Genomic DNA, 56969 nt, shown 5'->3' with positions numbered 1-56969 from the left:
AAGGCTTATCAATTGACGCACTCGCTGATCGCGTTCGGCCGCGGCGAGTGGTTCGGCGTGGGTCTCGGCGGCAGCGTCGAGAAGCTCAACTATCTGCCGGAAGCGCATACCGACTTCATCCTCGCGGTGATCGGCGAGGAACTCGGTTTTATCGGCGTGCTGGTGGTGATCCTGATGTTCTACTGGATCGTGCGCCGCTCGTTCGAGATCGGCCGTCAGGCGCTCGCACTCGATCGCACGTTCGCGGGCCTGGTCGCGAAGGGCGTCGGCATCTGGTTCGGCGCGCAGACCTTCATCAACATGGGCGTGAACCTCGGCTTGCTGCCGACCAAGGGTCTCACGCTGCCGCTCGTCAGTTATGGCGGCTCGGGCATTGTGCTGAACTGCGTCGCGGTTGCAGTGTTGATGCGCGTCGATTACGAGAACCGGGTGTTGATGCGCGGAGGGAAAGTATGACCGCTCTGCCGCAACGCACGCTGATGGTGATGGCCGGAGGCACCGGGGGACACGTGTTCCCTGGGCTCGCGGTCGCTCATCTGATGCAGGCGTGGGGCTGGAAGGTCGTATGGCTCGGCAATCCCGCGGGCATGGAAGCGACGCTGGTGCCGAAGCACGGCATCCCGATGGAATACGTGCGCTTCGGCGGACTGCGCGGCAAGGGCATGAAAACCAAGCTGATGCTGCCGCTGAATCTGCTGCGCGCCTGCACGCAAAGCCTCTCCGTCCTGCGTCGCGTGAAGCCGGATGTGGTGCTCGGCATGGGCGGCTACATCACGTTTCCGGCCGGCTTGATGACCGCATTGAGCGGCCGTCCGCTGGTGCTGCATGAACAGAATTCGATTGCCGGTCTAGCGAACAAGGTGCTCGCGAAAGTTGCCAAGCGTGTGCTGGTTGCGTTCCCGAATGCATTGCCGCACGGCGAATGGACGGGAAATCCGATTCGTGAGGAACTTGCGCGCGCAATTGCACCCAAAACACGCTACGCGCAACGCAGCGGTCCGTTGAATGTGCTGGTCGTGGGCGGCAGTCTGGGCGCGACGGCATTGAATGAAGTCGTGCCGCGCGCGGTGGCCTTGCTCGCGCCGAACGAACGGCCGCGCATCGTGCATCAGGCGGGCGCGAAGCACATTGAGGCGCTGCGCGAGAACTACGCTGCAGCCGGTTTGCAAGCGGGCGCCGGCGTCGAACTCGTACCGTTCATCGACGACATGACGAGCGCCTACGCGAACGCGGACCTGGTGATTTGCCGGTCCGGCGCGATGACGGTGTCCGAGATTTCAGCAGTAGGCGTGGCGGCGTTCTTCGTGCCGTTCCCGTATGCAGTAGACGATCACCAAACCACTAATGCAGCGTTCCTCGCCGACAACGGCGCGGCGCTGGTCGTGCAGCAACGCGATCTGTCGGCGGAAACCCTCGCTGACTGGTTGCGCAGCCAGACGCGAGAAACCCTCGCGGAGATGGCGGAGCGTTCGCGCTCGCTCGCGAAACCCGACGCCACGGAACAGGTCGCGCAGATTTGCGCGACCGTGGCGGGTTCGATTTCGGGCGCGAGCCCAGAAGGAAAGCAATGAAACACATCGTCAAACACATTCACTTTGTCGGCATCGGTGGTGTCGGCATGAGCGGCATCGCGGAGGTGCTGGTCAACCTCGGCTATCAGGTGAGCGGCTCGGATCTCACGAGCAACGCGATCACGGATCGCCTCGCCGCACTCGGCGCACGGATCGCGATCGGTCACGCGGCGGAGAACATCGAAGGCGCGAACGCGGTGGTCGTCTCCACGGCGGTGCGCAGCGACAACCCGGAAGTGCTGGCCGCGCGTCATCGCCGCATTCCGATCGTGCCGCGCGCAGTGATGCTCGCGGAACTGATGCGCCTGAAGCAGGGCATCGCGATTGCCGGCACGCACGGCAAGACCACGACCACTTCGCTGGTGGCGAGCGTGCTCGCGGCGGGCGGTCTCGATCCGACCTTCGTGATCGGTGGCCGGCTGATCAGCGCGGGCGCGAATGCGCGGCTCGGCACGGGCGACTTCATTGTCGCGGAAGCCGACGAGTCGGATGCGTCGTTCCTGAATCTGTTCCCGGTGATCGAAGTCATCACGAACATCGACGCCGATCACATGGACACCTACGGCCATGACTTCGCGCGGCTCAAGCAGGCGTTCATCGAATTCACGCACCGTCTGCCGTTTTACGGTATCGCGGTGCTGTGCGTCGACGATCCGAACGTGAAGGAAATTCTGCCGTTCGTGTCGAAGCCGATCATCCGCTACGGCTTCGCGCCGGATGCGCAGGTGCGCGCGGTCAACGTACAGGCGCGCGACGGCAAGATGCATTTCACCGCCATGCGCGAAGACGCGGCGCCGATCGACATCGTTTTGAACCTGCCGGGCGAGCACAACGTGCAGAACGCTTTGGCCGCAATTGCAATTGCGACTGAACTTGAAGTGAAAGATGCCGATATCCAGCGAGCGCTGGCGGATTTCAACGGCGTGGGCCGACGCTTCCAGCGCTACGGCGAAGTGCCTGTCGTAAGCGAAGGTAAAGCGAGCGGCGCCTACACACTGGTCGACGACTACGGTCATCACCCGGTCGAAATGGCGGCCACGGTGGCGGCGGCGCGCGGCGCATTTCCGGGCCGGCGTCTGGTGCTGGCGTTCCAGCCGCACCGCTTCACGCGTACGCGTGATTGCTTCGAGGATTTTGTGAAAGTGCTGTCGACCGTCGACGCGCTCGTGCTGACCGAAGTCTATTCGGCCGGTGAAGCGCCGATCGTCGCCGCGGACGGCCGCGCCTTGGCGCGTGCGCTGCGTGTGGCGGGCAAGGTCGAGCCGGTGTTTGTCGATACGGTGGATGAAGTGCCGGACGCGCTCTCAGCAGTGGTGCGCGACGGCGATGTGGTGATCACGATGGGCGCGGGTTCGATCGGCGGTGTGCCGGGTCGCCTGGCGCAGGAAACGAAGGTGTGAGCGAAATGAGCAGTATCGACCCGAAACAATTCGGCAAAGTGGCAGTGCTACTCGGTGGGGACTCCGCCGAGCGCGAGGTATCGCTCAACTCCGGCCGCCTGGTGCTGCAAGGTCTGCGCGACGCCGGCGTGGACGCGCATCCGTTCGATCCGGCCGAGCGTCCGCTCGCCGCATTGAAGGAAGAAGGCTTTGTGCGCGCGTTCAACGCGCTGCATGGCGGCTATGGCGAGAACGGCCAGATCCAGGGCGCGCTCGACTTTTACGGCATCAAGTACACGGGTAGCGGCGTGCTCGGCTCGGCGCTCGGTCTCGACAAGTTCCGCACCAAGCTCGTGTGGCAGCAACTCGGCATTCCGACGCCGCCGTTCGAAGCCGTGCTGCGCGGCGACGACTACGAAGCGCGTTCGAAAGATATCGTCGCGAAGCTCGGCTTGCCGCTCTTCGTGAAGCCGGCGAGCGAGGGTTCGAGCGTCGCGGTGATCAAGGTCAAGAGCGCCGACGCACTGCCTGCCGCGCTGATCGAAGCGGTCAAGTACGACAAGATCGTGGTGGTCGAAAAGAGCATTGAAGGCGGCGGCGAATACACCGCCTGCATCGCCGGCAATCTCGACTTGCCGGTGATTCGCATCGTGCCGGCCGGCGAGTTTTACGACTATCACGCGAAGTACATCGCGAACGACACGCAGTACCTGATCCCGTGCGGTCTGGCGGCGGACGAGGAAGCGCGCCTGAAAGTGCTGGCGCGCCGTGCCTTCGACGTGCTCGGCTGCACCGACTGGGGCCGTGCGGATTTCATGCTCGACGCCGACGGCAACCCGTATTTCCTCGAAGTGAACACGGCGCCTGGCATGACCGATCACTCGCTGCCGCCGAAAGCGGCGCGCGCGGTGGGCATCAGCTATCAGGAACTGGTTGTCGGCGTATTGGCGCTGACGCTGCAGGACTAACCGGGGCGACCCGAAAGCAACACCATGTGGAACAACGTTCGCCAGCTCAATTTCGCCGCCAACGCATTGCATGCGTTGCTGGTGCTCGTGCTGCTGGCGGCGGGCGGTTACTGGCTGATCCAGCGCCCGAATTTCGCGTTGCGCGAAATCCAGATCGACGGCGATACCGAGCACATCAATTCGCCGACGGTGCGCGCGGGTGTCGTGGGGCGCTTGAAGGGCAACTTTTTCACGGTGGATCTCGACGTGGCGCGTCAGGCGTTCGAGCAGATGCCGTGGGTGCGTCATGCGAGCGTGCGGCGAGTCTGGCCGAATGCACTGGCTGTCACGCTGGAAGAGTACAAACCGCTGGGAACGTGGGGCAGCGATCAGTTGGTGAGCGTCGACGGCGAGCTGTTCACCGCGAACCAGGGCGAGCTCGAAGAAGACTTGCCCGCGTTCGACGGTCCGGACGGCACGGCAAAAGAGGTGGTCGCGCGTTATCACGACTTCCAGAAATGGTTTGCGCCGTTGGGCGCGACGCCTGAAGAAGTGACGCTGTCGCCGCGCTATGCGTGGACGGTGAAGCTCTCGAACGGCACGCAGGTGGAACTTGGGCGCGAACGCAATCAGGACACGCTGCTCGACCGGAGCAAGCGTCTGAGCGCGGCGTGGAACGCGGTGACGCAACGTTGGGGAAAGGATATCGAGTATGCGGACTTGCGCTATCCGAACGGTTTCGCGATTCGCGCGGCAGGGATGCGCTTTATCACCGAACCCGACAAGGGCAAGAAGTAAACGGACATCACACGCAATGAGCACGCTATGAGTAAAGACTATAAAGATCTGCTGGTCGCCCTCGACATTGGGACGTCGAAGGTCGTGGCCATCGTCGCCGAGTTGAAGGGCGAGGGTCACTACGAGGTGATCGGCCTCGGCCAGAGCGAATCGAAGGGGCTCAAGAAAGGCGTGGTGGTGAATATCGAGGCCACCGTGCAGTCCATTCAGCGCGCGCTCGAAGAAGCCGAACTGATGGCCGACTGCAAGATCACAAACGTATTTACCGGCATTGCCGGCAGCCATATCCGTAGCTTCAACTCGAGCGGCATGGTGGCGATCAAGGAGAAGGAAGTCACGCAGACGGATGTGGCTCGTGTGATCGAAACGGCGAAGGCGATCAACATCCCGACCGATCAGCAGGTGCTGCATATCCTGACGCAGGAATTCATCATCGACGGTCAGGAAGATGTGCGCGAGCCGATCGGTATGAGCGGCATTCGCCTCGAAGTGAAGGTGCATATCGTCACCGGCGCGGTGAGCGCAGCGCAGAACATCGTCAAGTGCGTGCGCCGCTGCGGGCTCGAAGTGAACGATCTGATCTTGCAACCGCTGGCGTCGTCGCTGGCGGTGCTGACGGAAGATGAAAAAGAACTCGGCGTGGTGCTGGTCGATATCGGCGGCGGCACGACGGACATTGCGATTTTCAGCGAAGGCGCGATCCGTCATACGGCGGTGATTCCGATCGCCGGCGACCAGATCACGAGCGACATAGCGATGGCGCTGCGTACGCCGACGCCGGATGCGGAAGACATCAAGGTGGATTACGGCATCGCCAAGCAGGCGCTCGCCGATCCGGACGAGATGATCGAAGTGCCGGGTCTCGGTGAGCGCGGTCCGCGCACGCTGTCGCGCCAGGCGCTGGCGGCAGTGGTCGAGCCGCGTGTCGAAGAACTGTTTTCGCTCGTGCAGCAGGTGGTGCGCGAGTCGGGTTACGAGGAACTGCTGAGCTCCGGCGTGGTGCTGACCGGCGGCGCGTCGATGATGCTCGGCATGGTCGAATTGGGTGAGGACATTTTCCTGAAGCCGGTGCGCATTGGCGTGCCGGAATACGCGGGCGGTCTCACTGACGTGGTGCGCAATCCGCGCTACTCGACGGCGATGGGCCTGCTCGTCGAAGGACGCTCACAGCGCATGCGCGGCCGCAAGGTCGCGGTGCAGTCGGGGTCGATGGGACAGGTGTTCACGCGCATGAAGGACTGGTTCCTCGGCAACTTCTAACGCATTCGCTGCACAGAACGGTTTTTAGAAATACGCGCCGGTGCCGGCGGCCGGCGCGCGACAGGAGGTTGCCCGATCTCCTGCCGAATAACGGCCGAGTGGCTGTAAATTTTTTATCTTGACGGAGGCATCATGGATTTCCAAATGCTGGAAACCGAAACGAACGGCACCATCATCAAGGTGGTCGGAGTAGGTGGCGCTGGCGGCAATGCTGTCCAGCACATGATCAACAAAGGCGTGCAAGGCGTCGACTTCATCGTGATGAACACGGACGCGCAGGCTTTGTCGCGTTCGCGCGCCACCGCGGTGATCCAGCTCGGCAACACGGGTCTGGGCGCGGGCGCCAAGCCGGAAATGGGCCGCGCCGCAGCGGAAGAAGCCCGTGAGCGCATCGCCGACGCATTGCGCGGCGCGCACATGGTCTTCATCACGGCCGGCATGGGCGGCGGCACGGGCACGGGCGCAGCACCCGTGGTCGCGCAGATCGCCAAGGAAATGGGTATCTTGACCGTTGGCGTCGTCAGCAAGCCGTTCGAATTCGAAGGCGGCAAGCGCATGCGCGTCGCGGAAGCCGGTTCGCAGCAACTGGAGGATCACGTCGACTCGCTGATCGTCGTCCTGAACGACAAGCTGTTCGAGGTGATGGGCGATGACGCCGAGATGGACAAGTGCTTCCAGTGCGCAGACGACGTTCTGAACAACGCAGTTGCCGGCATCGCGGAAATCATCAACGTCGACGGTCTGGTGAACGTCGACTTCGAAGACGTGAAGACGGTGATGGGCGAGCAAGGCAAGGCGATGATGGGCACGGCGACGGTTGCCGGCGTCGATCGCGCACGCCTCGCTGCTGAGCAGGCTGTCGCCAGCCCGCTGCTGGAAGGCGTGGATCTGTCGGGTGCGCGTGGTGTGCTGGTCAACATCACGTCGAGCCGTTCGCTGCGTCTGTCGGAAACGCGCGAAGTGATGAACACCATCAAGAGCTATGCTGCGGAAGACGCGACCGTGATTTTCGGCGCGGTGTACGACGATGCGATGGGCGACGCGCTGCGCGTGACGGTCGTGGCAACGGGCCTGGGCCGTGCGGCGAAGAAGCAGCAATCGGCACCGATGACGCTGCTGCGCACCGGCACCGACAACCAGCCGATCAATGCACACGCTGCCTACACACCGCAGTCGTCGCACGCCAGCACCGCCGACTACGGCGCGCTGGACACGCCGGCAGTGTGGCGCACGTCGCGCGATACGGCCGCTTCGCATGTGCAGGCGCTGCAGGAAAAGGGCGTCGACACGTACGACATTCCGGCATTCCTGCGCAAGCAGGCGGACTGAGCGCACGAGCAGGCTTTCGTTGCGGCGCTGCGAGTTGGACAGCAGTGCAGCGCTGGCGGACGAATGCACGAGCGTGGCGGGTGAACGGCAAACAAGTCGCGTATCTTTGAGGATTCGCGGCAAGGACGACTGCCCTCTTCGGATTCGCGAAGCGGAGTGGGCGACTGTCGCCGGGCGGCGGAGCATAGTGTGAGGCTCACGCCGGATTTTTCACTGCGACACGACGACGTGCGAGCGTGCTTCGCATCGATGCAAAGGACTTGAGCATGATTCAAGCAGGTGACAAGCTGCCCGACGCGACGCTCTTCGAGTTGATCGAAGACGAGCGGGCGGGCTGCACGATCGGGCCTAACAGCTTCGACGTGCGCGAACAGACGGCGGGCAAGCGCGTGGTGATCTTCGGATTGCCGGGCGCGTTCACGCCCACCTGTTCGGCCAAACATGTACCGGGTTATGTCGAACACGCCGAGCAGTTGCGCGCTCTTGGCATCGACGAGATCTGGTGCGTGTCCGTCAACGACGCGTTCGTAATGGGCGCGTGGGGACGCGATCAGCACGCCTCGGGCAAGGTGCGCATGATGGCGGACGGCAGTGCGGCTTTCACGCGAGCGCTCGGTCTCGAGCAGGATTTGTCGGCGCGCGGCATGGGAATCCGTTCCCAGCGCTACGCGATGGTGGTCGACGACGGCGTGGTCAAGACGTTGAACGTCGAGGCTGCCGGCAAATTCGAAGTCAGCGATGCAGGGAGTATTCTCGCTACGTTGAGCTAGGCACGTGGGCGTCGTGGCCTTCGCTACAGGCACGCGCGGTTGGCGCGTTGTGCCGGGGCAACGGTCGATAAGACGCTTTTGTGACAGGCCGTTACGCGGGCCGATGACCGGAAACGCCTCCGTTCCGGGGCATCGGCCCGTCACGCTTTCCTGACGGGCGCCCAGGGGTAATGCAGCGAAACAGATTGATACGTTCCGCGAAAAGACGCTCCTTAGGGTATTGGAGTATAATTCGTGCTATGGAATAAAAAGTCCCGATTGGGATTTTCAATCGAATAGAAGATCACCATGTTGAAGCAGCGCACTATCAAGCAAATCGTCAAGACAGTCGGCATTGGCCTGCACTCCGGCCGTAAAGTCGAACTGACCCTCCGTCCGGCCGGGCCGGACACGGGCATCGTGTTTTCGCGCGTGGATCTGGCCACGCCGGTGGACATTCCTGCGTCGGCGATGGCGATTGGCGATACGCGTCTGGCTTCCGTGTTGCAGAAGGACGGCGCGCGCGTCTCGACCATCGAGCATCTGATGTCCGCCTGCGCCGGTCTCGGCATCGACAACCTGTACGTCGACGTCACCGCCGAAGAAATCCCGATCATGGACGGCAGCGCGGGTTCGTTCGTGTTTCTGATTCAATCGGCAGGTATCGAAGAGCAGAACGCGGCGAAGAAATTCATCAAGGTCACCAAGCCGGTCGAAATTCGTGACGGCGATAAATTCGCGCGTCTTGACCCGTATTTCGGTTTCAAGCTCAAATTTACGATCGATTTCCGTCATCCGGCCGTGGATAAAACCGGTCAGGCGCTGGAAGTGGATTTTGCCAATACGTCGTACGTGCGCGAAATCGCGCGTGCCCGCACCTTCGGTTTTGCGCATGAAGTGGAAATGATGCGTGAACTGGGTCTGGCGCGTGGCGGCAGCATGGACAACGCGATCGTGCTCGACGAGTACCGCATCCTGAATAACGACGGCCTGCGCTACGACGACGAGTTCGTGAAGCACAAGATGCTCGACGCGATCGGCGACCTGTATGTGATCGGCCACCCGCTGCTGGCGTCGTACAACGCGTACAAGTCGGGCCACGGCCTGAACAATGCGCTGCTGCGTGAACTGCTGGCGCACGAAGATTCGTACGAAATCGTCACCTTCGACGACACGCAGAAGGCACCGCGCGGTTTCGCCTACGAGACCCAGACGGCTTTTGCCTGACGCCTTCGGGTGAATTTTCCGAAGTAATCGTACGAAAAGTAAGCGGCCCAGTCGGGCCGCTTTTCTTTTGCCTAGCGATTTCTCCGATGCCGGGCCGCCATTTTCGCCAGCGCTTCCTGTAAGGGCGACGGTGCCAGCGATTCGCTCAGCGCGTGGAGCGCGTCGGCGCCGGCCGGCGTCATGCGCGCCTGTTTGACCGGCGGCGGTTCCTTGACAGCCTGCGGCCGCACGCGAATCCGCAGCGCATTGACCGGCCAGCCGCGCTGCTGCAGATCCGACAGCAGCCGCGGTTCCAGATGCCGCAGCCGTGCCGCCAGCGCGTTATGGCCGGCGAACAGGGCCAACACGCCTTCCTTGATAAAGCTGGGCTCGACGCTCGTCGCCAGATAGTCCGGCAGCAGCGCCCGCAGATCCTTCTCCAACGCCGCAATCTGCTCGACGCCCGCGCGCAGGGCCGCGAACGCGTCCGTGCGGTTGAGCACCTCGGCGACCGGCTGCGGGCGGCGCGCCTTGAACTGCTGGGGCGGCGGCCTTGAAAAGGAAGGAATACGGCTCATGTTCGATGGTAACGGCGTGTCCGCACCCTATGCGCGTTCACGCCGCGATTGTACCGCGCGGGATGCACGCGGACCTGCCTCAATGCGGACTGTCAGAGCTCGCTGCGGCGGGCTTCGGATGCCCCGCAGCCGTCTCGCTGCCGACATCAGCGTGGGCGGGGGCGCGTGCTAAAATGCGCGATTCGAATTCACTCTTGGACTAAGCCGCCGAGGCCCTTCCGACCCCGGAGCGCACGTGCACGAACTGCACGCCGCGACCCAGCCGAAGCCGCGACGCAGACACCGATCCGATGACCACCGGTTTTCTACAGAAGATTTTTGGCAGCCGCAACCAGCGGTTAGTCAAGCAATATCAAAAGACCGTCACGGCGATCAATGCGCTCGAGCCGCAGATCGAGCAATTGACGGACGATCAACTGCGCGCCAAAACGGGTGAATTCCGCCAGCGCGTCGCGAGCGGTGAATCGCTCGACAAGCTCCTGCCGGAAGCCTTCGCGGTATGCCGCGAGGCCAGCAAGCGGGTGCTGAAAATGCGCCACTTCGACGTGCAGCTGATCGGCGGCATGGTTCTGCACTACGGCAAGATCGGCGAAATGCGCACTGGCGAGGGCAAGACGCTCGTCGCCACGCTGCCGGTGTACCTGAACGCGCTGTCGGGGCGCGGCGTGCACGTGGTCACGGTCAACGACTACCTCGCCCAGCGCGACGCCGAATGGATGGCGCGGCTGTACAACTTCCTCGGTCTGTCGGTCGGCATCAACCTGTCGCAGATGGATCACGGCGCGAAGCAGGAAGCCTACGCGGCTGACATCACGTACGGCACCAACAACGAATTCGGCTTCGACTACCTGCGCGACAACATGGTCTACGAGACCGACGCACGCGTGCAGCGAGCCCTGAATTTCGCGGTGGTCGACGAGGTCGACTCGATCCTGATCGACGAAGCCCGTACGCCGCTGATCATCTCCGGCCAGGCTGAAGACCATACCGAACTCTACGTGCGCATGAATGCGCTGCCGCCGCTGCTCGAGCGCCAGATCGGCGAAGAGAAAGCGGACGGCACCGGCGTCGAAAAGCCGGGCGACTACACGCTGGACGAGAAAGGCCGCCAGGTGTTCCTGACGGAATCGGGCCACGAAAAGGCCGAGCGCCTGCTCGCCGAGTGGGGCCTGATCGGCGAGGGCGAAAGCCTGTACGCGCCGCAGAACATCACGCTCATGCACCACGTGTACGCCGCGCTGCGCGCACACACGCTGTTCTTCAAGGACCAGCATTACGTGGTGCAGAACGGCGAAGTGGTGATCGTCGACGAATTTACCGGCCGCCTGATGGCGGGGCGCCGCTGGTCGGACGGCCTGCACCAGGCCGTCGAGGCGAAGGAACACGTCAAGATCCAGAGCGAGAATCAGACGCTCGCGTCGATCACTTTCCAGAACTACTTCCGCATGTACGCGAAGCTGTCCGGCATGACCGGCACGGCGGATACGGAAGCGTACGAATTCAACGAGATCTACGGTCTCGAAACGGTCGTGATCCCGACCAACCGTCCGCCCAAGCGGATCGACAAGCAGGATCAGATCTACAAGACCGCCAAGGAACGCTACGACGCGGTGATCCGCGACATCCGCGATTGCTACGAGCGCGGTCAGCCGGTGCTGGTCGGCACGACGTCGATCGAAAACTCCGAGTTGCTGTCGCACCTGCTGAAGCAAACCGGTTTGCCGCACGAAGTGCTGAACGCCAAGCAGCACGCGCGTGAAGCCGAGATCGTCGCCGAAGCCGGCCGTCCGAAGCGCATCACGATCGCCACCAACATGGCCGGTCGTGGTACCGACATCGTGCTCGGCGGCAACGCGGAAAAGCAGGCGTCGTTCATCGATTTGGACGAAACGCTCGCCGACGACGACAAGCAGCGCCGCATCCAGAAGCTGCACGACGAATGGCAAGCGCTGCACGATCAGGTGAAGGCCGCGGGTGGTCTGCACATCATCGGCACCGAGCGCCACGAATCGCGCCGGATCGACAACCAGTTGCGCGGCCGTGCCGGTCGTCAGGGCGACCCGGGTTCGTCGCGCTTCTATTTGTCGCTGGAAGATCCGCTGCTGCGCATTTTCGCCGGCGATCGCGTGCGCGCAATCATGGACCGCCTGAAGATGCCGGAAGGCGAAGCGATCGAGGCGGGCATCGTCTCGCGCTCGATCGAATCGGCGCAGCGCAAGGTGGAAGCGCGCAACTTCGACGTTCGCAAGCAATTGCTCGAATACGACGATGTGTCGAACGATCAGCGCAAGGTGATCTACCAGCAGCGCAATGAATTGCTCGAAGCGAACGACATCACGGAAACCATCGGCGCGATGCGCCAGAGCGTGATTGCGGACATCGTTCACCAGTTCGTGCCGGCTGGCAGCATTGAAGAGCAGTGGGACGTGCCTGAGTTGGAAGAAGTGCTGCGCAACGAATGGCAGCTCGACCTCGCGATCCAGGAAATGATCAACGAGTCGAACTCGATCAGCGCGGACGAGATCCTCGAAGCGGTCGAAGCCGCCGCGGACGAAGCCTACGAGGCCAAGGTCGAACTGGTCGGCCGCGAATCGTTCAGCGCGTTCGAACGCTCGATCATGCTGCAAACGCTGGATCGTAGCTGGCGTGAACATCTGGCCGCGCTCGATCACCTGCGCCAGGGCATCCATCTGCGCGGCTATGCGCAGAAGAATCCGAAGCAGGAATACAAGCGCGAGGCGTTCGAACTGTTCGCCGCCATGCTCGACGCTGTGAAGCTCGAAGTCACCCGCGTGGTGATGAACGTGCAGATCCAGTCGCCGGAACAGCTGGAACAGGCCGCCGAACAGCTCGAAGAGCAGGGTGGCCACCTCGAAAACGTCGAGTTCCGCCACGCCGAATTCGCCGAAGCCGCAGCCGCGGCGCCTGTTGCCGCGGAAGCGGCCACCGCCGCCATGATCGGCGATGCAATGAGCCACGGCTCGTCGCATACGGCTGCAGCGAACATGAGCGCGGACAATGTGCCGAAGGTCGGCCGTAACGACCCGTGCCCGTGCGGCAGCGGCAAGAAGTACAAGCAGTGCCACGGCAAGATCGTGTAATGCCGGAGGCGGCGCGCTGCGAGGCGCGCCGCGTCGTTTTACGCGGTACTTTGCCTTGATTTCGCGGTGATCCGGCAGCACGCCCGGGCCATCAGTTTCCGTTTCCCCCGATGCCGGCGCCTGCCGGCATTTTCTTCGACAGGTCGCGACCATGGCTGTCAATTTCCCCTCGATCGATCCCGCTCAACTCCACCCCGTCGCCGGCGTTTCGCTCGGCTGGGCGGAGGCGAATATCCGCAAGCCGAACCGCAAGGACGTGCTCGTCATTTCCGTGGGCGAAGGCGCCACGGTGGGCGGCGTGTTCACACAGAACCGTTTTTGTGCGGCGCCCGTCACGGTGTGCCGTGAGAATCTGGAGCGTGTGCGCGCCGGCGGCAAGCCGATTCGCGCGCTGGTGATCAACACCGGCAACGCGAACGCGGGCACGGGCGAGCCAGGCCTCGTGGCGGCGCGTGAAACCTGTGCCGAACTCGCACGTCTCGCGGATGTCACGCCGGAGCAGGTGCTGCCGTTTTCGACGGGCGTGATTCTCGAGCCGCTGCCGGTCGATCGCCTGAAGGCGGGTTTGCCGGCCGCGCTGGCGAACCGCAAGGAAGCGAACTGGTACGACGCCGCGCAGGCGATCATGACCACGGACACGCTGCCCAAGGCCACGTCGCGTCAGGTCACGATCGACGGCCATACGGTCACGCTGACCGGCATCAGCAAGGGCGCGGGCATGATCAAGCCGAACATGGCGACCATGCTCGGCTTCCTCGCGTTCGATGCCGCCGTCGCCCAGCCGGTGCTCGACGCACTGGTCAAGCACGTGGCGGACCGCTCGTTCAATTGCATCACGATCGATGGCGATACGTCGACCAACGATTCATTCATCCTGATCGCGTCGGGCAAATCGAGCCTGCCGGCGATCACGTCCACCGACTCGCCCGCTTATGCAGCGCTGCGCGACGCGGTGACCGAAGTCGCGCAGACCCTCGCGCAGTTGATCGTGCGCGACGGCGAAGGCGCGACCAAATTCATGACCGTGCAGGTGGAAGGCGGCTCTAGCGTCGGCGAATGCCGCCAGATCGCCTATGCGATCGGCCACTCGCCGCTCGTGAAGACGGCCTTCTATGCATCGGACCCGAATCTCGGCCGCATTCTGGCGGCCATCGGCTATGCCGGCGTGGACGATCTCGACGTCGGCAAGATCGATCTGTATCTGGACGACGTGCTGGTTGCGACTGCTGGCGGCCGCAATCCGGCCTACCGTGAAGAAGACGGCCAGCGCGTCATGAAAAAGAGCGAGATCGGCATTCGCGTCGTACTCGGCCGCGGCGATGCGCAAGCCACGATCTGGACTTGCGATCTGTCGCACGACTACGTGAGCATCAACGCCGACTATCGTTCGTAACCAGGTTTCTCATAGGGGTTTTAAAGCGGCCTGCGGGCCCCTTACTCACCAGCCATGGACAAACTCGAACAGTTTCTGACCCGGGCCGAAGCCGTGCTCGTCCGCCTCGAAGCGATGCTTCCGCCCGCCACGCCAAATATCGACTGGTCGGCGGCGGTCGCCTTCCGCTGGCGCAAGCGCCAGGGGCGCGGCTATCTGCAGCCGGTGCCGGCCATCTCGACGATCACGCTCGACGATCTGCAAAACATCGAACGCCAGAAAGGTCTGATCGAGCAGAACACGCGTCAATTCGTGCACAAGCAGCCGGCCAACAACGTGCTACTGACGGGCGCGCGCGGCACCGGCAAGTCGTCGCTGATCAAGGCATGCCTGAACGCGTATGCAAAAGACGGCCTGCGTTTGATCGAAGTGGATAAGGACGATCTGCATGACCTGGGCGATATCGTCGACCTGATCGCGCACCGGCCGGAGCGCTTCGTGGTGTTCTGCGACGACCTGTCGTTCGAAGACGGCGAATCGGGTTACAAGGCGCTGAAGGTCGCGCTCGACGGTTCGATCGCCGCGCAATCGGACAACGTGCTGATCTACGCGACGTCGAACCGCCGCCATCTGTTGCCCGAATACATGAGCGACAACGAGACGTACAAGCACACGTCCGATGGCGAGATTCATCCCGGCGAACTGGTCGAAGAAAAGATCTCGCTGTCAGAGCGTTTCGGGCTGTGGGTCAGCTTCTATCCGTTCAAGCAGGATGACTACCTGTCGATCATCGGCCACTGGCTGCGGCATTTCGGCTGCGACGACGCCGAAGTCGAAGCGGCGCGCGGCGATGCGCTGGTGTGGGCGTTGGAGCGCGGCTCGCGTTCGGGACGTGTTGCGTGGCAGTTCGCGCGCGACTGGTCCGGCCGCAAAACCTCAGCGTGAGCCGCGGCATGAACGACGCCCAGAAGAATGCCGCCGGTCGCAAGGTGACAGAAGTTGCCGTCGGCGTGCTGGTTCAGCCCGACGGCCGCTATCTGCTGGCGCAGCGCCCGGCAGGCAAGCCGTACGAGGGGTATTGGGAGTTTCCGGGCGGCAAGCTGGAAGCGGGCGAGTCGGTCGAAGCCGCGCTCGCCCGTGAGTTGCACGAGGAACTGGGCATCGACGTCGAGGCAAGCCATCTCTGGCATACGCTCGAACACGATTACCCGCACGCCTACGTGCGGCTCTTTTTCTGCAAGGTGACTCAGTGGTCCGGCGAGCCGCACGGCCGCGAAGGCCAGGCTTTTGTCTGGCAGACGTTGCCTGCGGACGTCAAGCCGCTGTTGCCGGCGACCATTCCCGTGCTGGAATGGCTCGCAGCCGAGAAGGCCTGATAAAGGATTAGGGCGCGCGGTAGCAGGCGCTGTGCAAGCAGCGCCGGTCCGCGTGACCCGGACAACGGGCCGCGCTCAATGCGGCGTGTAGTCCCCGCTGGGCGTCTCGTCCGACGACGCTTCCTGCTCGCTCCCGCCGATCTTGTACTTCTCAGCGGCCCAGGCGCCGAGGTCGGTCTGCTTGCAGCGATCGGAGCAGAAGGGGCGGAAGCGGTTTTCAGGTGTCCAGCGGACGTCCTTTCCGCAAGTGGGGCATTTGACGACAGTAGGCATACGGTCAGGCAGTCAATCGCAAACGGAATAAGTAACGAATATAGGGGCATTTCTCGCCACTTTAAAGGCGTGCCCCTTCGGTTCGGATTTACCAGGTGAACGTGACAAGCTTGCGAGCGTGATTTACAGGCTGCAAAGCGTGAGCTGGAACGGGACGTCGACATCGACCGCACGCGGACGCAGATCGCCGTCCTGCACCGTGAAGCGCACCCACAGCATGTACTTGTTCGCACTGGCTTCGGGGATCACGCGCAATTCCGGTGCCACCCGTACTTGCATCAATTGATACGACCGGCCGGACAGCATTTGCTGATAGCTGCCCTGCATGGCCATGACCTTCGATGCCTGGCCGGATTCGCGCGCGAGCCGCAGGACGATGATGGCCGCATCGCGCAGTGGCAGCAGCGGCGTCACCCATTTGGCGATGTCCTGACGGCGCTGATCGGGATGAATCTGCTGCCAGGCATAGTAGGACGGCAAATCGAACTTGCAGGTGCCGCCTGGAATGATCGCGCGGCTGCGGATGCTGGCGAGCCACTCGTTGTCTGCAAGATGCTGGCCGGTCTTGCCCTGCATCTGCGAAAGGCCCGCGAGAGTTTGCTCGATCTCGCCGAGTACGGCCTCGAGCGCATTCTGTTCGATTCCAGGATTGCCGCGAAACGGCGCCAGCGTTTGCCGTTGACGCTCGAGTTCTTTCATCAGATCCGACTTCAGATCCGCACGGCCCGCAACCTCTGAGATTTCGAACAACGTTGTCAGTGCGACGTGATGTTCCCTAGCGTCTTCCTGAGTCAGAAAGAACGTGAAGCGCTCGAACAGATCTTCGAGGCGCAATAGCGTCCGGATTCGCTCGTTGAAGGGATACTCGTAATGGATCAAGCGGGCTCGCCTCGGGCGTGGTCGGTGACGGGAATGCAGAACATTCTAATGCCGTGAGACTACCCTAGCAATCACGCACTTTTTCAGCACGCATTCGCAACTTTTTTCACGTGTTTCGGGCAGTTTTCAACGCACTTTTGGCATGCGCATCGCCGCGAAGTTCAACCGGGATTTCCCGAGGTGTCACGTCGGCGTCATGCGCCGGCGAGCGCCAGATACATGCGATGCTGCGCGTCGACTTGGGCTTTTAGCGCGTCGAGCGGCGCGTTGTCGTTGTTGTTGTCGATGACGTCGTCGGCCGCGGCGAGGCGCGCTTCGCGCGTCGCCTGACGGGCGATGATCGCCAACACCTGTTCGCGGCTGAAATTGTTGCGGCTCATCACGCGCGAGATCTGCGTTTCGACGCTGCAGTCAACCGTCAGCACGCGATTCACGCGCGTCTTCCACTTGCCGGATTCAACTAGCAGCGGCACCACCACGATCACATAAGGCCCCTGAGCCTCGCGTTGCTCGCGTTCGGTTTCTGCGCGAATCAACGGATGCGTGATGCCTTCGAGGCGTTTGCGCGCGCTGTCCTCGCTGAATACGAGCGAGCGCATGCGCGTGCGGTCGAGCGAGCCGTCAGGGGCGACGAACGCCTCGCCGAATTCCGCGGCGATCTGCGGCATGGCGATGCCGTGCGGCGCGGTGATGCGGTGCGCGATCAGGTCGGTGTCGACGAGCGGCACGCCGTGCGCCGCAAACAGGTCGGCGACAGTCGATTTGCCGCTGCCGATGCCGCCGGTCAATCCCACAGCAAACATGCTTCAGCCTCCCAGAGCCAGATAAAGCGGTGTGCCGAGAAACAGCGTCAATGCACCGCCTGCCGCGAGAAACGGCCCGAAGGGCAGCGGCTCTTCGAAGCGCATACGGCCACGCCATGTTGCCAGCAGGCCGACGACCGCGCCGGCCACCGCCGCGATCAGCACGATCTGCGGCAGCGCCGCCCAGCCGAGCCACGCGCCGAGCGCCGCCAGCAGTTTGAAATCACCATAACCCATGCCTTCGACGCCGCGTACGAGGAGAAATACCCAATGCACGACCCACAGCACCAGATAGCCGAAGATCGCGCCGAGCACCGCGTCGTGCAGGTTCGTGAACATGCCGTTGAAGTTGACGATGATGCCCGCCCACAGCAACGGCAGCGTCATCGAGTCAGGCAACAGATGCGTGTCGATGTCGATCGCGCTCATGGCGAGCAGCGCGGCGCATAGGCCGAAGGCGGCGAGCGCCGTGAGAGTCGGGCCGAACAACGCGAGCGAACCGGCCGCGAACGCCGCGCTGGCGATTTCGAGCAGCGGATAGCGCAGGCTCACAGGCGCCTTGCATGCGGAGCAGCGGCCGCGCAGTAGCACGTAGCTCAGCACCGGGAGATTTTCCCATGCGCTCAACGTATGGCCGCAGTGAGGACACGCGCTGCGCGGCACCCACAGGTTGTAGCGCGCCGGCAGGCCGTCTTCTTCCAGCGGTTCGTCGGTGGTCTCGCTGACCTCCGCGCGCCATGCGCGCTCGAGCATGATCGGCAGCCGATGCACGACCACGTTCAGGAAGCTGCCGATCACGAGGCCGAACACAATGGCGAACGTCATCTGCAGGGCGGCGGGCAAGCTGCCGAACGCCTGGCCGAGACCGGTCGCGAAATGGCCGGGCAGCAAGCCCGACAGCAGGCTGGAAGAAGTGTCTGGCACGAGTGGAAGAGTAGCCCGCATAGATTAAGGATGGATTCGGCTGCGATCCTACACCACGTTGCCGAGTTGAATAATGGGAAGATACATCGCGATCACGAGGCCGCCGACCAGCGCGCCAAGCACGATGATGACGAGCGGCTCGCACAGGCTCGACAGCGTGCCGATCTTTTCGTCTACCTGACGATCAGCGAGCGATGCCACGTCGATCAGCATAGTGTCGAGTGCTCCGGACTCCTCGGCAACTGCGATCGGCTGCACGACCTCGGGCGGAAAGCAGTGTGCCGCGCGCATCGCTGCGGCGAGCCGCTCGCCCCGCCGCAGCCGCGCGGCGATTTCCGCGGTGGCGCGGTCGAAGAAGGCGTTACCGGTGGCGTGAGTCAGCGAATCGAACGCGTCAGCGAGCGGCGTGCCGGCTGATAACAAGGTGCCGAGCGCACGACTCCAGCGTGCCGCACACAACGTGCGCAGCAGCGGACCGGCGACCGGTATTGTCAGCGATATGCGCGCAAAGCGGATGCGCGCGGCTTCGGAACGTCGCAGTAGAAACGTCGCTGCCGAACCCGCTGCGAAGATCATGGCGAATGACGGTATGCTCCATCGCGCCACACCGGACGACAACGCCAGCACGAATTGAGTCGGTGCGGGCAGTCTGGCGCCGAAGCCGTCGAAGATTTGTTTGAAGGTCGGCACGACCCACACGAGCAATGCCGCGGTGATCGCCATCGCCAGCACGAGGATCGCGACGGGATAGGTCAGTGCCGCGCGCACTTTGGCGCGCTGCGCGGCGGCGCGCTCGCGGTCATCGGCGATGCGGGCGAGGACGGCCGAGAGTGCGCCGGCCGCCTCGCCGACTTCGACAAGCTGGCAGTACAGTGCGTTGAATTGCGCGGGATGCCGCTGCAGTGCCGCGGAAAAACGCAGGCCGCCGGTGATGTCGCGCGCGAGAGCGCCAACGATCCGCGGCATACCCTGGCGGCGTGAAGCCTGCGCTTGCGCGAGCAGGTCCAGCGCGGGCGCGAGCGGCAAGCCGGCTCGCAGCAGGCTGGCGAGTTGCCGGGTGAATAACGTGATGTCCGCGGCGCGTGCGGTCGGACGCGGTGCCGGTCCGTGCGCTGTGAGTTCGATGATGAACAGATTGTCGCGCTTGAGCAGTGAGCGTGCGATGGCCGCATCCGGTGCGATGAGCGCGCCGTTTTTTCGCACACCGTCGGCATCGACGCCGCGCCATTTGAAACGCATGTCGGAGGCCAGAGGCCGTTGGGTCGTGGCCGTGTTCATGCGACCTCGGTGGCGGCGAGTGCTTCGGCGAGACTGGTGGTGCCGTCGCGCACGCGACTCAAAGCCGCGTTGCGCAAGGTGCCCACCTGTTCGGTTTGCGCGAGCCGCGCGAGTTCATGTGTGCCGGCGCTTGCGACGATCAGCTCGCGCATCGCGTCGGACACGGGCATTACCTGATGAACGCCGACGCGGCCCCGGTAACCGATGCCATGACACGCTGCGCATCCGGCCGCGGCGTAAGGCTGCCAGCCGTCGAGTTGATGCTCGCTGAATCCCGCCGCTCGAAGCGCCGCGACCGACTGCGGCGCCGGCACGCGGCACGCGACGCACAGCCGCCGCACCAGCCGTTGTGCGGTCACCATCCGCAACGCGGCCGCGAGATTATACGGCTCGACGCCGATGTCGATCAGGCGCGCGATGGCTGCCGGCGCGTCGTTCGTATGCAGGGTCGACAGGACGAGGTGGCCGGTTTGCGCGGCTTTCACGGCGACGTCGGCGGTTTCTTCGTCACGGATTTCGCCGACCATGATCACGTCGGGGTCCTGACGAAGAAATGCGCGCAACGCGACCGCGAAGGTGAGTCCGGCTTTCTCGCGCACGCTGACCTGGTTGATGCCCGCCAACTGGATCTCCGCGGGGTCTTCCACCGAACAGAGATTGCGCGCCTCGCCGTTGAGGAGATTCAGGAAACAGTACAGCGATAGCGTCTTGCCGCTCCCGGTGGGTCCGGTGACGAGCACGAGGCCGTGCGGCGCGCGAATCGCGGCATCCACGGTATCGCGTTGATGCGGATCGAGGCCGAGCGAGTCAAGTGAGAGATCGGCGGGCAGCGCGTCGAGTCTGCGCAGCACGAGCTTTTCGCCGAATAACGTAGGCAGCGAGTTGACGCGGTAGTCCTCGACTCGGCCGGGCGAACTGGAAATGCGCAGCCGACCGTCTTGCGGCACGCGACGCTCGGCGATATCCATGCGAGCGAGCACCTTCACGCGAGTGATGAATGCGTCCCGCAGATGCGCGGGCGGCTGTGGGATTTCGTGCAGTACGCCGTCGATTCGCAAGCGCACGCGCCAGCCGTGTTCCGCCGGCTCGATGTGAAGGTCCGACGCGTTGCGGCGGGTCGCTTCCTGCAATGTATCGGTCAGCAGACGCACGGCGGGAGCGTTGTCGGGATCGGTGAGACTTGCTGCGTTAACGTCGCGGGCGAATGCCTTCGGCTTCGCTTTGACAGCGCTTTCGTGGGCGTTTGCGATGGGACGCGGCGACGCTGCCGCGGGTTGAAAAGAAGCTTGCATGAGGGACCGGTGATGAGCCGCCTGTAGAACACGACGGCTTCATCTTCCGGTACGGCGGCGGGCGCCGCTATTCAGCCATTCGGCTAATGGCGCGCGCTGCGCCTGTGTGCGATGCTGCTGCGTGTCGTGCCTGACTGTGGTGTTCGGCCGCGTCGCGCAGTTGCTTCGACTAGCCTAGCCGCGCAATACCTTGCTGGCTTTCGCGCGCGTCGGCGGTCGGAACAGCTTGACGGTGCGAATCGCCTGGTCGTCGCTGCGCATCACTTCGAGTTTGACTTCGCCGATCTGCACACACACGTCGCCGTCGGGAATGTCTTCGAGAATTTCGAGGATCAGGCCGTTAAGCGTTTTCGGCCCATCGGTGGGTAGCGTGAGATGCAGCCAGCGGTTCAGTTCGCGCAGCGGCATGCTGCCGGCCACGATGCATTCGCCGTTTTCGTTCCAGCCGCCGCGCGAATTGGCGCCTCGCGGAATCGACGTGGTGAATTCGCCGATCAGTTCCTCGATGATGTCTTCCGGCGTGACGAGGCCTTGCAACTCGCCGTATTCGTTGACGACCAGCGCCGTGCGGTGACGGCTCTCCTGGAAGAATTGCAGTTGCTGGAACACGGGCGTGCCGCTCGGCACGAAATACGGCTCGGCCAGCAACTCGCGCAGCGTCTCGCGTTCGAGTTCCTGGTTGTGCAGCGCGGCCAGCGTCTTGCGTACGTGGAGCACGCCGAGCACCCGGTCGATGTCGCCTTGATAGACGATCAGCTTGTTGTGATAGCAGGTTTCGAGTTGATGCAGGATCTGTTCGAACGGCGCGTCGAAGTCGAGCGCCTCGATGCGGCGGCGCGGGATCATCACGTCGTCGACGGAAATGTTTTCGAGGTCGAACAGGTTCAGCAGAATGCTGCGGTGTTTGGTCGGCATGAAGCTGCCGGACTCGAGCACGATGGTGCGCAGCTCTTCGGTCGACAGGCGCTGATCGTGCGCGCCTTTCGTATTGATGTGCAGCACGCGCAAGATGCCGTTCGCGAACAGATTGACGAACCAGACGAGCGGTTTGGCGACGCGCATCATCGGCGCGATCAGCAGGCTGGCGGGCAGCGCGATCTTTTCCGGGAACGTCGCGCCAACGATCTTCGGCGTGATTTCCGCGAACACGATGATCAGAAACGCGACGATACCGGTCGCGATCGACAGCACCAGGTTGTTACGTCCGAACGTGTGCAGCGCGATCGAGGTGGTGAGCACCGGAATGATCGTGTTGAACAGGTTGTTGCCGATCAGCACGACGCTCAGCAGTTGATCGGTATGCGCCAGCAGACCCTGCGTGGTCTTCGCGCCGAGCGCGTTCTGGTTGGCAAGATGTTTCAGGCGATGGCGGTTGATCGCCATCATCGCCGTTTCGGAAATCGAAAAAAAGCTCGAGCAGACAAGCAGCAGAAAGACGGCGCCAATCTGCGCCCATAAGGGAAGTTGTTCCACGCGTCGTGAAGGATAGGGGAAAAGATGAAGAGAATATAGCAGAGGGGCTTGCGCGCGCCGTTCGGCCTGGCGGCAAAAAACAGGCTGAGTGGGAGCAGCGGCGCAGGGCGCGTATGGGGAACGACACTCGTCGAACACGCCGTTCGCGACCCAAAAACAAAAAACCGCCGAGCAAGCTGGGCGGTTTTTCGAGCCTTGCACTAACAAGGCAAATTTGGTCGGGGTGAGAGGATTCGAACCTCCGGCCTCTACGTCCCGAACGTAGCGCTCTACCAGGCTAAGCTACACCCCGATTTGTACTGCAGACTCGATTCAGACTAAGCCGGTGTTTCAGTCCCGTTCAAGACTGTCTTGCCGTCGAGTAAGAACATAATTCTAGCAGGCTCTCTTTAAAAATGGAATCGGGAAATGAAGAAATTGCGGCTGCAGCGGCCTGTGCTTCCTGTTTCGCGCATTCGAGCGTGTGATCCAGCGCGCCGGACCGCGTGATCGCCTCGAAAATGGTGTCGAAACGATCTGTGCCGCCTTGTTCGATTGCTTCCCGCGCGAGCGTCGCCTGCTCAGGCGTGCCGCGTTCGATCAGATAGATCAGCGGGAGCGTGGGCTTGCCTTCGCGAAGATCGTCGCCGGCGTTCTTGCCCATGGATTCGGCCGTGCCCGTGTAGTCGAGCCAGTCGTCCATGATCTGGAACGCAGTGCCGATGCGCCGGCCGAACTCCGCCGCGGCGGCTTCGGTTTTCGCGTCCGAGCCGGCCAGCACCGCGCCCAGCTGGGCCGCGGCCTCGAACAGCTTGGCGGTCTTGTAGCGGATCACCCGCATGTAGCGGGCTTCGTCCACGTCGGCGTCGTGCATGTTGAGCAATTGCAGCACTTCGCCTTCGGAGATGATGTTGGTTGCCTCCGACAAAATCTCCATCACGCGCATCTTGCCCACGCCGACCATCATCTGAAACGAGCGCGAGTACAGGAAATCGCCCACCAGCACGCTCGCGGCGTTGCCGAACAGCGCGTTGGCGGTCTGCCGGCCGCGCCGCAGATCGGATTCGTCGACCACGTCGTCGTGCAGCAGCGTGGCCGTATGGATGAATTCGACGACCGCGGCCAGTTCATGCCGGTGCCCCGTGGTTTCGCCCAGCGCGCCGGCCACCAGCAGCAGCAGCGCGGGCCGCAGCCGTTTGCCGCCGGCGCTGATGATGTACTCGGAAATCTGGTTGATCAGCATCACGTCGGACGCGAGACGGTGCCGTATGACGCGATTGACCTGCTGCATGTCTTCGGCGATCGGAGCAAGCAGGCTGGCGGCGTTGGAGGAGGGGGTGGCAGTCGACGACATGATGGCTGATTTGGGTAGTGCCGCGAATTATAAGGCGAATCGCGACAGTTCCGGGTCGCAGGCTGCGGCGCGGCGCGTTCCGGGCGGCGGCAGAACCGCGCGCCGGGGCTGTGTGGCAAGGCGCCGGGCGCTGCGCGCGGCGCCTCTCAATGAGTTTTGACCGAGCAGCTAACTCTATGTATAATCACGGGTTTCCGCGCGCGGTGCGTGGGAAAAATGAACACAGAGTGAGGTTCTCAATGTACGCGGTCATAAAAACCGGTGGCAAGCAGTATAAAGTTGCCGTCGGCGAAAAACTTAAAGTAGAACAGATACCGGCAGACATTGACGCTGAAATCACGCTCGACCAGGTTCTCGCAGTGGGCGAAGGCGAATCGATTAAGTTCGGTACGCCGCTGGTCAGTGGGGCTTCCGTCAAGGCTACCGTCGTGTCGCAAGGTCGTCACGCAAAAGTGACCATCTTCAAGATGCGTCGCCGGAAGCACTACCAGAAGCATGGCGGCCACCGCCAGAACTATACCGAATTGCGCATCGACGCGATCAACGCGTAAGCGCACCGGTTAAGGAGCAAATCAAATGGCACACAAAAAGGCAGGCGGATCATCCCGCAACGGCCGCGACTCTGAATCGAAGCGCCTCGGCGTGAAGGTTTATGGCGGCCAGGCTATCAACGCTGGCGGCATCATCGTTCGCCAACGCGGCACGCGTATGCACCCGGGCGAAAACGTCGGTATCGGCAAGGATCATACCTTGTTCGCGCTGACGGACGGCCACGTCAATTTCTCGACGAAGGGCGCAGCGAAGAAGCACATGGTCAACGTCGTCCCGGCAGCAGTCTGAGTTTACTCAGGCACGGGCTTCAGGACCGGAAAAAGGCCCCGCGAAGTTAGCGGGGCTTTTTTTATTCCGGCGGTTTTCGCCGGACGAATGGGCGTGAATGTTCCGCTCGCGCCGGCACGCCTATGCCGTTCAGTCGATTGATCAGCGCGCGGCGGGCGCGGCAAAATAGCATCATCCAGTAGCATCAAATCTAGCAGCACCATCTGGCAGTACACCACGGGACGGAGTTACGCATGAAGTTCATTGACGAAGCGAGGATTGAAGTCATCGCCGGCGACGGAGGGGATGGCAGCGCGTCGATGCGCCGCGAGAAATTCGTTCCGTTCGGCGGCCCGGATGGCGGCGACGGCGGCCGGGGCGGCAGCGTGATCGCGGTCGCGGACCGCAACATCAACACGCTGATCGACTACCGCTACGCGAAGAAACACCTGGCGCGCAACGGCGAAAACGGCCGCGGCGCGGACTGCTACGGCAAGGGCGGCGACGACATCACGTTGCGCATGCCGGTCGGCACCACCATCACCGACATGGAGACCGGCGAGTTGATCGCCGATCTGACCGAGCACGACCAGAGCGTGCAGATCGCTCAGGGCGGCGCGGGCGGTCTCGGTAACCTGCATTTCAAGTCCAGTACGAACCGCGCGCCGCGTCAGAAGACCGACGGCAAGCCGGGCGAGCGCCGCATGGTGCGCCTCGAACTGAAGGTGCTGGCGGACGTCGGTCTGCTCGGCATGCCGAACGCCGGCAAATCGACCTTCATCGCGTCGGTGTCGAACGCGAAGCCGAAGATCGCCGACTATCCGTTCACGACGCTCGCGCCGAATCTCGGCGTGGTGCGCGTCGGGCCGAGCCGCAGCTTCGTGATTGCGGACATTCCGGGCCTGATCGAAGGCGCGGCGGAAGGCGCGGGCCTCGGCCACCAGTTCCTGCGGCATTTGCAGCGCACGGGCTTGTTGCTGCATATCGTCGACCTCGCACCGTTCGACGACGCGGTCGATCCGGTCGCGGAAGCCAAGGCGATCGTCAACGAATTGCGCAAGTACGACGAGCTGCTGTATGAAAAACCACGCTGGCTCGTGCTGAACAAGCTGGACATGGTGCCCGAAGACGAGCGCGAAGCGCGCGTCTCGGCATTCCTCGAAGGCTTCGGCTGGGACGGTCCGGTGTTCGAAATCTCGGCGCTGACCGGTCAGGGCTGTGAAAACCTTTGCTACGCTGTGTTCGACCACATCGCCGCGCATTCGGACGCGCAGCGCGCGGCCGAGGCTGAAGATCTCGCTGCGGACGTGCGTTTCCGCGAAAAGCCGGAAGCTCCGGCCGCCGCGGACGACGCCGGCATCGACCCGCAGGCATAAAAAGCTCGAGCGCCGGCGCCCAAACGGGCTGCCGGCATGCATCACGCGTCATCTTGGAGATTGCGCACAATGCGTTCCGTCATCGCAGATTCACGGCGATTGGTAGTGAAAGTCGGTTCGAGCCTCGTCACGAATGACGGGCGCGGCCTCGATCATGCTGCTATCGGCCGCTGGGCCGCGCAGATTGCCGCCTTGCGCGCGCAAGGCAAGGAAGTGGTGCTCGTCAGTTCGGGCGCCATTGCCGAGGGAATGCAACGGCTCGGCTGGACCAAACGGCCACGTGAGATCGACGAACTGCAAGCGGCCGCGGCCGTCGGCCAGATGGGGCTCGCGCAGGTCTACGAAAGCCGCTTTGCCGAGCACTCCATTCAGACCGCGCAGATTCTGCTGACCCACGCCGACCTGGCGGACCGCGAACGCTATCTGAACGCGCGCTCCACGCTGCTCACGCTTCTGCGCTTGGGCGTGGTGCCGATCATCAACGAGAACGACACGGTCGTCACCGACGAAATCAAATTCGGCGACAACGACACGCTGGGCGCGCTCGTCGCAAACCTGATCGAAGGCGATGCGCTCGTCATTCTCACCGATCAGCAAGGGCTTTTTACCGCCGACCCGCGCAAGGATCCGGCTGCCACGCTGGTCCAGCAGGCCGATGCCGGCGCGCCGGAGCTCGAAGCCATGGCGGGCGGCGCCGGTTCGAGTCTGGGTCGCGGCGGCATGCTGACCAAGATTCTCGCCGCCAAGCGCGCGGCGCACAGCGGCGCGAATACGGTGATCGCAAGCGGGCGCGAAGCGGATGTGTTGTCGCGGCTGGCGTCGGGCGAGGCGATCGGCACGCAGTTGATCGCGCGCACGGCGCGGATGGCGGCGCGCAAGCAATGGATGGCGGATCATCTGCAAGTGCGTGGCCACGTGGTGATCGACGACGGCGCAGTCGAAAAGCTGACCGATGGCGGCAAGAGCTTGCTGCCTATCGGTATTGTCGGCGTGCAGGGCGCATTTGCGCGCGGTGAAGTGATTGCTTGTCTTAGCGCCGCGGGGCGCGAAGTGGCGCGCGGCCTCACGAACTACAGCAGCGCCGAAACCAAGCTGATCCAGCGGCGCCCGAGTGGCGAAATCGAATCGGTGCTCGGCTATATGCTGGAGCCGGAGTTGATTCACCGCGACAACCTGGTGCTGATCTGAGTCACTGACCGGCGCTGGCGCACGGGCACGGTGCGGGCATACAAAAAAAGCCGTTCCAGCGAAAGCTGGACCGGCTTTTTCAAGTCTGCAACGCAACGCGCCCCCATTCAAAACGCGCCCACCAAAGCGCCTCAGTGGATCAACGAACTCGCGGTGCGTTTGTACCGAATATTCTCCAGAATCGAAGCCGCGTTGCCCATGGGCATCTTGTTCGCGCACAGATAATCCTGATACAGCGCCGCCTGATAGGCGTTCAGGGCGCCGTTCTCGATGCGCGTGAAGTTGTTAGCGACCGTCGTGTCCCAGCCGTCGTGATCAGAATTCAGGCTCGCGTACTGGCGCCATTCATACGTGTCGCAGCGAATCCCTTCGTAGATTACGTTACGAGCGCCGCTCGGGCTTGCCACGACGACCGTAAAGCGAACCACTCCGTCCGTACCGACGGTTAGCGAATTCCGGTCGACCGCGAACTGCAGCGGCGTATTGCCGGAGACTTCGAAAGGCAGGAGATTCGAGTCTTGCGGCAGCGGCGGCAAAGCGTCCACCTTGTTCTCCACCCAATTGCTCTGCCGGTCCAGCAGGTACGTAAACGCGCTGTCGTCTTTATTGGTAGGTTTGCTGGCGCTCGAACAGCCAGCCAGCAGGGCGCCGGTGGCGACGCACGCCACGACGAGAGCAAGTGCTTTCAATATGATTTCCTCGAAACACTGACGCGGCTCGACGAGCCGCGTCAGAGAGAGGCGGCGTGGACAGCCGCACAGAGTTGTTAATTGCGCACGCCCGGGCGGAACAGCGAGCCGGCCGTTTCGCGTTCCGATTCGTCTTCGTGCTCCGGCGCGGCCCCTACTTCTGCCGTTGACCCGGAGCCCGGACCGCAATCGGACACGATCGTTGCGTGAACCGATGTTTCGATGCTGACGGTGGTCACAGAAGTCACCGTCATTACCGTGGAATCCGGCGGACTTTCCATTGACGACGCTATCCGGGGATAACGCGGCCCATGGTGCCCGCCAGGTTTTTCCGCACGCGGCGCAGCCCGGCGCATGAAACGGGATAGCTCCGTCAGCGCCAACTGATATACATCCCGCTTGAACTCGATTACACAGTCGAGCGGCACCCAGTACTCGTTCCAGCGCCACGCATCGAACTCAGGGTGGTCGGTGGCGCGCAAGCAGATGTCGCAGTCGCGTCCAACCATCCGGAGCAAAAACCAGATTTGTTTCTGGCCGCGGTAATGACCGCGTACTTCGCGCTTGATGAACTTGTCAGGCACCTCGTAACGCAACCAGTCGCGCGTGCGACCAATCACCTTGACGTGCTCAGGAAGCAGCCCGGTTTCTTCGTGTAACTCCCGATACATCGCTTGCACGGGGGTCTCTCCGTACTTGATGCCCCCTTGCGGAAACTGCCAGGAATGTTCACGGAGCCGTTTGCCCCAAAACACCTCGTTGTGCGCGTTCAAGAGGATGATGCCGACGTTCGGGCGAAAGCCTTCACGATCCAGCATACAACCACCTTCGAATCCTTTAAAATTGCTTTGATTATAAACAGATAACGGGCCTGACGCACCGATTCGCACCAGATTGGAACGATTCGCCGCCAAAGGCCCGCGTTTGCGGTAGCCTGTCAGTCTTTCCGTGCCTTATCCCTTGTGCAAAGGCTTTGCGCGGCGGCTTCGGCGCCGCGGTCGGGCTGCGTTGTGCCGGTGTCAGTGGCATTGGCAGGTGAGCCGTGCCGGCTCAGAGCCGGATCTGTGTCGATTTCCCCACCGTTTTCACCTTTCGGGCGGTCCCTCCGGAGCCGCCGCTTTTGGATAATCTGAATGAAAGCTTCCCGTTTCTTTATCGGTACCCTCAAAGAAGCTCCCGCCGACGCAGAGATCGTCAGCCACAAGCTCATGGTGCGCGCCGGCATGATCCGGCGTGTTGCCGGCGGTATCTATAACTACCTGCCGGTCGGCCTGCGTTCGATCCGCAAGGTGGAAGCGATCGTGCGCGAAGAAATGAACCGGGCAGGCGCGATCGAGCTGTTGATGCCTGCGGTGCAGCCGGCCGAGCTGTGGCAGGAGTCGGGCCGCTGGGAGAAGTACGGCCCCGAACTGCTGCGGTTCAAAGATCGCAAGCAGTCCGATTTCGTGATCGGACCGACCCACGAAGAAGTGGTGACGGACATCGCGCGCAATCAGATCAAGAGCTATCGCCAGTTGCCGGTGAACTTCTACCAGATTCAGACCAAGTTCCGCGACGAGATCCGTCCGCGTTTCGGCGTGATGCGCGGCCGCGAGTTCATCATGAAAGACGCGTACTCGTTCGACAAGGACATGGACGGCCTGCGCGAGTCGTATCGCAAGATGTACGACGCGTACGTGCGCATCTTCACGCGCCTCGGTCTGGACTTCCGCGCGGTGGCGGCGGACAACGGTTCGATCGGCGGCAGCGGTTCGCACGAATTCCACGTGATCGCCGAGACGGGTGAAGACGCGATCGCCTATTGCCCGACCTCCGAGTTCGCCGCGAACGTCGAAGCGGCCGAAGCGCTGCCGCTTTACGCGGAACGCGCGGCGCCGGCCGAAGAGATGAAGAAGACCCCCACGCCGGGCAAGGCGAAGTGCGAAGCGGTGGCCGAGCTGTTGAACATTCCGCTCGAGCGCACGATCAAGTCGATCATCCTCGCGACCGAAAACGAAGGCGCGGAGCCGACCATCTGGCTGCTGATGCTGCGCGGCGACCACGATCTGAACGAGATCAAGGCGAGCAAGCTGCCGGGTCTGGCCGACTTCCGCATGGCGACCGAGGCTGAAATCATCGAAACCTTCGGTACGCCGCCGGGTTACCTCGGCCCGATCGACACGAAGAAGCCGATCAAGGTCGTCGCGGATCGCACGGTCGCGAACATGAGCGACTTCGTTGTGGGCTCGAACGAGGTGGACTACCACACCACCGGTGTGAACTGGGGCCGCGATCTGCCGGAACCGGTCGTCGCCGACATTCGCAACGTGAAGAAGGGCGATCCGTCGCCGGACGGCAAGGGCGTGATCGACATCTGCCGCGGTATTGAAGTGGGTCACGTGTTCCAGCTCGGCACCAAGTATTCCGAAGCGATGAACGCGACCTGCCTCGACGAAACCGGCAAGCCGCGGCCGATGGAAATGGGCTGCTACGGTATCGGCGTGACGCGTATCCTGGGCGCCGCGATCGAACAGAACTTCGACGACAAGGGCATCATCTGGCCGGAATCGATTGCGCCGTTCGAAGTCGTGCTGTGCCCGATGGGCTATGACCGCAGCGAAGCCGTGCGCGCAGAAGCCGACAAGCTGTACGCGACATTGGTCGAAGCGGGCATCGACGTGATCCTCGACGATCGCGGCGAACGCCCCGGCGTGATGTTCGCCGACTGGGAGCTGATCGGCGTGCCGCATCGCCTCGTGATCGGCGACCGTGGCCTCAAGGAAGGCAAGCTCGAATACCAGGGCCGCCGCGACGCTGAAGCGACGCTGCTGCCGGTCGAAGACGCCGCGCAAACGGTGATCGGGAAAGTTCGCGCAGCGTTGGCGCGCTAGGCGGAGCGCACGGTGGAGTACACCTTCGCCTCCGCGACCATCCTGCTGATTCTGATCACCGATCCGCTCGGCAACATTCCGCTCTTCGTCAGTTGTCTGCGCGGTGTGTCGCCGAAGCGGCGCACGATCGTCATTCTCCGTGAGGTGGCGATCGCCTTCATGATCCTGCTGACCTTCATGGTGGTCGGCGACGGTTTTCTGCGCATGATGAGCCTGACCGACCAGTCGTTGCGTATCGGCGGCGGGATCGTGCTGTTCCTCATCGCGCTCAGAATGGTGTTTCCGCATCCGGACGGCCCGTTGGGCGGCGACACGCGCGGCGGCGAACCGCTGATCGTGCCGCTCGCCATACCGGCACTGGCGGGTCCGTCGGCGTTGGCCACCGTGATGCTGCTGACGTCGCAGGCGCCCGGCAAGATGTTCGAGTGGATCGGCGCGCTGACCGTCACGATGATCGTCTGCGCGATCGTGCTGATGCTGGCGGAGCGCATCCAGGCGTGGCTCGGCGAGCGCGCCATGATGGCCTTCGAACGGCTGATGGGCCTCGTGCTGGTGGCGATTTCGGTGGAGATGATGCTTGGCGGTATCCGGTCGTTCGTGCATCAACTGTGATGCAGGAGCCGCCGGAGCGCTCAGCCCCGCACAGTACAGCGCAAAAAAAGCGGCCCGTGGGCCGCTTTTTCTATATCGATTCACCGCCCGCTGGCGGCCGCCTCTAAGAAGATCAAGCGCCTTCAGTCAGCGCGCGAATCGTGGGCAGGTTACGCCAGTAACCCTTTGCATCCATGCCGCAACCGAACACATAGCGGTCCGGCACTTCGAAGCCGCAATAATCCGGACGCAGCGGCTTGGCCTTCGGAATGATCTTCTCGCACAGCACCGCGCTCAGGAAGCGCTTCGCGCCCATCGCGAGAATGCGGTCGCGGATCGCGGCCATCGTCTCGCCTTCGTCGAGAATGTCGTCGAGCACCAGCACGACGCGATCCTTCACCGACTCCGCCGGCGCCACGCGCCACTGCATCTCGTTGCCGCCCTTGGTGGTGTTGCGGTAGCGGGTCAGGTGGATGTAGTCGAACTCGAGCGGGAAATCGAGGTGCGGCAACAGCATGCCGGTGAACACCGCCGCGCCGCCCATGACCGACAGCACGAGCGGGAAGTCCTCGCTCATCTCGTCGCGGATGGCGGCCGCCATGCCGCTGATCGACGCGTTGACGTCGTCGGCCGAAACGATTTCTTCGGAGTGGCTAAAAATGTGGAGAGCTTCTTCGCGGTTCATGACGTCTGACGGGCGGTAACTGTATACATAGTGTGGGTGAGATCGGCGGCGCGCGGTACAGAATAAACCCGCACGAATCCGGAGTCAGCCGCGCGTTCCGTGGTCCAGGCTCGGAACGCACGCGCCGCCGTCTTGCTAAAGCTTAGCGCATGCCGGGCAACATGCCCTTCATGCCGCGCATCATCTTTTGCAGATTGCCGCCCTTGAGCTTTTTCATCATGGTGCGCATCTGGTCGTACTGATTCAGCATGCGGTTGACTTCCTGCACCTGCACGCCCGCGCCCGCGGCAATGCGGCGCTTGCGCGTGGCCTTGATGAGATCGGGCTTGGCACGCTCCAGCGGCGTCATGGAATTGATGATGCCTTCCATGCGGCGCATCTGCTTTTCGGCCTGGCTCATGTCAGCGCCGGCGGCGGCCTGCTGGAATTGCGCGGGCAGTTTGTCCATCAGCGACGACAGCCCGCCCATGCCCTTCATTTGCGTCAACTGCGCGCGGAAATCGTTCAGATCGAAGTCGCCGCCTTTCTTGACCTTGTCGGCGAGCTTCTGAGCGGCTTGAACGTCCACGCCGCGTTGCGCTTCTTCGACGAGGGCGAGAATGTCGCCCATGCCGAGAATCCGGTTCGCCATGCGATCCGGGTAGAAGACTTCGAGGCCGTCGAGCTTTTCCGCGACGCCGACGAACTTGATCGGCTTGCCCGTGACATGGCGCACGGAGAGCGCCGCGCCACCGCGCGAGTCGCCGTCGAGCTTGGTGAGGACCACGCCGGTGAGCGGCAGCGCGTCGCTAAAGGCCTTGGCGGTGTTCACCGCGTCCTGACCAAGCATCGCGTCGACGACGAACAGCGTTTCCGCCGGCTTCAGCGTGTTATGCAGCGCGGTGATTTCCTGCATCATCACTTCGTCGATACCGAGACGGCCGGCGGTGTCGACCAGCAGCACGTCGTGATAGTGGCGCTTGGCCCAATCCACGGCGGCGCGCGCGATGTCGACCGGCTTCTGATCTGGTTCCGACGGGAAGAAATCCGCGCCGACCTGCTCGGTCACCGTCTTCAACTGTGCGATAGCGGCGGGGCGGTAGACGTCGCACGAGACGGTCAGTACTTTCTTCTTGTACTTCTCGCGCAGCAGCTTGGCGAGCTTACCGACGGTGGTCGTCTTACCCGCGCCCTGCAGACCCGCCATCAGGATGACGGCCGGCGGCGTGACGGCGAGGTTCAGTTCGACCGCCTTGCCTTCGTAGTCGCCGCCGATGATCGCGGTCAGCTCGCGCTGCACCACGCCGACCAGCGCCTGACCCGGCGAGAGGCTGCTGATGACTTCCTCGCCGAGCGCCTTTTCCTTCACCTTGGCGATGAACTCGCGCACGACGGGCAGCGCCACGTCGGCCTCGAGCAGCGCAAGGCGCACCTCGCGCAGCATTTCCTGGGTGTTCGCCTCGGTGAGCCGGGCTTCGCCGCGCAGCGTCTTGACGACGCGCGCCATCCGTTGAGTCAGATTGTCGAGCATGGGGAGCGATGAACAGTGCGGCCCGGGCAGCGCGCGAAGCGGAAGACGTCGCGGAGTAGGGGCCTAGTGTAAACTTCGAATATGGATATTGTACTGTATGCCCTCACTGCGCTCCTCTACGGCGGTTTAGCCGTGGCCGGCTGGCGCTCGCACCGGCACGCCGCCATGCGTCCCATGCTCGAAAGCGTGCCGCCGGTGCCCGCCGCAGCGGCGCCCGTGTCGGCCCCATCGGCCGCTTCGGGTATGAGCGCGTCGGGCCGCGCGCTGCTGTTCGTGGCGCTGCTCGCCCACGGCGTGCTGCTGCATACCACCATCTTCCCGCAGAACGCGATGGTGTTCGGTTTCGCGTTCGCGCTGTCGGCCATGTTCTGGCTCGGCGCCGGCATCTACTGGATCGAGAGCTTTTTCTTTCCGCTCGACGGCTTGCGTCTGCTGGTCCTGCCGCTCGCCTGCGTCGCCTCGCTGTTGCCGCTTGCGTTCAACGGCGTGCGCGTGCTGCCGTATTCGGCCGCGCCGATGTTCAAGCTGCACTTCCTGATCGCCAACATCGCCTATGGTCTGTTTGCGATCGCGGCGCTGCACGCCATTCTGATGCTGCTGGTCGAGCGGCGTCTGCATGCCATGCGCGGCGGCATGGCGCAGCGGCACGCGGCTGCGGCGGGCAACGGCTGGCTGTCGAGCTGGCTCGATACGCTGCCGCCGCTCCTCACGCTGGAGAAGCTGCTGTTCCGTCTGATCGGCGCGGGTTTTGTCCTGCTGACGTTGACACTGGTGTCGGGCATTCTGTTCAGCGAGCAACTGGTCGACCGCGCGTTGCGGCTCGATCACAAAACCGTGTTCGCGATTCTTTCCTGGGTGATGTTCGGCGCGTTGCTGACCGCGCGCAAGGTTTCCGGCTGGCGCGGCCGTGCGGCATTGCGCTGGGTGCTGGCGTCGTTCGTCGCGCTGTTGCTGGCGTACGTCGGCAGCCGTTTTGTTTTCGAGGTGCTGTTGCACCGTGCTGTAGTGTGAGCGTGTCCCATGCGACAAATATTTCTGCTGATCCTGTTGTTCATCGTCGGCCAGTGGCTGGTGAAGGCGCTGCGTCGTCATGACGCGCAGGCGTCCCAACGCAGCGGCGCCAACGGCGCCGCGGGTGCCAAAGGCGCGAATGGTCCGAACGGCGGCGCACGCGCTGCCGCGCCGGCGCAACTCGCCGAGCCGATGATCCGTTGCGTCGAATGCGGCGTGCACGCGCCGAAGAGCGATTCCGTGGTCGTGGCGGGGCAGCCGTTCTGCAGCGCCGCGCACGCGCAGCGTCATGGCGCGCGACCCACAGGCCGCGACGCTCGATGAGCGTCGAGTTCACCGTCGATACCGACGGTTGGGTCGCCGCCGCACGCAAACTGCCATCGCCGAATTTCGAAGCGCGGCCCGACGGGGCCGTGCCGTCCCTGATCGTGGTTCACAACATCAGCCTGCCGCCCAACGAATTCGGCGGCACTGCGATCGCTGAACTGTTCCTCAACACGCTCGATTGCGACGCTCACCCGTACTACGATTCGCACCTGCGCGGCGTGCGGGTGTCGGCGCATTTCGTGATTCATCGCGACGGCGCGCTCGAGCAGTTCGTGTCGTGCAACGAGCGCGCGTGGCACGCCGGGCCGTCGAATTTTTTTGGTCGCGAGCGCTGCAATGATTTCTCGATCGGCATCGAGTTGGAGGGGAGCGACACCACGCCTTTCGAAGCAGCTCAATACCGCACGCTCGGCGCCCTCGTGAGCGCGCTCAAGGCCCGCTATCCGGTCGCGGCGCTCGCCGGTCACTCGGACATCGCCCCCGGTCGCAAGACCGATCCAGGGCCGCATTTCGAGTGGTCGCGTCTGCAGCACGACACGTCGCTCGACGCTCAGTATTTCCCCTATCTCAAGTTTTCCAAAACGCCGTAACGACCCTTCGCGCAACTTCGCGTGATGCGAGGAGAACAAGGCGCCGCCTTGTTCTCCGGGGAGTCGGCTGCGCGCCGCGCCAAGCAAAAGTCAAGACTTCGAAAGCAAATAAAACGATTTGACCTGTCTCGATTCTCCACTATACTTGGTGCCACAAATCCAGTTTTGCACTATATCTTGTGTTGTGCTGTGAATAACCATGTGAATAACCAAGTGCACAACTGGGTGAATAAGTCAGCGGCGTCCGCTCTCCGAGCATGGCGCCGCAAGCATTTCAGGCAGCGAAAAAAATATTCCTGTGGCGCGGCCGGAGAGACCACCGGCGGCATTCAGAAGCATTCAGGAAAGGGGCTTGGCAAGTGATCGCGACACACACGATGAAGACCGTTATCAATTCGAACCAGGCTTCATCGCAGTCGCAGCCCGCCAACCGGCTCAGCCGGTCCCCTTCCTGCACCCCATCGCTTGCGCACGCGGCGGCGCAGCGTTCGTTTTAATCCGCGGATTTTCCCGCAACATTTCCAGGACCAGGAGCTTTGCACATGCAAACCACCGACAACGTGACGACCCGGTACGAGGGCTCACCGACTGGCCAGGCCTTTGGCCAGGCACAAGGCGCACAAGCGCTCGCGCCGCAAGCGACCTTCGCCGACTACAAGGTGATCCGCCGTAATGGCAGCGTCGTGTCGTTCGAACCGTCGAAAATCGCCATCGCCGTGACGAAGGCATTTCTGGCCGTGAACGGTGGTCAAGGCGCCGCCTCGGCGCGGGTGCGCGAACTGGTCGAGCAACTCACGCAGAACGTGGTGCGCGCCCTCGTGCGCAGCCGCCCGAACGGCGGCACGTTCCATATCGAAGACATTCAGGATCAGGTCGAACTCGCGCTGATGCGCGGCGGCGAGCACAACGTCGCACGTGCGTACGTGCTGTATCGCGAGAAGCGCACGCAAGCCCGCGGTCATGACGACCAGATCGTGGCGAACACGCCGGGTCTGAACGTGACCGACAACGGCGTCACGCGTCCGCTGGATATGGCTGCTCTGCGCGGCATCATCGAACTCGCTTGCTCGAATCTCGGCGACGCCGTGAGCGCTGATCCGATCATCGCGGAGACGGTCAAGAATCTGTACGATGGCGTGCCGATGAGCCAGGTCTATGACTCGGCCATCCTGGCTGCCCGCACGATGATCGAAAAGGACCCGGCGTACAGCCAGGTCACCGCTCGCATTCTGCTGCACACGATCCGCCGCGAAATCCTCGAAGAGGAAGTCACGCAAACGGAAATGGGCGAGCGCTACGCCGAGTACTTCCCGCAGTTCATCAAGCGCGGCGTGCAAGCCGAGCTGCTCGACGACAAGCTGCTGCAGTTCGACCTGAAGCGCCTCGGCGCCGCGCTCGATAACAACCGCGACCTGCAATTCGGCTACCTCGGTCTGCAGACGCTGTACGACCGCTACTTCCTGCATCACGACGGCGTGCGCATCGAAATGCCGCAGGCATTCTTTATGCGTGTCGCGATGGGTCTGTCGCTGAACGAGATCGACCGTGAAGCGCGCGCGATCGAGTTTTACAACGTGCTGTCGAGCTTCGATTTCATGTCGTCCACGCCGACGCTGTTCAACTCGGGCACGCGCCGTTCGCAACTGTCCTCGTGCTACCTGACGACGGTCGACGACGACCTCGACGGCATCTACGAAGCGCTGAAGGAAAACGCGCTGCTGTCGAAGTTCGCCGGTGGCCTCGGCAACGACTGGACGCGCGTGCGTGCGCTCGGTTCGCACATCAAGGGCACCAATGGCAAGTCGCAAGGCGTCGTGCCGTTCCTGAAGGTCGTCAACGACACGGCGGTCGCCGTGAACCAGGGCGGCAAGCGCAAGGGCGCGGTGTGCGCGTACCTGGAATCGTGGCACCTGGACATCGAGGAATTCCTCGAACTGCGTAAGAACACCGGCGACGACCGCCGCCGTACCCACGACATGAACACGGCGAACTGGATTCCCGACCTGTTCATGAAGCGCGTGATGGAAGGCGGCGACTGGACGCTGTTCTCGCCGTCCACCTGCCCGGACCTGCACGACAAGTTCGGCGCCGAGTTCGAAACGGCTTACACGGCTTACGAAGACAAGGTCGCGCGCGGCGAGATCAAGCTGTTCAAGAAGATCCCGGCGGCGCAACTGTGGCGCAAGATGCTGGGCATGCTGTTCGAAACCGGCCACCCGTGGATCACGTTCAAGGATCCGTGCAATGTGCGCTCGCCGCAACAGCACGTCGGCGTCGTCCACTCGTCGAACCTGTGCACGGAAATCACGCTGAACACCAGCGACGCCGAAATCGCCGTCTGCAACCTGGGCTCCGTGAACCTCGTCGCTCACCTGAAGGAACAGGCCGACGGCACCCTGGTGCTCGACCACGACAAGTTGAAGCGCACCGTCAGCGTGGCCATGCGCATGCTCGACAACGTGATCGACATCAACTACTACGCGGTCGCCAAGGCGCGTAACTCGAACCTGAAGCACCGTCCGGTCGGCATGGGCATCATGGGCTTCCAGGACTGCCTGCACCTGCTGCGCACGCCCTACGCGTCGGAAGAAGCGGTCAAGTTCGCCGACACGTCGATGGAAGCGGTCTGCTACTACGCTTACTACGCGTCGACGGAACTGGCGCAGGAACGCGGCCGCTACTCGAGCTACCGCGGCTCGCTGTGGGATCGCGGCATCCTGCCGCAAGACTCGGTGAAGCTGCTGGAGCAAGCGCGCGGCGGTTACGTGGAAGTCGATTCGAGCGAGTCGATGGACTGGACCGAACTGCGTTCGCGCATCGCCACTTACGGCATGCGTAACTCGAACTGCGTCGCGATCGCGCCGACGGCGACGATCTCGAACATCATCGGCGTGTCGGCTTGTATCGAACCGACCTTCCAGAACCTGTATGTGAAGTCGAATCTGTCGGGCGAATTCACGGTGGTCAACGACTACCTGGTGCGCGACCTGAAGGCGCGCGGCCTGTGGGACGAAGTGATGGTCGCCGACCTGAAGTACTTCGACGGCACGCTCTCGCGCATCGACCGGATCCCGGCCGACCTGCGCGCGATCTACGCTACCGCGTTCGAAGTCGATCCGAAGTGGCTGGTCGAAGCGGCCTCGCGTCGTCAGAAGTGGATCGACCAGGCGCAGTCGCTGAACATTTACATGGGCGGCGCATCGGGTAAGAAGCTCGACGAGATCTACAAGCTCGCATGGGTGCGCGGCCTGAAGACGACCTACTACCTCCGCACGATGGCGGCGACCCACGTCGAGAAGTCGACGGTGGCGCACGGCGCGCTGAACGCGGTGAGCTCGGGCGGCGGCGAAGGTTCGGGCGGTGCTGCCGGCGGCGCGGCGGGTGGCTTCGGCGTGAGCGGCGGCGCGGCTTCGGGTGGCATTCAGGCAGCGGCGGCCGCTCCGGCAGTCGCGGTTGAAGCAGCGCCGGAAGCGGATGGTCCGGTGTGCATGATGCGTCCGGGCGATCCAGGCTTCGACGAGTGCGAGGCTTGCCAGTAAGTAGTTGGCAAGTGCGCGGCAGGCAGCAGGATCGCTGCTTGCTGACGGGTCGTAGGTAATGACCCGCATGCAGCGAGCAGCGAAGCGAAGGAAGTGAAGTAGAAGTGAAGTCGATGAGCGGCGCGGCGAGTGGAATACGAAGCGCGCCGTTCATCGCAACGCAGCGAAGCAGGGCAGGTCACTGAAGCCGTAACGCGGTCATCGTGACCCGGTCAATCAGCAGTCAGCAGTCGGCAGCACCAGACGAAGCGCGCGACACAGTGCGCGCAGCAAACGCTTCGATCGATGGGTCGATCAACGCAGCCGGCCCGATGCATCGCTCGACATTGCATTGAACTTCACCTCGCCAGCACTGACGAACAGGCAAACGCGAGGCAAACGCGAGGCAAACGCGAGGCAAACGCGAGGCAAACGCGAGGCAAACGCGAGGCAAACGCGAGGCACGCAGGGCAAGCGCGAAGCAAGCGCGAAGCAAGCGCGGACCACCGCGACGAGCAACGCGAGGCAGCAGTCAGCAGTCGCAAGACGCTACAAGCACGCTCCGCAATACAGATAGATAGAGCAGCGAAACGTCGCATCGACACGTTGCTCTTCGAGCTCGCGAAGCACTTCGACGACACACGTTCAACACGCTTCACATGAGGTGATGCACACACTCTGTTGAACAAAGTGTTGTATGAACGTAGCAACGCGAATCGAAAACAGGATTTTTCATCAGCGAACTCTTTTATCGCTCGTGAAAAGATGGTACAAACCGTTCTAAATTGATGGTGACATTTATGCTCAACTGGGATGACGAGATCACTGCCGTAACTCCCTCGAGCGCTACGCAACAGAATGTGTTGCGCAACGCTGCGGGATCGGCTGTCGGTTCGCAAGTCGGAACGCGTTCCGCTCCTCATGCTCCCTCGGCTCAAGACGTCTTCGCGAACGACATTGCTGTCGCTCCCGTCGCTCATGTGACCAACGCTGCTGCTGGAACGGCTGCCGTTTCGGAAGCGCGGGTCAACGTCGCCGACAAGCGCATCATCAACGGCCAGACCGACGTCAATCAGTTGGTGCCGTTCAAATACAAGTGGGCCTGGGAAAAGTATCTGGCTGGTTGTGCCAACCACTGGATGCCGCAAGAAGTGAACATGTCGCGCGACATCGCCCTCTGGAAAGACCCGAACGGTCTGACCGAAGACGAGCGCCGCATCGTCAAGCGCAACCTGGGCTTCTTCGTGACGGCCGATTCCCTCGCCGCCAACAATATCGTGCTGGGCACCTACCGCCACATCACGGCGCCCGAATGCCGCCAGTTCCTGCTGCGCCAGGCGTTCGAAGAGGCGATCCACACGCACGCCTACCAGTACATCGTCGAGTCCCTGGGCCTCGACGAAGGCGAAATCTTCAACGCGTATCACGAGGTTTCCTCGATCCGCGCGAAAGACGAATTCCTGATTCCGTTCATCCACACGCTGACCGACCCGGCCTTCAAGACCGGCACGCTCGAGGCAGACCAGACGCTGCTGCGCTCGCTGATCGTGTTCGCCTGTGTGATGGAAGGCCTGTTCTTCTACGTCGGCTTTACCCAAATCCTGGCGCTGGGTCGTCAGAACAAGATGACCGGCGCGGCGGAACAGTACCAGTACATCCTGCGCGACGAGTCGATGCACTGCAACTTCGGCATCGACCTGATCAACCAGATCAAACTCGAAAACCCGCAGCTCTGGACGGCTGAGTTCCGCGCGGAAATCCGCGAGATCTTCCAGCAAGCGGTCGAACTTGAATATCGTTACGCAGAAGACACGATGCCGCGCGGGGTGCTCGGCCTCAATGCGTCGATGTTCAAGAGCTATCTGCGCTTCATCTGCAACCGCCGTTGCCAGCAGATCGGTCTCGATCCGCTGTACCCGAACGAGGAAAACCCGTTCCCGTGGATGAGCGAGATGATCGACCTGAAGAAGGAACGCAACTTCTTCGAGACGCGAGTGATCGAATATCAGACTGGCGGCGCGCTGACCTGGGAGTGATCCGGGTTCGTGCTGCAGATGCATTCATCGATGGGGATGCCGTCGGCTTGGGCCGCGGCAATTTTGGTTAGGAGCAGAATCGCCTGATGCAAAGCATGCCCGGTGCGCCGCGTGCCTTCGCGGCCCACAACTATGACAGGCACTTTGCGAACCCTTCAGTGGGATGGGCAAACTTCCCCCCGGAAAAAGCCGCTGGCGTCATTGCCGGCGGCTCGATCAAGCAATTGCCGGCGTTGAGCTTTCACGCCGAACAGATCTGGCGCGCGGTGCCTTTTGGCACGGCGCGCCTTACCGCATTCATTAGCGTAAGCGCGCAGCACCTGCGTACGCCGATGAATAGCCCGCTTCGTAGCGCGCGCCCTGAGAAGCGTCCGCGGGAAGCGGGTTTTGACGAAGGGTGTAGTTTGAACTGACTCTCATCTGAAAACCTGAAGGAGAAAATGATGGCAACTGCAAAAAAAGCCGCCGCTAAGAAACCCGCAGCCAAGAAGGTCGCAGCAAAGAAGGCTGCTCCGGCTAAGAAGGCTGCTCCGGCAAAGAAAGTCGCTGCCAAGAAAGTGGCAGTGAAGAAGGTTGCAGCGAAGAAGGCAGCACCGGCCAAGAAGGCTGCAGCGAAGAAAGCTGCTCCGGCCAAGAAGGTAGCAGCCAAGAAAGTCGCAGTGAAGAAGGTTGCGGCGAAGAAGGCAGCACCGGCTAAGAAAGCCGCTGTGAAGAAGGTTGCAGCAAAGAAGGCAGCACCGGCCAAGAAGGCTGCAGCGAAGAAGGCTGCGCCGGCTAAGAAGGCTGCTGCCAAGAAGGCTGCGCCTGCGAAAAAGGCTGCTGCTAAAAAGGCTGCGCCCGCGAAAAAGGCTGCCGCTAAAAAGGCTGCGCCTGCCAAGAAGGCTGCCGCGAAGAAGGCCGCTGCTCCTGCCAAGAAGGCTGCCCCTGCGAAGAAGGCTGTCGCCAAGAAGGCGGCTCCCGCACCCGCAGCGACTTCCGTCTCGAGCGCACCGGCGGCGACGGTGAAGACCGCGCTGAACCCGGCAGCGGCATGGCCGTTCCCGACGGGCAGCCGTCCGTAAGCTGGACGACAAGCGGTAGAAGTACTTCGACACGTCGCATGATGTGTCCGATGATCGAGTAGCGCTTGAGTAGCGTGGCGAGCGCTACTCGGTCAGGGTCCCGTTGCCGATTTCCGGCGACGGGATTTTTTTTGCCCGGCGAGAAACTTGCAAGCGAAAAAAAACGCATGCACAGGGGAGGGCATGCGTGTGAGGTCGTCGCGGCGGCAGAAAGCCTCGCCGCGCGAGAGGGGAAACTTAGTGCGTGACGCGCGTGACGCCGCCGCTGGAGAGTAGCCGCACGCGCTCGCCGGCCCGGAAGATCTCGCCGGTGGCGCTTTGCGTGATGGCGCGCATGTCGCCGTTATCGAGCCGCACGGTGACCTCGAGACCGTCGCGCACGGCGACGCCGTTTTCGATCGAGTTGCCGGCCACCGCACCCGCCAGACCGCCGATGATGCCCGTGATGATCGAGCCGGTGCCACCGCCGATTGTGCTGCCGGCTACCGCGCCCAAGGCGCCGCCGCCGATCGCGCCGATTCCGCTCGGCTGGCCGTTGTTCGAACTGATCTTCACTGCGCGCACGCTGTCGACCGTGCCCATGCGAACCGTTTCTTCACGCTGTGCCTGCGACGCCGTGTACACGTCCGCAGAACTGCTGTTGTACGCGCACCCCGACATGGCCAGCGAACCGGCAATCAAGGCGGCCACGACCAGGCGACTCGTTGTTCTCATTCCCTAAACTCCAATAGCTCTCGGTATTACGGCAGGTCGTACCCGAACGCCTGCTTGAACCGCTCGTTGATCTCGGCCCGGCCGGGCGCATAGTTTTGCGGGCCCTGATGCTCGATCTTCAGCGCGCCCATCAGGCTCGCCAGACGGCCGGTGGTGGCCCAGCCGAGCTTGTTCTCGATGCCGTACAGCAAGCCGCCGCGGAACGCGTCGCCGCAACCTGTCGGATCGAGCACTTGCTGTGCCTTGACCGCCGGAATCTCTTCGATGCCACCTGCATGATGGATCTGCGCGCCTTGCTCGCCGAGCGTGACGATCAGCGCCTCCACCTTGCCGGCGATCTCTTCGATCGACCAACCCGTTTTATTGCTCACCAGTTTGGCTTCGTAATCATTGACCGCTACATAGGTAGCGAGTTCAATCATGCGCCGCAGCGAGGCGCCGTCGAAGAGCGGCAAGCCCTGGCCCGGATCGAAGATGAACGGCACACCCGCGGCCGCCAGATGCTCGGCGTGCTGGATCATGCCGTCGTAACCGTCCGGCCCGACGATGCCGAGCGTGATGCCCTTGGCCTCGTCGGCGCGATTCAGATGCGACTGCATCATCGCGCCCGGGTGGAACGCGGTGATCTGATTGTTTTCCAGATCCGTGGTGATCATTGCCTGCGCCGTATAGGCGTCCGGCACGACCAGCACGCTCTCCGTCGACAGGCCGAGCTGCTTGAACCGGTCCATATAGAGCTGCGCGTCGACCGAGCCGAGCGTGCCCATGATGCGCGCGTCGCCGCCCAGCAGATGCAGCGAGTAGGCGATGTTGCCCGCGCAGCCGCCGAACTCGCGGCGCATGGTCGGCACGAGAAAGCTGACGTTCAGGATGTGGACCTGCTCCGGCAGGATGTGCTCCCGGAACCGGCCTTCGAAGGTCATGATGTTGTCGTAGGCGAGCGAGCCGCAAATCAGCGTAGCCAAGGCGAGCGTTCCTGTAAAAACGATAAAGAGAATGGGCGCGACGACGTGACAGCGCCGCGCATGAAGCGCGGCGCCGGGTTCGTGCGCGAAGGTGTTACTTCAGCGCGGCGAGGGCTGCGTCGTAGTTCGGTTCGTTCTTGATTTCGCCGACCAGTTCAGCGTGAACGACCTTGTCGTTCTCGTCGACCACCACCACGGCGCGTGCCGTCAGGCCGGTCAGCGGGCCGCTCGTCACGTCGACACCGTAGGCTTGCGCGAACTCATGGCCGCGGAAGGTGGACGCCGTGACGACGTTCTCGATGCCTTCGGTCGTGCAGAAGCGCGACGCGGCGAACGGCAGGTCGCCCGACACGACGATCACAGCCGTGTTGGTCAGCTTGGCCGCGGCTTCGTTGAACTTGCGGGTCGAGGTGGCGCAAGTCGGCGTGTCGAGACTCGGGACAATGTTCAGCACTTTGCGCTTGCCGGCGAAATCGGCGAGCGACAGCGTCTTCAGATCCTTGCCGACCAGCGAGAAAGCGGGAGCGGCCTGGCCTACCGACGGGAACGTGCCGGCTACTTCGATCGGGTTGCCACCCAGCGTGACTTGACTCATGTTGTCGTGCTCCGAAAAATCGTCAGGATTGACGGTGAACGCGCCCGGTCAGCGCCAGGCGCGCGAGGATGCGTTACGGATAAAAAATCTGTACGCGGAAATTGGAAGCGACCGCATTGCCCGTGTCGAGATGCACGATCATGGTCTGAGTCGTATGCGCGGGCAGGCCGGCCGCGATCTGCGTGCCGGGCGGGACGTAGTCTTGCGGCCACAGCACGCGGCGTACTGCGACGTTGTTCTGGTCGTCGAGCAGCGTGAGTTCGATGGCCGGATAGGCGAGCGCAATATTGAAGCGGTTGCGCAGCGGCATCTTCAGTTCGAGCTTGTGCGGGCCGTCGATTTGCCGCAGATCGGACGGCTCGACCTGCAAACCGTCGATGTCGTGCGGCGGCGTGACCTGGCAGCCGAGCGTCAAGCAGGCCTTCGCGTAGAGCGTCTGCGAGCGCGGGAAATACACCATCACCGTTTCGCGTTGCCACCAGGCGAGCTGCGCGAGCAGCGCGATGATCAATAGCGCCGCCACCACCGAGCCGGCGATGATCCAGCCCATGCGCCGCGGTTCGGCCGGGCGGGTTTCGCGCACCACGGGGAAGGGATCGGCGCCGTCGTTGACGGGCTGCACGGAGAAGGGCTCACCGCTGGGGGAGACCGGGCCAGTGGCGGCGGCCGGGCCGGCGGCAGCAAAGCCGGCTGCGCCTGCGCCCGCAGCCGCACCTACGCCGGCAGCACCTACGCCGGCCGCACCGAAACGCGGCTCATTGTCAGGAATGCCATACAAGGTAGCCGGCTCGTCCAGAACCGGCTCTTCGAGCGGCTCGTCCAGCGGCGCGTCGGAAGCGCGCTCGGTCTTGTGCCAGACGCGCGGCGCTGCTTCCTCGGGTGGATCGAGGTGATAAGCGAAGGGGTCGAGCGGCGCGTCCGCGAGCAGTGGTTCGTCGTCGGGCGGAAGCGGTGCGGTGGATGCGCCGGGCGGGAGTTCGGGTTCCGTAGCGTGGCGCGGTGTGACCGCGACGCCTGCGCCGGTGGAAACCGGTGAGAGCGGCACATTGCTGGCGTTGTGACGCAGACGGTTGTCGATGGCGGCGTCGGGTGACGGCGCCCACGGATCCCATGCTTCGGCGCTGAAGTCGGGGCCCTTGGGACGCACGCCCGAAAGCGCTTCGATCGCCGCGGCTGCGGCAACCGGTTTGGCGGTCGAGAAGTCACCGCCTTCGCTGATGTCGAACAGGCTGCTCGACGCGTCGAATACTTCCTGGCAATGCCCGCAGCGCACCAGGCCGCGGCGCAGCGCAAGTTGTTCCGTTTGCAGGCGGAAGACGGTTTCGCAGAAGGGGCAACGTGTTGCCAGGAGCATATTGAGCCGATAAGCCGGAAGGCCGTTGGTTGGACAATACGCCTTATTCTAATGGCTTTCGCGACGCGTTCCCGCCAGACATACCCAACCTTCGTGTTCGCGCCATACGCTGATGTCGATCCACCGTGAGTAGACCTGCGCGACCTCGTCCGCTTGCCGCGCCAGAATGCCGGACAGCGCGATCTTGCCACCCGGTTTGACCTTCGACGAGAGCATCGAAGCCATCAGCTTGAGCGGGTTGGACAGGATATTGGCGACCACGATATCGAACTCGCCGGTAGGGCATTCGTCGGGCAAACCGTACGTGACTTCCGCACGATTGCGCTCGCTGTTGTGGCGCGCCGATTCGACCGCTTGCGGATCGATGTCGATGCCGTACACGGGATTCGCGCCGCACTTTTTCGCGAGGATCGCGAGAATGCCGGAGCCGCAGCCGTAGTCGAGAACCGATTGCTCGGGTTCAACCGACTGCTCCAGCCATTCCATGCAAAGCCGCGTGGTGGGATGGCTGCCGGTGCCGAAAGCGAGCCCCGGATCCAGTTCCAGCACCAGTGCTTCGGGGTCCGGCGCGTCGTGCCACGACGGCACGACCCAGATGCGCTCGCCGATCTTGATCGGATCGAACTGCGACTGCGTGAGCCGCACCCAATCCTGATCTTCGACTTCACGCACGGTGAACGACGGCGCCGCCGCCAATCCGATTTCATTGGCTGCGGCGGTGAGCAACACCGCCGGCTCGTGTTCCGGCGCGAGCAGCGCGATCACGCGCGAACGCTGCCACGCCGTGCGATCCGGCGTGAGACCGGGCTCGCCGAACAGCGGCTGCTCGTCGGGCGTGTCGGCGTCCGCATCTTCGACCGACACGGACAACGCGCCCAACTCGAGCAGCGCGTCGGAGAATTCCTCCGCGTGCTCGCGTGCCAGTTCGGCGATCAGTTCCCGGTAGCTCATGAGTTACGCTTCTTCCGGCGCGGCCTGCAGCTTCGCGGCCAGGCGGTTTTCGAGGTAGTGAATGCTGGTGCCGCCTTCGACGAATTTCGCATCCAGCATCAGCTCGCGATGCAACGGGATGTTGGTCTGAATGCCTTCCACCACCATCTCCGACAAGGCAATGCGCATGCGCTTGATCGCCTGTTCGCGCGTCGCGCCGTAAGCGATCAGCTTGCCGATCATCGAATCATAGTTCGGCGGCACGAAATAGCCATTGTAGGCGTGCGAGTCGACGCGGATGCCGGGGCCGCCCGGCATGTGCCACGACGTCAGGCGTCCCGGCGACGGAATGAACTTGAACGGATCTTCCGCGTTGATCCGGCATTCAATCGCGTGACCCTTGAACACGATGTCGCGCTGACGGAAGGCGAGCTTTTCGCCGGCCGCAATGCGGATCTGTTCCTGCACGATGTCGACGCCCGTGATCAGCTCCGTCACCGGATGCTCGACCTGTACGCGCGTGTTCATTTCGATGAAGTAGAACTCGCCGTTTTCGTAGAGGAACTCGAACGTGCCCGCGCCGAGATAGCCCATCTTCTTGCAGGCGTCCGCGCAACGATCGCCGATGCGGTCGATCAGGCGGCGCGCGATACCCGGCGCCGGCGCTTCTTCGATCACTTTCTGGTGACGGCGCTGCATCGAGCAATCACGCTCGCCCAGCCAGACGGCGTTCTTGAACGAATCGGCCAGCACCTGAATTTCGATGTGCCGCGGGTTCTCCAGGAATTTCTCCATGTAGACCTGCGGGTTGCCGAACGCACGGCCGGCTTCTTCGCGCGTCATGTTGACCGCGTTGACCAGCGCCGCTTCCGTGTGGACCACGCGCATGCCGCGGCCACCGCCGCCGCCGGCGGCTTTGATGATGACCGGATAGCCGACCTGGCGGGCAATCTTCACGATCTCTTTCGGATCTTCCGGCAACGCGCCTTCCGAACCCGGCACGCAAGGCACGCCGGTCTTGATCATGGTTTGCTTGGCCGTGACCTTGTCGCCCATCATCCGGATCGTTTCCGGGCGCGGGCCGATGAAGGTGAAGCCGGACTGTTCGACACGTTCGGCGAAGTCGGCGTTTTCCGAGAGGAAGCCGTAGCCGGGGTGAATCGCTTCGGCGTCGGTGACTTCCGCCGCGCTGATCAGCGCGGGCATGTTCAGGTAGCTCAGATTCGAAGGCGCCGGGCCGATACAGACGGCCTCGTCGGCGAGCTTCACGTACTTGGCTTCCTTGTCGGCTTCGGAATAAACGACGACGGTCTTGACGCCGAGTTCGCGGCAGGCGCGCTGGATACGAAGCGCGATCTCGCCGCGATTGGCAATGAGGATTTTTTCAAACATAGCGGGTTTTCGACTCATCAATGGGCGCCGGGTTGATCACAACGCCGGCTGCCTCAGAGGATCGGTCGCGCGCCTAAGAAAAACGGCGCGCGGGCGGCATGCGCAAAGCGTGCCGCGTCAGCCGACCACGAACAGCGGTTGGCCGTACTCGACCGCCTGACCGTTTTCGACGAGGATTTCCTTCACCACGCCGGACTTGTCCGACTCGATTTCGTTGAGCAGCTTCATCGCTTCGATGATGCAGATCGTCTGGCCTTCCTTGACCGTGTCGCCCACCTGGACGAACGGATCGGCGCCCGGGGACGGCGCGCGGTAGAAGGTGCCGACCATCGGCGAGGTCACCACATGGCCTTGCGGCGCGGCGGCAGCCGGCGTAGCCGGTGCGGCTGCTGCAGCCGCCGGCGCTTCGCCACCGAGTGCCGGTGCCGGCTGCGCGTATTGCGGCGCGTACGACGCGGACGGTTGCACGTAAACCGGCGGCGCATTCTTGACGATGCGGACCTTGCCTTCGCCCTCGGTCACTTCGAGTTCGGAAATGCCGGACTCCGAGACGAGGTCGATCAGAGTTTTCAGTTTACGTAGGTCCATCAGGCAGCCCCTTTAATGCGTAAAGTGCCGGCGCGTACGCAGCCGGCGCAAATTAGACGTGTTTGGAATCAGCCGCGCGACGAGCCGGCGGACAGCCGGTCGAGCGCGAATTCGAGCGCGTACAGATATCCCTTCCAGCCGAGACCGCAAATCACGCCCTCAGCCTGGTCGGAGAAATACGAGTGATGCCGGAACGGTTCGCGACGATGCACGTTCGACAGATGAATCTCGACGAACGGGATGCCGACCCCCGCCAGTGCGTCCCGAATGGCCACGCTGGTGTGCGTGTACGCGGCGGGATTGATCAGTATGAAATCGGTTTTTTCAGTCCGCGCGGATTGGATGCGGTCCACCAGGGCGCCTTCATGATTGCTCTGGAACGACGCGAGTTCGACGCCTGCGTCCGCTGCGCGGTCCGCCAGCGCCTGATCGATCTGCGGCAAGGTCACGTGACCATAGACCTCGGGTTCCCGGGTGCCGAGAAGGTTGAGGTTGGGTCCGTGCAGTACCAGCAGTCGCGTCATGGTCGCTTCTTTTTCCGTGGAATTGGGCGCACTTTAGCGCTGATTAGAGAAACTTGTCTAGTTTCGCGCGCGTACGGATTGATGGCGGCGGTATTTCGCCGCTGCGCCGGGCGCCCATCTTCTCTCAAATCCGTCTGATTTGCGCCTATTTTCGCGCCTTCCGCGGGTAATCGAGCGCCAAAAGAATGTGAAATTTAAAGGGCGTCGAGCGTCTGTTTCAGCGCCTGCGGGTCGATTTGTCCTAATTTTGTCGAGCGAATGTTGCCTTTTGCGTCAATTACGACGGTAAACGGCAGCCCGCCCGCAGTATTGCCGAAGGCGCGCGCGAGGTCTGCGCCGCCGAAGCCGGTCACGTAGACCGGGTACGCCACTTTCACTTTCTGCAGGAACACCTGAACGTTTTTTTCCGAATCCACGCCAAGTCCGACGAACTGTATGCCTTTTTTCGCGTAATCGCGCTGAAGTTGCGACAGCGCGGGCATTTCTTCGACGCAAGGGCCGCACCACGAGGCCCAGAAGTTGACGACGATTGGGTGGCCTTTAAGCAAACTTAGCGTTTGCGGCTTGCCGTCGACTGTCGTCACCGGCGCGGTCCAGAGTTGCGCGACCGCGTTTTGCGGAGAGGCCGGTTGCGCGGCATGCGCGACTTCTTCGACGCCGCCGTTCAGCAAGTGGTTCGCCAGAACGCCGCCGCCCGCGGCGACAGCGGCGACAAGTACGCCCGCCAGAATCCGTCTCGTATTCATCTTGGTCAGTCTAGTTGGTTGAAGGAGCGACGTCGCTGCCGTCGAGTAGCGTCTGAACGGCCTGCAAATTGGCGCGTGCCGTGCGCCCGCGCGCGTCGGCGCGCACTGCGCCACGCAGATCGTCGGTTTCGTAGAGCGCCACGTGCAGGCCGACCGGTTCAGCCTCGCGCCCTTCGTTCGTGGGGCGCCACAGAAAGCTGAGCGTTTCGACATAGCCGCGGCCGGCGAAATGCCGCGTTTCCGAGACGTCGTACTGAATGTTGGCGTTCAGAAAGTAGATGGCGACTTCCTTTGGGTTGTCGCAGAACACCTGAAGGTGGATATCCGAGTGTTCGCCGGCGGTGCCGCCGAGCACCGCACCGGTCAGATAAGGATTGAACGGCGCGAGCCGCTCCATCCATTCGACCGCGATGCGGCGCAGCCGCCGCAGCAACACAGGCTGGCTGTCGCCCTGGAACAGCGACTGATATTCGCGGATTTCTTCTTCGATCTGGTCGTTATCCGGCAGCCATTCGCCGGCAACACGGCTCTCGCCGACCACTTGCCGGGCGGCTTTGCGCTTCGCCGTGGCGTAATCCAGACCGTCTTCGGCGATCATGCGGGCAGCCGCGATGGCGATTTCCTCGCGCACGCGCTGCGGATCGAAATGAGATTTGCGGACCATCCCTCGATCATACTAGAGATTGGTGACGGCCTTTCCTGGCGGGTCGCACCGCGCGCCGGACGAGACGGCGCAGGCGAGCGCGCATAGGGTGATCGAAAGGCGTCGGTTACAATAGCGTCCTTTGCAGACGGTCGTTTCGGCCGCTCTTCTGCGCTCCCATCCCTCTCAGGAAAGCGCCGGGCCGCGCCCCGTTTTCTTGCCCCCTCAGGGGGCCTGGCGCGAGGCGACAGGTTAGGGGGCCCTTCCAGGAAAAACGCCCGCGCGGCACGACAGGCTTATGCACATCCACATCCTCGGTATCTGCGGCACGTTCATGGGCGGTCTCGCGGTCCTCGCGCGCGGCGCGGGCCACACCGTGACGGGTTGCGACGCCGGCGTCTATCCGCCCATGAGCACGCAGCTCGAGGCGCAAGGCATTGGTCTGATAGAAGGTTACGACGCGGACCAGTTGAACGGCCTGAACGCGGATCTGTTCGTGATCGGCAACGTGGTCTCGCGCGGCAACCCGCTGATGGAAGCCATTCTCGACCGCGGCCTGCCGTATACCTCCGGCCCGCAATGGCTCGGCGAGCATGTGCTGAACGGCAAATGGGTGCTGGCGGTGGCCGGCACGCACGGCAAAACGACCACCAGCTCGATGCTGACCTGGCTGCTCGAAGACGCCGGCCTCAATCCGGGCTTCCTGATCGGCGGCGTGCCGCTGAATTTCGGCGTGTCCGCGCGGCTGACCGATTCCAGCTTCTTCGTGATCGAAGCCGACGAGTACGACACGGCCTTCTTCGACAAGCGCTCGAAGTTCGTCCATTACCGTCCCAAGACCGCGGTGCTGAACAACCTCGAATTCGATCACGCCGACATTTTCCCGGATCTGGCCGCGATCGAAACGCAGTTCCATCATCTGATCCGCACCGTGCCGGGAATCGGCCGCGTGGTCACGAACGGCCGCGAAAACGCGCTCGAACGCGTGTTGACGCGCGGTTGCTGGAGCGAAGTGGAGCGTTTCGGCGTGCAGGGCGGCTGGGAAACCTTGCCGGCGGAAGACGGCGTGCCGGTCGACGAGCGTTTCGCCGTCTATCACAACAGTGAGCGTGTCGGGGTGGTCGAGTGGCAGGTGCAAGGCGAGCACAATCGCATGAACGCGCTGGCCGCGATCGCCGCCGCGCGCCATGTCGGCGTGCCGCCGGCGCAGGCCGCCCGCTCGCTGGCTGGCTTTCGCAACGTCAAGCGGCGCATGGAAGTGCGCGGCAGCGTCGACGGCGTGACCGTCTACGACGACTTCGCGCACCATCCGACCGCCATCGACACGACCGTGGCCGGGCTGCGCGCCCGTGTGGGCCGTGACAACACGCGGATTCTCGCCGTGCTGGAACCGCGCTCGAACACCATGAAGCTCGGCGTGATGAAGGCGCAATTGCCGGGCAGTCTCGCCGACGCCGATCTGGTGTTCGGCTACGGCGCGCCGGCCGGCCGCGACGCGCTCGGCTGGAATCTCGGCGAGGCGCTCGCGCCGCTCGGCGGCAAAGCGCAGGCTTTCGACAATCTCGACGCGCTGGTCAAAGCGGTAGTCCACGCAGCGCGCCCCGGCGATCAGATTCTGGTGATGAGCAACGGCGGCTTCGGCGGCGTGCATCAGAAACTGCTCGACGCCCTTTCCGCGCGAGGCGCTTCGTGATCCTTTATCTGCACGGTTTCCGCTCGTCGCCCAATTCGTTCAAGGCGCGCCTGCTGGCGGCGCGGCTCGTCGAGCTCGGCCGCAGTGACGAATGGTGCTGCCCAATGTTGCCGGTTTCGCCGTTCGAGACCGTGGCGCTCGCCGAATCGCTGGTGGCCGCCGCCCAGCCGCAAACCGTCACGCTGATCGGTAGTTCGCTCGGCGGCTATTTCGCCACCTATCTGGCGGAGAAGCACGGCTGGCCGGCGGTGCTGCTGAATCCGGCGGTCGTGCCGCAGCGCGATCTGAGCGCCTACCTCGGCGAGCAGCCGTTGTGGCACGGCGGCGGCAGCATCGTCGTCGAGCCGCATCATCTGGATGAGTTGCGCGCGCTCGGCGTCGCCTCGATCACCCGGCCCGAACGCTATTATTTGATGGCCGCCACCGGCGACGAAGTGCTCGACTACCGCGAAATGCTCGCGCACTATCCCGGCGCACGCACTACGCTGATCGAAGGGAGTGACCACGCGATCAGCGAGTTCGCGCAATACGTCGACGACGTGCTGGCCTTCTGCGACGCGGAAGACGTCGAGCCGCCGGCGCCGCGCGAAGCCGCGTAGAGTCGCGTCAAGCCGGGCGTTCCAGCAGCGGGGCGATTGCCGCGCATCATGATTCATGCCGCCGGCGCGCGCGTATCGCGCCGCGGATCCACTACCACGAACACGTTGCCGTGCCGCGCACGCAGTGACCGATCGCAAAGCAGGATCGGGCGCGCCGGCAGATGCAAGACAGAACGAGAGTATTGAGTGAACGTTTTCTTCGAGGAATCGGGCAGTTTCAAGGCAGGCAGCGTGCTGTCGCGCCAAGGCGATGCTTTCCAGGTCGAGTTGCCGGGTGGCCGGCGCGCCAAGGTGCGCGCGAAAGATGTGCTGATCGAATTCGAAAAGCCGAGTGCGGCCGAACTGATGCAGCAAGCCGACGCTGCCGCGCAGGAGATCGATCTGGACTTCCTGTGGGAATGCGCGCCTGACGACGAATTCCCGTTCGCCACGCTCGGCGCAGAGTATTTCGGCGACCGCTTCGGGTCGATCGAGCGCGCCGCGCTGGTGCTGCGCATGCATGGCTCGCCGGTGTACTTCCGCCGCAAGGGCCGCGGCATGTACCAACGCGCACCGCAGGAGCAACTGAAGATGGCGCTCGCCGGGCTCGAGCGCAAGCGTCAGCAGGCGCTGGTGCAGGTCGGCTACGAAGATGAATTGAAAGCCGGCCGTCTGCCGGAAGCCTTCACGGGCAGCAAGGCGCTGGGGCTGCTGACCAAGCCGGACAAGAACACGATCGAGTACAAGGCGCTAGAAGGCGCCGCGGCGGCGCGCGGTATTTCGCAGGCGCGTCTGATGCTGGAAAACGGCGCCATTCCGTCGGCGCGCGCGTTGCACGAAGCGAAATTCCTCTCCGAGTTCTTCCCGCACGGCACCGGCTTTCCGCCGGTTACCGTCGGCACCTTGCCGGAAGATCTGCCGGAAGCGGACGTGCAGGCGTTCTCGATCGACGACATCACCACCACTGAAATCGACGATGCTTTCTCCGTCGAGCACTTGGCCGACGGCCGCGTGCGGATCGGCGTGCATATCGCCGCGCCGGCGCTCGGCATTCAGCGTGGCGACGAGGTCGATGCGATCGCGCGCACGCGTTTGTCGACCGTGTACATGCCCGGCGACAAGATCACCATGCTGCCCGACAGCGTCGTCGAAGCGTTCACGTTGGCCGAAGGCGGCTTGCGTCCGGCGCTTTCGCTGTATGTGATCGTCAATCGCGAGACGCAGGAGATCGTCGCGAGCGAAACGCGCGCCGAGCGCGTGTTCGTGAAGAACAACCTGCGCCACAACACGCTCGACGAACTCGTCACCGAAGAGGCGCTCGCCGCCGGCACCGGCGACTATCCGCACAAGGACGACATCGCCGTGCTGTGGCCGTTTGCGCAGGCGCTATTCGAAAAGCGCCAGGCCGCGCGCGCCGGTTACGGTCTACGTCGCGAAGTGCAGCGCAATACCGACTTCAACTTCTACGTTGAAGGCGAGCACATCACGATCACGCCGCGCCGGCGCGGTTCGCCGCTCGATACGATCGTCGCCGAACTGGCGATTCTCGCGAACTCGTCGTGGGGCGCGTTCCTGCACGACCACGGTGTGCCGGGCATCTACCGCACGCAGCGCGCTTTTGGCGCGCCGACTGGTCCCAAGCGCACGCGCATGCAGACCAACGCCGCGCCGCACGAAGGCCTCGGTGTCACGCAGTACGCGTGGAGTACGTCGCCGCTGCGCCGTTACGTCGACCTGGTGAACCAGTGGCAGTTGATCGCCTGCGTGCAGCATGGCGTGACCGCGAAACTGGCCGCGCCGTTCAAGCCGAAAGATGCCGATCTGTTCGCCGTCGTGCAAGGTTTCGACGACACGTACACCGCGTACGCCGATCATCAGCGTCGCATGGAGTACTTCTGGTGCCTGCGCTGGCTGAAGCAGGAGAACAGGAAGCAGGTGGTGGCGTCGGTGGTGAAGGGCGATCTGGTGCGCCTGGAAGAGATTCCGCTGCTGCTGCATGTGCCGGGCCTCGGCGTGCACGCGCGCGGCACGCGTTTGCAGATGGAAGTGATGTCAATCGATGAGTTGACCGTGGAAGCCTCCGTGCGTCTTCTGCATGTGCTCGACGCGCCCACCGTGACGAGCGGCAGCGAGGCTGAAGAAGCGGACGAGGGCGAAGAGGAAATCATCGACGCCCCGGACGAGAGCGCCGAAGGCGAAGCCGAGGCGCAGGCCGAAGCCGAACTCGACGGCAACGACGCGGCTGCTGTGAAGGACGACGCCGAAAGCAGCGATGGCGCGGACGGTGCCGCCACCCATCAGCACATTGCGGAGCCGGGACGATGAGCACTCAGGATTCACGCGACCGCTATGCGGTCATCGGCAACCCGGTCGGTCATAGCAAGTCGCCGTTCATTCATGGACGGTTTGCCGCGCAGACCGGCGAGCCTGTGGAATATGGCCACCTGCTCGCGCCGGTGGATGCGTTCGTGCCGCACGTGCGGGCCTTCATCGACGCAGGCGGGCGCGGGCTGAACGTGACCGTGCCGTTCAAACTCGACGCGCATGCCTTTGCTGACACTTTGTCGCCGCGCGCGGCGGCGGCGGGGGCGGTGAACACGTTGCGCATCGACGCAAATGGTATCTATGGCGACAACACCGATGGTTTCGGTCTCGTGCGCGACATCGAGGTGAATCTCGGCGTGTCGTTGAAGGGAGCACGCATTCTGTTGCTGGGCGCAGGCGGCGCCGCGCGCGGCGTGGTGCTGCCAATGCTGGGCCGCGCGCCGCATACGGTGACCATCGTCAATCGCACGGCGGAGAAAGCCGAGGCGCTGGTCGGCCAGTTCGCGCAGGCCGCGCGTGATGCGGCATGTCATCTGAGCGGCGGCAGCGCGCGGGCGATCGAAGCGGGCGCTTACGATGTGATCGTCAACGCGACGGCGGGAAGTCTCGATGCGTCGCTGCCCGAGTGCGACGACCGCGCGTTCGGCAGCGGCACACTCGCCTACGACATGATGTACGGCGCGCATCCGACCGTGTTCATGGAGCACGCGCGGAAGCTGGGCGCGCGCGGTGCCGATGGACTCGGGATGCTGGTCGAGCAGGCGGCCGAATCGTTTTTCGTGTGGCGCGGCGTGCGGCCTGACGGCGCGCCGGTGCTGGCCGAATTGCGTGCGCTGTTGACGGCGCCGTCGCACGCTTAACGCTGGCGTATCAGGTTAAGGCACATTCCCGCACGAGGATTGAGAGCACGATGACAGCAACGCGGCGCGTGAGCCGGCCAGGTCCGGTGCGATGGGTGTTCTATCTGTGCGCCGTGGTTGCGATTGCGTGGCTCGCGACGCAGGCGTTTTACTTCGCGCGGATCGCAGTTTGGAATTACGTCAATCCGCGCAGTACAGCGTTTATGCGGTCGGACGCGTGGCGGTTGTCGCAGGATCGGCCGGATCTTTCGGTGCAGCATACGTGGGTGTCGTATGACCAGATTTCGCGCAATCTGAAGCGGGCGATTATTGCTTCTGAGGATGCGAATTTTGTTAACAACAATGGGTATGAGACCGACGCTATTTTGCAGGCCTGGGAGCGGAATAAGGCTAAGGGCAAGATTGTTCGCGGTGGGTCGACCATTACTCAGCAGTTGGCGCGGAATCTGTTTTTGTCTCGGGAGAAAAGCTATATCCGGAAGGGGCAGGAGCTCATCATTACCTGGATGCTCGAGACCTTGATGGATAAGGAGCGGATCTTTGAGATTTATCTCAACTCCGTTGAGTGGGGGAATGGGGTTTATGGGGCTGAGGCGGCGGCTCATTATTACTACAAGACTTCGGCGAGTAAGTTGACTGCTGCGCAGTCGGCTCGATTGGCCGTTATGCTGCCGCAGCCTAAGTATTTTGATGAGCATCGAGGGTCGCAGTATTTGGCGCAGCGGTCGCGGGTTATTGCCAGGAGGATGGGGGCGGCTGAGTTGCCCGATTGATGGGGGTCTTTGCCTGCGCGGCGCTGGGTCTGTGTTTTTTATGGCGTTGGCCTTTCCTTGAGTTCATGTCGGTCTATTAGCGTCGCCCCTGTGCGGG

The 56969-nt window shown here is 63.1% G+C and carries 54 protein-coding genes and 1 tRNA gene (1 of these 55 running past the window's edge); 31 read left to right on the top strand and 24 right to left on the bottom strand.

Going from position 1 to position 56969, the window contains the following annotated elements; genetic code table 11:
* From ftsW to lpxC, 9 genes are all read left to right on the top strand, one after another.
* Positions 1–456, top strand: partial view of a putative lipid II flippase FtsW gene (gene ftsW, locus P0D73_RS35295; protein ID WP_132372922.1) — the 3' end only. It extends 819 nt beyond the left edge of the window; the window shows 456 of its 1275 coding nt (coding positions 820–1275); its start codon lies beyond the left edge, outside the window; its stop codon occupies positions 454–456.
* Positions 453–1571, top strand: coding sequence for an undecaprenyldiphospho-muramoylpentapeptide beta-N-acetylglucosaminyltransferase (gene murG, locus P0D73_RS35290; protein WP_408318527.1), 1119 nt, complete (start codon positions 453–455; stop codon positions 1569–1571). Before ftsW ends, murG begins: the two co-directional genes overlap by 4 nt.
* Positions 1568–2971 carry a UDP-N-acetylmuramate--L-alanine ligase gene (gene murC / locus P0D73_RS35285; RefSeq protein ID WP_408318529.1) on the top strand — a complete coding sequence of 468 codons (1404 nt, stop codon included), beginning with the start codon at positions 1568–1570 and terminating at the stop codon, positions 2969–2971. The genes murG and murC overlap by 4 nt, the downstream gene beginning before the upstream one ends.
* A 5-nt stretch (positions 2972–2976) precedes the next feature.
* Positions 2977–3918 carry a D-alanine--D-alanine ligase gene (locus P0D73_RS35280; RefSeq protein WP_408434946.1) on the top strand — a complete coding sequence of 314 codons (942 nt, stop codon included), beginning with the start codon at positions 2977–2979 and terminating at the stop codon, positions 3916–3918.
* Between the two features lie 24 nt (positions 3919–3942).
* Positions 3943–4695 carry a cell division protein FtsQ/DivIB gene (locus P0D73_RS35275; protein WP_132372930.1) on the top strand — a complete coding sequence of 251 codons (753 nt, stop codon included), beginning with the start codon at positions 3943–3945 and terminating at the stop codon, positions 4693–4695.
* A 27-nt stretch (positions 4696–4722) separates the two neighbouring features.
* The gene (ftsA, locus tag P0D73_RS35270; RefSeq protein WP_408434944.1) at positions 4723–5955 is read left to right on the top strand and encodes a cell division protein FtsA; all 1233 of its coding nucleotides are present in this window, start codon (positions 4723–4725) and stop codon (positions 5953–5955) included.
* A gap of 132 nt (positions 5956–6087) precedes the next feature.
* Positions 6088–7284: a cell division protein FtsZ gene (ftsZ, locus tag P0D73_RS35265; protein ID WP_132372932.1), complete on the top strand. Its 1197-nt coding sequence runs from the start codon at positions 6088–6090 to the stop codon at positions 7282–7284.
* A 266-nt stretch (positions 7285–7550) separates the two neighbouring features.
* Complete coding sequence (locus P0D73_RS35260; protein WP_012434415.1) at positions 7551–8054, top strand: peroxiredoxin; 504 nt, start codon at positions 7551–7553, stop codon at positions 8052–8054.
* A gap of 288 nt (positions 8055–8342) precedes the next feature.
* Complete coding sequence (lpxC, locus tag P0D73_RS35255) at positions 8343–9260, top strand: UDP-3-O-acyl-N-acetylglucosamine deacetylase (RefSeq protein ID WP_132372934.1); 918 nt, start codon at positions 8343–8345, stop codon at positions 9258–9260.
* Positions 9261–9331: 71 nt separating this feature from the next.
* Here the strand turns inward: lpxC and P0D73_RS35250 are convergent, their stop codons facing one another.
* Positions 9332–9817 carry a DciA family protein gene (locus P0D73_RS35250; protein ID WP_132372936.1) on the bottom strand — a complete coding sequence of 162 codons (486 nt, stop codon included), beginning with the start codon at positions 9815–9817 and terminating at the stop codon, positions 9332–9334.
* 290 nt (positions 9818–10107) lie between these two features.
* On the opposite strand from P0D73_RS35250, the gene secA reads away from it, so the two are divergent.
* From secA to P0D73_RS35230, 4 genes are all read left to right on the top strand, one after another.
* Entirely contained in the window at positions 10108–12918 is a 2811-nt protein-coding gene (gene secA, locus P0D73_RS35245; protein WP_132372940.1) for a preprotein translocase subunit SecA, read from the top strand.
* 151 nt (positions 12919–13069) lie between these two features.
* Positions 13070–14311 (top strand): bifunctional glutamate N-acetyltransferase/amino-acid acetyltransferase ArgJ, encoded by a 1242-nt coding sequence (argJ, locus tag P0D73_RS35240; protein ID WP_408180853.1) that lies wholly within the window; start codon positions 13070–13072, stop codon positions 14309–14311.
* A 54-nt stretch (positions 14312–14365) separates the two neighbouring features.
* Positions 14366–15235 carry an ATP-binding protein gene (locus tag P0D73_RS35235; RefSeq protein ID WP_408290443.1) on the top strand — a complete coding sequence of 290 codons (870 nt, stop codon included), beginning with the start codon at positions 14366–14368 and terminating at the stop codon, positions 15233–15235.
* Positions 15236–15243: 8 nt separating this feature from the next.
* Positions 15244–15666, top strand: coding sequence for an NUDIX domain-containing protein (locus tag P0D73_RS35230; protein ID WP_408290445.1), 423 nt, complete (start codon positions 15244–15246; stop codon positions 15664–15666).
* Between the two features lie 75 nt (positions 15667–15741).
* On the opposite strand, the gene P0D73_RS35225 is transcribed toward P0D73_RS35230, so the two are convergent.
* From P0D73_RS35225 to P0D73_RS35185, 9 genes are all read right to left on the bottom strand, one after another.
* On the bottom strand, positions 15742–15939 hold the full coding sequence (locus P0D73_RS35225; RefSeq protein ID WP_408180855.1) for a DNA gyrase inhibitor YacG: 198 nt from the start codon (positions 15937–15939) through the stop codon (positions 15742–15744).
* 123 nt (positions 15940–16062) lie between these two features.
* Positions 16063–16818 (bottom strand): cell division protein ZapD, encoded by a 756-nt coding sequence (gene zapD / locus P0D73_RS35220; protein WP_408434942.1) that lies wholly within the window; start codon positions 16816–16818, stop codon positions 16063–16065.
* Positions 16819–17012: 194 nt separating this feature from the next.
* The gene (coaE, locus tag P0D73_RS35215) at positions 17013–17621 is read right to left on the bottom strand and encodes a dephospho-CoA kinase (RefSeq protein WP_408290448.1); all 609 of its coding nucleotides are present in this window, start codon (positions 17619–17621) and stop codon (positions 17013–17015) included.
* 3 nt (positions 17622–17624) lie between these two features.
* Positions 17625–18566 carry a prepilin peptidase gene (locus P0D73_RS35210; protein ID WP_408180857.1) on the bottom strand — a complete coding sequence of 314 codons (942 nt, stop codon included), beginning with the start codon at positions 18564–18566 and terminating at the stop codon, positions 17625–17627.
* Between the two features lie 27 nt (positions 18567–18593).
* Positions 18594–19823, bottom strand: coding sequence for a type II secretion system F family protein (locus tag P0D73_RS35205; protein ID WP_408318536.1), 1230 nt, complete (start codon positions 19821–19823; stop codon positions 18594–18596).
* Entirely contained in the window at positions 19820–21115 is a 1296-nt protein-coding gene (locus P0D73_RS35200; protein WP_408434940.1) for a GspE/PulE family protein, read from the bottom strand. Before P0D73_RS35200 ends, P0D73_RS35205 begins: the two co-directional genes overlap by 4 nt.
* A 174-nt stretch (positions 21116–21289) precedes the next feature.
* The gene (locus P0D73_RS35195; protein WP_408180860.1) at positions 21290–22588 is read right to left on the bottom strand and encodes an HlyC/CorC family transporter; all 1299 of its coding nucleotides are present in this window, start codon (positions 22586–22588) and stop codon (positions 21290–21292) included.
* 215 nt (positions 22589–22803) lie between these two features.
* Positions 22804–22880: transfer RNA gene (locus P0D73_RS35190), tRNA-Pro, on the bottom strand.
* Between the two features lie 48 nt (positions 22881–22928).
* On the bottom strand, positions 22929–23921 hold the full coding sequence (locus tag P0D73_RS35185; protein ID WP_132372958.1) for a polyprenyl synthetase family protein: 993 nt from the start codon (positions 23919–23921) through the stop codon (positions 22929–22931).
* A 239-nt stretch (positions 23922–24160) separates the two neighbouring features.
* Here P0D73_RS35185 and rplU point away from each other — a divergent pair, with 239 nt between their 5' ends.
* From rplU to proB, 4 genes are all read left to right on the top strand, one after another.
* The gene (rplU, locus tag P0D73_RS35180; protein WP_007180329.1) at positions 24161–24472 is read left to right on the top strand and encodes a 50S ribosomal protein L21; all 312 of its coding nucleotides are present in this window, start codon (positions 24161–24163) and stop codon (positions 24470–24472) included.
* A 25-nt stretch (positions 24473–24497) separates the two neighbouring features.
* Positions 24498–24761 carry a 50S ribosomal protein L27 gene (rpmA, locus tag P0D73_RS35175; protein ID WP_007180330.1) on the top strand — a complete coding sequence of 88 codons (264 nt, stop codon included), beginning with the start codon at positions 24498–24500 and terminating at the stop codon, positions 24759–24761.
* A gap of 233 nt (positions 24762–24994) precedes the next feature.
* Complete coding sequence (gene cgtA, locus P0D73_RS35170; protein WP_408434938.1) at positions 24995–26116, top strand: Obg family GTPase CgtA; 1122 nt, start codon at positions 24995–24997, stop codon at positions 26114–26116.
* 69 nt (positions 26117–26185) lie between these two features.
* Positions 26186–27304, top strand: coding sequence for a glutamate 5-kinase (gene proB, locus P0D73_RS35165; protein WP_132372964.1), 1119 nt, complete (start codon positions 26186–26188; stop codon positions 27302–27304).
* Between the two features lie 131 nt (positions 27305–27435).
* Here proB and P0D73_RS35160 read toward each other — a convergent pair whose 3' ends face one another.
* Entirely contained in the window at positions 27436–27993 is a 558-nt protein-coding gene (locus P0D73_RS35160) for a CNP1-like family protein (protein ID WP_408180862.1), read from the bottom strand.
* 77 nt (positions 27994–28070) lie between these two features.
* Positions 28071–28811: an RNA pyrophosphohydrolase gene (locus P0D73_RS35155; protein WP_132372968.1), complete on the bottom strand. Its 741-nt coding sequence runs from the start codon at positions 28809–28811 to the stop codon at positions 28071–28073.
* 315 nt (positions 28812–29126) lie between these two features.
* Between P0D73_RS35155 and P0D73_RS35150 the strand changes: the two genes are divergently transcribed.
* Positions 29127–30863 (top strand): proline--tRNA ligase, encoded by a 1737-nt coding sequence (locus P0D73_RS35150; RefSeq protein WP_408256500.1) that lies wholly within the window; start codon positions 29127–29129, stop codon positions 30861–30863.
* Positions 30864–30875: 12 nt separating this feature from the next.
* Positions 30876–31475 (top strand): MarC family protein, encoded by a 600-nt coding sequence (locus tag P0D73_RS35145; protein WP_132372972.1) that lies wholly within the window; start codon positions 30876–30878, stop codon positions 31473–31475.
* 112 nt (positions 31476–31587) lie between these two features.
* Here the strand turns inward: P0D73_RS35145 and P0D73_RS35140 are convergent, their stop codons facing one another.
* Both P0D73_RS35140 and ffh read right to left on the bottom strand, forming a co-directional pair.
* Positions 31588–32139 (bottom strand): hypoxanthine-guanine phosphoribosyltransferase, encoded by a 552-nt coding sequence (locus P0D73_RS35140; RefSeq protein WP_007180337.1) that lies wholly within the window; start codon positions 32137–32139, stop codon positions 31588–31590.
* Positions 32140–32281: 142 nt separating this feature from the next.
* Positions 32282–33649, bottom strand: a complete 1368-nt coding sequence (gene ffh / locus P0D73_RS35135) for a signal recognition particle protein (RefSeq protein WP_408180864.1) — start codon at positions 33647–33649, stop codon at positions 32282–32284.
* Between the two features lie 81 nt (positions 33650–33730).
* Here ffh and P0D73_RS35130 point away from each other — a divergent pair, with 81 nt between their 5' ends.
* From P0D73_RS35130 to P0D73_RS35100, 7 genes are all read left to right on the top strand, one after another.
* Entirely contained in the window at positions 33731–34660 is a 930-nt protein-coding gene (locus P0D73_RS35130) for a cytochrome C assembly family protein (protein WP_132372976.1), read from the top strand.
* 9 nt (positions 34661–34669) lie between these two features.
* Positions 34670–34984 (top strand): PP0621 family protein, encoded by a 315-nt coding sequence (locus P0D73_RS35125; protein WP_408290461.1) that lies wholly within the window; start codon positions 34670–34672, stop codon positions 34982–34984.
* Positions 34981–35577 (top strand): 1,6-anhydro-N-acetylmuramyl-L-alanine amidase AmpD, encoded by a 597-nt coding sequence (gene ampD / locus P0D73_RS35120; RefSeq protein ID WP_408434935.1) that lies wholly within the window; start codon positions 34981–34983, stop codon positions 35575–35577. The genes P0D73_RS35125 and ampD overlap by 4 nt, the downstream gene beginning before the upstream one ends.
* A 542-nt stretch (positions 35578–36119) precedes the next feature.
* A complete protein-coding gene (locus tag P0D73_RS35115; protein ID WP_408180867.1) occupies positions 36120–39116 on the top strand; it encodes a ribonucleoside-diphosphate reductase subunit alpha in 2997 nt (998 codons plus the stop codon).
* A 779-nt stretch (positions 39117–39895) separates the two neighbouring features.
* Positions 39896–41131, top strand: a complete 1236-nt coding sequence (locus tag P0D73_RS35110; RefSeq protein ID WP_132372984.1) for a ribonucleotide-diphosphate reductase subunit beta — start codon at positions 39896–39898, stop codon at positions 41129–41131.
* An 86-nt stretch (positions 41132–41217) separates the two neighbouring features.
* The gene (locus P0D73_RS35105; protein ID WP_132372986.1) at positions 41218–41544 is read left to right on the top strand and encodes a hypothetical protein; all 327 of its coding nucleotides are present in this window, start codon (positions 41218–41220) and stop codon (positions 41542–41544) included.
* Positions 41545–41574: 30 nt separating this feature from the next.
* Positions 41575–42192 (top strand): histone H1-like DNA-binding protein, encoded by a 618-nt coding sequence (locus P0D73_RS35100; protein WP_132372988.1) that lies wholly within the window; start codon positions 41575–41577, stop codon positions 42190–42192.
* Between the two features lie 237 nt (positions 42193–42429).
* On the opposite strand, the gene P0D73_RS35095 is transcribed toward P0D73_RS35100, so the two are convergent.
* The 10 genes from P0D73_RS35095 to P0D73_RS35050 all read right to left on the bottom strand — a co-directional run bounded on the left by P0D73_RS35095 (position 42430) and on the right by P0D73_RS35050 (position 50664).
* Entirely contained in the window at positions 42430–42906 is a 477-nt protein-coding gene (locus P0D73_RS35095; RefSeq protein ID WP_408180868.1) for an outer membrane lipoprotein, read from the bottom strand.
* A gap of 26 nt (positions 42907–42932) precedes the next feature.
* Positions 42933–43871, bottom strand: coding sequence for a carbohydrate kinase family protein (locus P0D73_RS35090; protein WP_132372992.1), 939 nt, complete (start codon positions 43869–43871; stop codon positions 42933–42935).
* A 94-nt stretch (positions 43872–43965) separates the two neighbouring features.
* Positions 43966–44466: a thiol peroxidase gene (gene tpx, locus P0D73_RS35085; RefSeq protein ID WP_408180869.1), complete on the bottom strand. Its 501-nt coding sequence runs from the start codon at positions 44464–44466 to the stop codon at positions 43966–43968.
* 73 nt (positions 44467–44539) lie between these two features.
* On the bottom strand, positions 44540–45820 hold the full coding sequence (locus P0D73_RS35080; protein WP_408290467.1) for a zinc-ribbon and DUF3426 domain-containing protein: 1281 nt from the start codon (positions 45818–45820) through the stop codon (positions 44540–44542).
* A gap of 48 nt (positions 45821–45868) precedes the next feature.
* Positions 45869–46771, bottom strand: coding sequence for a 50S ribosomal protein L11 methyltransferase (prmA, locus tag P0D73_RS35075; RefSeq protein ID WP_408434933.1), 903 nt, complete (start codon positions 46769–46771; stop codon positions 45869–45871).
* A 3-nt stretch (positions 46772–46774) separates the two neighbouring features.
* Positions 46775–48142, bottom strand: coding sequence for an acetyl-CoA carboxylase biotin carboxylase subunit (gene accC, locus P0D73_RS35070; protein ID WP_012434380.1), 1368 nt, complete (start codon positions 48140–48142; stop codon positions 46775–46777).
* A 117-nt stretch (positions 48143–48259) separates the two neighbouring features.
* Entirely contained in the window at positions 48260–48730 is a 471-nt protein-coding gene (gene accB / locus P0D73_RS35065) for an acetyl-CoA carboxylase biotin carboxyl carrier protein (protein WP_408180872.1), read from the bottom strand.
* Positions 48731–48798: 68 nt separating this feature from the next.
* On the bottom strand, positions 48799–49254 hold the full coding sequence (gene aroQ / locus P0D73_RS35060) for a type II 3-dehydroquinate dehydratase (RefSeq protein WP_132373004.1): 456 nt from the start codon (positions 49252–49254) through the stop codon (positions 48799–48801).
* 194 nt (positions 49255–49448) lie between these two features.
* Positions 49449–50000, bottom strand: coding sequence for a TlpA family protein disulfide reductase (locus P0D73_RS35055; RefSeq protein ID WP_408318550.1), 552 nt, complete (start codon positions 49998–50000; stop codon positions 49449–49451).
* 10 nt (positions 50001–50010) lie between these two features.
* Positions 50011–50664 (bottom strand): UDP-N-acetylmuramate--alanine ligase, encoded by a 654-nt coding sequence (locus P0D73_RS35050; protein ID WP_132373008.1) that lies wholly within the window; start codon positions 50662–50664, stop codon positions 50011–50013.
* A gap of 277 nt (positions 50665–50941) precedes the next feature.
* Here P0D73_RS35050 and mpl point away from each other — a divergent pair, with 277 nt between their 5' ends.
* The 5 genes from mpl (at position 50942) to mtgA (ending at position 56872) form a co-directional block, all read left to right on the top strand.
* Complete coding sequence (gene mpl, locus P0D73_RS35045) at positions 50942–52336, top strand: UDP-N-acetylmuramate:L-alanyl-gamma-D-glutamyl-meso-diaminopimelate ligase (protein WP_408434931.1); 1395 nt, start codon at positions 50942–50944, stop codon at positions 52334–52336.
* Complete coding sequence (locus P0D73_RS35040) at positions 52333–52935, top strand: YqiA/YcfP family alpha/beta fold hydrolase (RefSeq protein WP_408434929.1); 603 nt, start codon at positions 52333–52335, stop codon at positions 52933–52935. Before mpl ends, P0D73_RS35040 begins: the two co-directional genes overlap by 4 nt.
* Before the next feature lie 186 nt (positions 52936–53121).
* Entirely contained in the window at positions 53122–55239 is a 2118-nt protein-coding gene (locus P0D73_RS35035; protein WP_408434927.1) for a ribonuclease catalytic domain-containing protein, read from the top strand.
* Positions 55236–56099: a shikimate dehydrogenase gene (aroE, locus tag P0D73_RS35030; RefSeq protein WP_408290483.1), complete on the top strand. Its 864-nt coding sequence runs from the start codon at positions 55236–55238 to the stop codon at positions 56097–56099. Before P0D73_RS35035 ends, aroE begins: the two co-directional genes overlap by 4 nt.
* A gap of 50 nt (positions 56100–56149) precedes the next feature.
* A complete protein-coding gene (gene mtgA / locus P0D73_RS35025; RefSeq protein WP_408290485.1) occupies positions 56150–56872 on the top strand; it encodes a monofunctional biosynthetic peptidoglycan transglycosylase in 723 nt (240 codons plus the stop codon).
* Positions 56873–56969 lie beyond the last annotated feature (97 nt).

It is taken from the genome of Paraburkholderia sp. RL18-101-BIB-B, from assembly GCF_046026985.1.
Taxonomy (GTDB): domain Bacteria; phylum Pseudomonadota; class Gammaproteobacteria; order Burkholderiales; family Burkholderiaceae; genus Paraburkholderia.
Note: the sequence above shows the minus strand (reverse complement) of the source record. Positions and strands in the feature narration are given on the sequence as shown.

Coding starts and splice junctions, on each gene's coding strand:
- ampD (WP_408434935.1), top strand. CDS start 34,981: ATGAGCGTCGAGTTCACCGTCGATACCGACGGTTGGGTCGCCGCCGCA.
- P0D73_RS35205 (WP_408318536.1), bottom strand. CDS start 19,823: ATGAACACGGCCACGACCCAACGGCCTCTGGCCTCCGACATGCGTTTC.
- lpxC (WP_132372934.1), top strand. CDS start 8,343: ATGTTGAAGCAGCGCACTATCAAGCAAATCGTCAAGACAGTCGGCATT.
- P0D73_RS35095 (WP_408180868.1), bottom strand. CDS start 42,906: ATGAGAACAACGAGTCGCCTGGTCGTGGCCGCCTTGATTGCCGGTTCG.
- P0D73_RS35055 (WP_408318550.1), bottom strand. CDS start 50,000: ATGAATACGAGACGGATTCTGGCGGGCGTACTTGTCGCCGCTGTCGCC.
- P0D73_RS35280 (WP_408434946.1), top strand. CDS start 2,977: ATGAGCAGTATCGACCCGAAACAATTCGGCAAAGTGGCAGTGCTACTC.
- P0D73_RS35260 (WP_012434415.1), top strand. CDS start 7,551: ATGATTCAAGCAGGTGACAAGCTGCCCGACGCGACGCTCTTCGAGTTG.
- P0D73_RS35115 (WP_408180867.1), top strand. CDS start 36,120: ATGCAAACCACCGACAACGTGACGACCCGGTACGAGGGCTCACCGACT.
- P0D73_RS35100 (WP_132372988.1), top strand. CDS start 41,575: ATGGCAACTGCAAAAAAAGCCGCCGCTAAGAAACCCGCAGCCAAGAAG.
- P0D73_RS35130 (WP_132372976.1), top strand. CDS start 33,731: ATGGATATTGTACTGTATGCCCTCACTGCGCTCCTCTACGGCGGTTTA.
- murG (WP_408318527.1), top strand. CDS start 453: ATGACCGCTCTGCCGCAACGCACGCTGATGGTGATGGCCGGAGGCACC.
- argJ (WP_408180853.1), top strand. CDS start 13,070: ATGGCTGTCAATTTCCCCTCGATCGATCCCGCTCAACTCCACCCCGTC.
- P0D73_RS35225 (WP_408180855.1), bottom strand. CDS start 15,939: ATGCCTACTGTCGTCAAATGCCCCACTTGCGGAAAGGACGTCCGCTGG.
- aroE (WP_408290483.1), top strand. CDS start 55,236: ATGAGCACTCAGGATTCACGCGACCGCTATGCGGTCATCGGCAACCCG.
- coaE (WP_408290448.1), bottom strand. CDS start 17,621: ATGTTTGCTGTGGGATTGACCGGCGGCATCGGCAGCGGCAAATCGACT.
- P0D73_RS35250 (WP_132372936.1), bottom strand. CDS start 9,817: ATGAGCCGTATTCCTTCCTTTTCAAGGCCGCCGCCCCAGCAGTTCAAG.
- accB (WP_408180872.1), bottom strand. CDS start 48,730: ATGGACCTACGTAAACTGAAAACTCTGATCGACCTCGTCTCGGAGTCC.
- P0D73_RS35050 (WP_132373008.1), bottom strand. CDS start 50,664: ATGGTCCGCAAATCTCATTTCGATCCGCAGCGCGTGCGCGAGGAAATC.
- proB (WP_132372964.1), top strand. CDS start 26,186: ATGCGTTCCGTCATCGCAGATTCACGGCGATTGGTAGTGAAAGTCGGT.
- ftsZ (WP_132372932.1), top strand. CDS start 6,088: ATGGATTTCCAAATGCTGGAAACCGAAACGAACGGCACCATCATCAAG.
- mtgA (WP_408290485.1), top strand. CDS start 56,150: ATGACAGCAACGCGGCGCGTGAGCCGGCCAGGTCCGGTGCGATGGGTG.
- cgtA (WP_408434938.1), top strand. CDS start 24,995: ATGAAGTTCATTGACGAAGCGAGGATTGAAGTCATCGCCGGCGACGGA.
- P0D73_RS35110 (WP_132372984.1), top strand. CDS start 39,896: ATGCTCAACTGGGATGACGAGATCACTGCCGTAACTCCCTCGAGCGCT.
- P0D73_RS35235 (WP_408290443.1), top strand. CDS start 14,366: ATGGACAAACTCGAACAGTTTCTGACCCGGGCCGAAGCCGTGCTCGTC.
- rplU (WP_007180329.1), top strand. CDS start 24,161: ATGTACGCGGTCATAAAAACCGGTGGCAAGCAGTATAAAGTTGCCGTC.
- ftsA (WP_408434944.1), top strand. CDS start 4,723: ATGAGTAAAGACTATAAAGATCTGCTGGTCGCCCTCGACATTGGGACG.
- ffh (WP_408180864.1), bottom strand. CDS start 33,649: ATGCTCGACAATCTGACTCAACGGATGGCGCGCGTCGTCAAGACGCTG.
- P0D73_RS35185 (WP_132372958.1), bottom strand. CDS start 23,921: ATGTCGTCGACTGCCACCCCCTCCTCCAACGCCGCCAGCCTGCTTGCT.
- secA (WP_132372940.1), top strand. CDS start 10,108: ATGACCACCGGTTTTCTACAGAAGATTTTTGGCAGCCGCAACCAGCGG.
- P0D73_RS35125 (WP_408290461.1), top strand. CDS start 34,670: ATGCGACAAATATTTCTGCTGATCCTGTTGTTCATCGTCGGCCAGTGG.
- P0D73_RS35150 (WP_408256500.1), top strand. CDS start 29,127: ATGAAAGCTTCCCGTTTCTTTATCGGTACCCTCAAAGAAGCTCCCGCC.
- tpx (WP_408180869.1), bottom strand. CDS start 44,466: ATGAGTCAAGTCACGCTGGGTGGCAACCCGATCGAAGTAGCCGGCACG.
- rpmA (WP_007180330.1), top strand. CDS start 24,498: ATGGCACACAAAAAGGCAGGCGGATCATCCCGCAACGGCCGCGACTCT.
- P0D73_RS35275 (WP_132372930.1), top strand. CDS start 3,943: ATGTGGAACAACGTTCGCCAGCTCAATTTCGCCGCCAACGCATTGCAT.
- P0D73_RS35200 (WP_408434940.1), bottom strand. CDS start 21,115: ATGCAAGCTTCTTTTCAACCCGCGGCAGCGTCGCCGCGTCCCATCGCA.
- P0D73_RS35210 (WP_408180857.1), bottom strand. CDS start 18,566: ATGCGGGCTACTCTTCCACTCGTGCCAGACACTTCTTCCAGCCTGCTG.
- aroQ (WP_132373004.1), bottom strand. CDS start 49,254: ATGACGCGACTGCTGGTACTGCACGGACCCAACCTCAACCTTCTCGGC.
- P0D73_RS35105 (WP_132372986.1), top strand. CDS start 41,218: ATGCAAAGCATGCCCGGTGCGCCGCGTGCCTTCGCGGCCCACAACTAT.
- P0D73_RS35140 (WP_007180337.1), bottom strand. CDS start 32,139: ATGAACCGCGAAGAAGCTCTCCACATTTTTAGCCACTCCGAAGAAATC.
- accC (WP_012434380.1), bottom strand. CDS start 48,142: ATGTTTGAAAAAATCCTCATTGCCAATCGCGGCGAGATCGCGCTTCGT.
- P0D73_RS35080 (WP_408290467.1), bottom strand. CDS start 45,820: ATGCTCCTGGCAACACGTTGCCCCTTCTGCGAAACCGTCTTCCGCCTG.
- P0D73_RS35230 (WP_408290445.1), top strand. CDS start 15,244: ATGAACGACGCCCAGAAGAATGCCGCCGGTCGCAAGGTGACAGAAGTT.
- P0D73_RS35155 (WP_132372968.1), bottom strand. CDS start 28,811: ATGCTGGATCGTGAAGGCTTTCGCCCGAACGTCGGCATCATCCTCTTG.
- mpl (WP_408434931.1), top strand. CDS start 50,942: ATGCACATCCACATCCTCGGTATCTGCGGCACGTTCATGGGCGGTCTC.
- prmA (WP_408434933.1), bottom strand. CDS start 46,771: ATGAGCTACCGGGAACTGATCGCCGAACTGGCACGCGAGCACGCGGAG.
- murC (WP_408318529.1), top strand. CDS start 1,568: ATGAAACACATCGTCAAACACATTCACTTTGTCGGCATCGGTGGTGTC.